The organism is Bowmanella dokdonensis, assembly GCF_017254865.1.
Taxonomy (GTDB): Bacteria; Pseudomonadota; Gammaproteobacteria; order Enterobacterales; family Alteromonadaceae; genus Bowmanella; species Bowmanella dokdonensis.
Genome location: NZ_JAFKCV010000011.1, coordinates 1 through 56,749, shown reverse-complemented (window position 1 = coordinate 56,749; position 56,749 = coordinate 1). Strand labels below are relative to the sequence as shown.

58 protein-coding genes (1 of these 58 cut by a window edge) are annotated in these 56,749 nt (G+C 54.3%); 25 read left to right on the top strand and 33 right to left on the bottom strand.

The window, feature by feature from the left end; all coding sequences use genetic code 11:
• From J0A66_RS16635 to J0A66_RS16600, 8 genes are all read right to left on the bottom strand, one after another.
• Positions 1–358 carry the 5' portion of a methyltransferase family protein gene (locus J0A66_RS16635; RefSeq protein ID WP_206574977.1) on the bottom strand. It extends 83 nt beyond the left edge of the window, so 358 of the gene's 441 nt are visible here — the first part of the coding sequence; it begins with the start codon at positions 356–358; its stop codon lies off the left edge, out of view.
• Positions 359–389: 31 nt separating this feature from the next.
• A complete protein-coding gene (locus J0A66_RS16630; protein ID WP_206575040.1) occupies positions 390–845 on the bottom strand; it encodes a hypothetical protein in 456 nt (151 codons plus the stop codon).
• Between the two features lie 143 nt (positions 846–988).
• Positions 989–1,384, bottom strand: a complete 396-nt coding sequence (locus J0A66_RS16625; RefSeq protein WP_206574976.1) for a DUF1801 domain-containing protein — start codon at positions 1,382–1,384, stop codon at positions 989–991.
• Between the two features lie 257 nt (positions 1,385–1,641).
• Entirely contained in the window at positions 1,642–2,097 is a 456-nt protein-coding gene (locus tag J0A66_RS16620) for a GyrI-like domain-containing protein (RefSeq protein WP_206574975.1), read from the bottom strand.
• A 156-nt stretch (positions 2,098–2,253) separates the two neighbouring features.
• Positions 2,254–2,760: a SixA phosphatase family protein gene (locus tag J0A66_RS16615; RefSeq protein WP_206574974.1), complete on the bottom strand. Its 507-nt coding sequence runs from the start codon at positions 2,758–2,760 to the stop codon at positions 2,254–2,256.
• A 5-nt stretch (positions 2,761–2,765) separates the two neighbouring features.
• Positions 2,766–3,500, bottom strand: coding sequence for a substrate-binding periplasmic protein (locus tag J0A66_RS16610; protein ID WP_206574973.1), 735 nt, complete (start codon positions 3,498–3,500; stop codon positions 2,766–2,768).
• 112 nt (positions 3,501–3,612) lie between these two features.
• Entirely contained in the window at positions 3,613–6,204 is a 2,592-nt protein-coding gene (locus J0A66_RS16605) for a TonB-dependent receptor plug domain-containing protein (RefSeq protein ID WP_206574972.1), read from the bottom strand.
• Between the two features lie 370 nt (positions 6,205–6,574).
• Positions 6,575–8,296, bottom strand: coding sequence for a Na+/H+ antiporter NhaC family protein (locus tag J0A66_RS16600; protein WP_206574971.1), 1,722 nt, complete (start codon positions 8,294–8,296; stop codon positions 6,575–6,577).
• A 182-nt stretch (positions 8,297–8,478) separates the two neighbouring features.
• On the opposite strand from J0A66_RS16600, the gene J0A66_RS16595 reads away from it, so the two are divergent.
• The gene (locus tag J0A66_RS16595) at positions 8,479–9,411 is read left to right on the top strand and encodes a cation diffusion facilitator family transporter (protein ID WP_206574970.1); all 933 of its coding nucleotides are present in this window, start codon (positions 8,479–8,481) and stop codon (positions 9,409–9,411) included.
• An 8-nt stretch (positions 9,412–9,419) separates the two neighbouring features.
• Here J0A66_RS16595 and J0A66_RS16590 read toward each other — a convergent pair whose 3' ends face one another.
• Positions 9,420–11,015, bottom strand: coding sequence for an ABC-F family ATPase (locus J0A66_RS16590; RefSeq protein ID WP_206574969.1), 1,596 nt, complete (start codon positions 11,013–11,015; stop codon positions 9,420–9,422).
• Between the two features lie 180 nt (positions 11,016–11,195).
• Here J0A66_RS16590 and J0A66_RS16585 point away from each other — a divergent pair, with 180 nt between their 5' ends.
• The 12 genes from J0A66_RS16585 (at position 11,196) to J0A66_RS16530 (ending at position 22,309) form a co-directional block, all read left to right on the top strand.
• On the top strand, positions 11,196–11,942 hold the full coding sequence (locus tag J0A66_RS16585) for a glycosyltransferase family 2 protein (protein WP_206574968.1): 747 nt from the start codon (positions 11,196–11,198) through the stop codon (positions 11,940–11,942).
• Complete coding sequence (locus J0A66_RS16580) at positions 11,923–12,615, top strand: TVP38/TMEM64 family protein (RefSeq protein ID WP_206574967.1); 693 nt, start codon at positions 11,923–11,925, stop codon at positions 12,613–12,615. The genes J0A66_RS16585 and J0A66_RS16580 overlap by 20 nt, the downstream gene beginning before the upstream one ends.
• On the top strand, positions 12,608–14,299 hold the full coding sequence (locus J0A66_RS16575; RefSeq protein WP_206574966.1) for an ArnT family glycosyltransferase: 1,692 nt from the start codon (positions 12,608–12,610) through the stop codon (positions 14,297–14,299). Before J0A66_RS16580 ends, J0A66_RS16575 begins: the two co-directional genes overlap by 8 nt.
• Positions 14,300–14,357: 58 nt before the next feature.
• Positions 14,358–14,849, top strand: coding sequence for a TlpA family protein disulfide reductase (locus J0A66_RS16570; RefSeq protein WP_206574965.1), 492 nt, complete (start codon positions 14,358–14,360; stop codon positions 14,847–14,849).
• Between the two features lies 1 nt (position 14,850).
• The gene (locus tag J0A66_RS16565) at positions 14,851–15,069 is read left to right on the top strand and encodes a DUF4266 domain-containing protein (RefSeq protein ID WP_206574964.1); all 219 of its coding nucleotides are present in this window, start codon (positions 14,851–14,853) and stop codon (positions 15,067–15,069) included.
• Positions 15,060–16,355 carry a DUF3570 domain-containing protein gene (locus J0A66_RS16560; protein WP_206574963.1) on the top strand — a complete coding sequence of 432 codons (1,296 nt, stop codon included), beginning with the start codon at positions 15,060–15,062 and terminating at the stop codon, positions 16,353–16,355. Before J0A66_RS16565 ends, J0A66_RS16560 begins: the two co-directional genes overlap by 10 nt.
• A gap of 74 nt (positions 16,356–16,429) precedes the next feature.
• The gene (locus J0A66_RS16555; protein ID WP_206575039.1) at positions 16,430–17,263 is read left to right on the top strand and encodes an FAD:protein FMN transferase; all 834 of its coding nucleotides are present in this window, start codon (positions 16,430–16,432) and stop codon (positions 17,261–17,263) included.
• A 66-nt stretch (positions 17,264–17,329) separates the two neighbouring features.
• Positions 17,330–18,901: a ShlB/FhaC/HecB family hemolysin secretion/activation protein gene (locus J0A66_RS16550; RefSeq protein ID WP_206574962.1), complete on the top strand. Its 1,572-nt coding sequence runs from the start codon at positions 17,330–17,332 to the stop codon at positions 18,899–18,901.
• Entirely contained in the window at positions 18,891–19,334 is a 444-nt protein-coding gene (locus J0A66_RS16545; RefSeq protein ID WP_206574961.1) for a diacylglycerol kinase, read from the top strand. The genes J0A66_RS16550 and J0A66_RS16545 overlap by 11 nt, the downstream gene beginning before the upstream one ends.
• A 4-nt stretch (positions 19,335–19,338) precedes the next feature.
• Positions 19,339–20,937: a phosphoethanolamine transferase gene (locus J0A66_RS16540; RefSeq protein WP_206574960.1), complete on the top strand. Its 1,599-nt coding sequence runs from the start codon at positions 19,339–19,341 to the stop codon at positions 20,935–20,937.
• Positions 20,938–21,010: 73 nt separating this feature from the next.
• Positions 21,011–21,646 (top strand): phosphatase PAP2 family protein, encoded by a 636-nt coding sequence (locus J0A66_RS16535; protein ID WP_206574959.1) that lies wholly within the window; start codon positions 21,011–21,013, stop codon positions 21,644–21,646.
• Between the two features lie 120 nt (positions 21,647–21,766).
• Complete coding sequence (locus J0A66_RS16530; protein WP_206574958.1) at positions 21,767–22,309, top strand: cytochrome b; 543 nt, start codon at positions 21,767–21,769, stop codon at positions 22,307–22,309.
• Here J0A66_RS16530 and J0A66_RS16525 read toward each other — a convergent pair.
• The 7 genes from J0A66_RS16525 to J0A66_RS16495 are packed head-to-tail and all read right to left on the bottom strand — an operon-like array spanning position 22,306 to position 27,478.
• Complete coding sequence (locus J0A66_RS16525) at positions 22,306–23,049, bottom strand: hypothetical protein (protein ID WP_206574957.1); 744 nt, start codon at positions 23,047–23,049, stop codon at positions 22,306–22,308. The genes J0A66_RS16530 and J0A66_RS16525 overlap by 4 nt on opposite strands.
• 18 nt (positions 23,050–23,067) lie before the next feature.
• On the bottom strand, positions 23,068–23,760 hold the full coding sequence (locus J0A66_RS16520; RefSeq protein WP_206574956.1) for a hypothetical protein: 693 nt from the start codon (positions 23,758–23,760) through the stop codon (positions 23,068–23,070).
• Positions 23,757–24,548: an FTR1 family protein gene (locus J0A66_RS16515; RefSeq protein WP_206574955.1), complete on the bottom strand. Its 792-nt coding sequence runs from the start codon at positions 24,546–24,548 to the stop codon at positions 23,757–23,759. Before J0A66_RS16515 ends, J0A66_RS16520 begins: the two co-directional genes overlap by 4 nt.
• On the bottom strand, positions 24,538–24,888 hold the full coding sequence (locus J0A66_RS16510) for a cupredoxin domain-containing protein (RefSeq protein ID WP_206574954.1): 351 nt from the start codon (positions 24,886–24,888) through the stop codon (positions 24,538–24,540). Before J0A66_RS16510 ends, J0A66_RS16515 begins: the two co-directional genes overlap by 11 nt.
• The gene (locus J0A66_RS16505; RefSeq protein ID WP_206574953.1) at positions 24,881–26,203 is read right to left on the bottom strand and encodes an ATP-binding protein; all 1,323 of its coding nucleotides are present in this window, start codon (positions 26,201–26,203) and stop codon (positions 24,881–24,883) included. The genes J0A66_RS16510 and J0A66_RS16505 overlap by 8 nt, the downstream gene beginning before the upstream one ends.
• Entirely contained in the window at positions 26,200–26,856 is a 657-nt protein-coding gene (locus J0A66_RS16500; protein WP_206574952.1) for a response regulator, read from the bottom strand. Before J0A66_RS16500 ends, J0A66_RS16505 begins: the two co-directional genes overlap by 4 nt.
• Positions 26,831–27,478, bottom strand: a complete 648-nt coding sequence (locus J0A66_RS16495) for a tetratricopeptide repeat protein (protein ID WP_206574951.1) — start codon at positions 27,476–27,478, stop codon at positions 26,831–26,833. Before J0A66_RS16495 ends, J0A66_RS16500 begins: the two co-directional genes overlap by 26 nt.
• A 109-nt stretch (positions 27,479–27,587) precedes the next feature.
• Between J0A66_RS16495 and J0A66_RS16490 the strand changes: the two genes are divergently transcribed.
• Positions 27,588–29,573, top strand: coding sequence for a protein-disulfide reductase DsbD family protein (locus J0A66_RS16490; protein WP_206574950.1), 1,986 nt, complete (start codon positions 27,588–27,590; stop codon positions 29,571–29,573).
• Position 29,574: 1 nt separating this feature from the next.
• Positions 29,575–30,189, top strand: a complete 615-nt coding sequence (locus tag J0A66_RS16485) for a thioredoxin family protein (protein WP_206574949.1) — start codon at positions 29,575–29,577, stop codon at positions 30,187–30,189.
• 5 nt (positions 30,190–30,194) lie between these two features.
• On the opposite strand, the gene J0A66_RS16480 is transcribed toward J0A66_RS16485, so the two are convergent.
• The gene (locus J0A66_RS16480; RefSeq protein ID WP_206574948.1) at positions 30,195–31,988 is read right to left on the bottom strand and encodes a diguanylate cyclase domain-containing protein; all 1,794 of its coding nucleotides are present in this window, start codon (positions 31,986–31,988) and stop codon (positions 30,195–30,197) included.
• Between the two features lie 93 nt (positions 31,989–32,081).
• Complete coding sequence (locus J0A66_RS16475; RefSeq protein ID WP_241264257.1) at positions 32,082–32,765, bottom strand: rhomboid family intramembrane serine protease; 684 nt, start codon at positions 32,763–32,765, stop codon at positions 32,082–32,084.
• 186 nt (positions 32,766–32,951) lie between these two features.
• Between J0A66_RS16475 and J0A66_RS16470 the strand changes: the two genes are divergently transcribed.
• Positions 32,952–33,104, top strand: coding sequence for an entericidin A/B family lipoprotein (locus tag J0A66_RS16470; RefSeq protein ID WP_206574947.1), 153 nt, complete (start codon positions 32,952–32,954; stop codon positions 33,102–33,104).
• A gap of 67 nt (positions 33,105–33,171) precedes the next feature.
• Here the strand turns inward: J0A66_RS16470 and J0A66_RS16465 are convergent, their stop codons facing one another.
• Positions 33,172–33,543 carry a hypothetical protein gene (locus J0A66_RS16465; RefSeq protein WP_206574946.1) on the bottom strand — a complete coding sequence of 124 codons (372 nt, stop codon included), beginning with the start codon at positions 33,541–33,543 and terminating at the stop codon, positions 33,172–33,174.
• Between the two features lie 227 nt (positions 33,544–33,770).
• On the opposite strand from J0A66_RS16465, the gene J0A66_RS16460 reads away from it, so the two are divergent.
• The gene (locus J0A66_RS16460) at positions 33,771–34,550 is read left to right on the top strand and encodes a glucosaminidase domain-containing protein (protein ID WP_206574945.1); all 780 of its coding nucleotides are present in this window, start codon (positions 33,771–33,773) and stop codon (positions 34,548–34,550) included.
• A 32-nt stretch (positions 34,551–34,582) separates the two neighbouring features.
• On the opposite strand, the gene J0A66_RS16455 is transcribed toward J0A66_RS16460, so the two are convergent.
• Complete coding sequence (locus J0A66_RS16455) at positions 34,583–34,939, bottom strand: SpoIIAA family protein (RefSeq protein ID WP_206574944.1); 357 nt, start codon at positions 34,937–34,939, stop codon at positions 34,583–34,585.
• A gap of 71 nt (positions 34,940–35,010) precedes the next feature.
• Positions 35,011–35,439, bottom strand: coding sequence for a MarR family winged helix-turn-helix transcriptional regulator (locus J0A66_RS16450; RefSeq protein WP_206574943.1), 429 nt, complete (start codon positions 35,437–35,439; stop codon positions 35,011–35,013).
• Between the two features lie 94 nt (positions 35,440–35,533).
• Here J0A66_RS16450 and J0A66_RS16445 point away from each other — a divergent pair, with 94 nt between their 5' ends.
• Positions 35,534–36,199: an ankyrin repeat domain-containing protein gene (locus J0A66_RS16445; RefSeq protein ID WP_206574942.1), complete on the top strand. Its 666-nt coding sequence runs from the start codon at positions 35,534–35,536 to the stop codon at positions 36,197–36,199.
• Between the two features lie 79 nt (positions 36,200–36,278).
• On the opposite strand, the gene J0A66_RS16440 is transcribed toward J0A66_RS16445, so the two are convergent.
• From J0A66_RS16440 to J0A66_RS16420, 5 genes are all read right to left on the bottom strand, one after another.
• On the bottom strand, positions 36,279–38,519 hold the full coding sequence (locus J0A66_RS16440) for a xanthine dehydrogenase family protein molybdopterin-binding subunit (RefSeq protein WP_206574941.1): 2,241 nt from the start codon (positions 38,517–38,519) through the stop codon (positions 36,279–36,281).
• Complete coding sequence (locus J0A66_RS16435; protein WP_206574940.1) at positions 38,516–38,980, bottom strand: (2Fe-2S)-binding protein; 465 nt, start codon at positions 38,978–38,980, stop codon at positions 38,516–38,518. The genes J0A66_RS16440 and J0A66_RS16435 overlap by 4 nt, the downstream gene beginning before the upstream one ends.
• Before the next feature lie 24 nt (positions 38,981–39,004).
• Entirely contained in the window at positions 39,005–39,586 is a 582-nt protein-coding gene (locus J0A66_RS16430; RefSeq protein WP_206574939.1) for a nucleotidyltransferase family protein, read from the bottom strand.
• Positions 39,583–40,617: an XdhC family protein gene (locus tag J0A66_RS16425; protein ID WP_206574938.1), complete on the bottom strand. Its 1,035-nt coding sequence runs from the start codon at positions 40,615–40,617 to the stop codon at positions 39,583–39,585. The genes J0A66_RS16430 and J0A66_RS16425 overlap by 4 nt, the downstream gene beginning before the upstream one ends.
• Before the next feature lie 103 nt (positions 40,618–40,720).
• A complete protein-coding gene (locus J0A66_RS16420) occupies positions 40,721–41,254 on the bottom strand; it encodes an SRPBCC family protein (protein ID WP_206574937.1) in 534 nt (177 codons plus the stop codon).
• Between the two features lie 202 nt (positions 41,255–41,456).
• Between J0A66_RS16420 and J0A66_RS16415 the strand changes: the two genes are divergently transcribed.
• Positions 41,457–42,980: an amidohydrolase family protein gene (locus J0A66_RS16415; RefSeq protein WP_439098877.1), complete on the top strand. Its 1,524-nt coding sequence runs from the start codon at positions 41,457–41,459 to the stop codon at positions 42,978–42,980.
• Positions 42,981–43,024: 44 nt separating this feature from the next.
• Here J0A66_RS16415 and J0A66_RS16410 read toward each other — a convergent pair whose 3' ends face one another.
• Together J0A66_RS16410 and J0A66_RS16405 are read right to left on the bottom strand one after the other, a co-directional pair.
• Positions 43,025–43,492, bottom strand: a complete 468-nt coding sequence (locus J0A66_RS16410; protein ID WP_206574935.1) for a GNAT family N-acetyltransferase — start codon at positions 43,490–43,492, stop codon at positions 43,025–43,027.
• Positions 43,489–44,064 (bottom strand): YqaA family protein, encoded by a 576-nt coding sequence (locus J0A66_RS16405; protein ID WP_206574934.1) that lies wholly within the window; start codon positions 44,062–44,064, stop codon positions 43,489–43,491. The genes J0A66_RS16410 and J0A66_RS16405 overlap by 4 nt, the downstream gene beginning before the upstream one ends.
• 124 nt (positions 44,065–44,188) lie before the next feature.
• On the opposite strand from J0A66_RS16405, the gene J0A66_RS16400 reads away from it, so the two are divergent.
• Genes J0A66_RS16400 through J0A66_RS16390 form a run of 3 tightly spaced genes read left to right on the top strand, consistent with a single transcriptional unit; the run spans position 44,189 to position 47,231 of the window.
• On the top strand, positions 44,189–45,061 hold the full coding sequence (locus J0A66_RS16400) for a mechanosensitive ion channel family protein (RefSeq protein ID WP_206574933.1): 873 nt from the start codon (positions 44,189–44,191) through the stop codon (positions 45,059–45,061).
• A gap of 13 nt (positions 45,062–45,074) precedes the next feature.
• Complete coding sequence (locus J0A66_RS16395; protein WP_206574932.1) at positions 45,075–45,887, top strand: magnesium transporter MgtE N-terminal domain-containing protein; 813 nt, start codon at positions 45,075–45,077, stop codon at positions 45,885–45,887.
• A gap of 12 nt (positions 45,888–45,899) precedes the next feature.
• Entirely contained in the window at positions 45,900–47,231 is a 1,332-nt protein-coding gene (locus J0A66_RS16390; protein WP_241264256.1) for a magnesium transporter, read from the top strand.
• 45 nt (positions 47,232–47,276) lie between these two features.
• Here J0A66_RS16390 and J0A66_RS16385 read toward each other — a convergent pair whose 3' ends face one another.
• On the bottom strand, positions 47,277–47,816 hold the full coding sequence (locus J0A66_RS16385) for a heme NO-binding domain-containing protein (protein ID WP_206574930.1): 540 nt from the start codon (positions 47,814–47,816) through the stop codon (positions 47,277–47,279).
• A gap of 104 nt (positions 47,817–47,920) precedes the next feature.
• Complete coding sequence (locus J0A66_RS16380; protein WP_206574929.1) at positions 47,921–48,940, bottom strand: 2-dehydropantoate 2-reductase; 1,020 nt, start codon at positions 48,938–48,940, stop codon at positions 47,921–47,923.
• A 150-nt stretch (positions 48,941–49,090) separates the two neighbouring features.
• Between J0A66_RS16380 and J0A66_RS16375 the strand changes: the two genes are divergently transcribed.
• A complete protein-coding gene (locus tag J0A66_RS16375; RefSeq protein ID WP_206574928.1) occupies positions 49,091–49,495 on the top strand; it encodes a DUF3224 domain-containing protein in 405 nt (134 codons plus the stop codon).
• 11 nt (positions 49,496–49,506) lie between these two features.
• On the opposite strand, the gene J0A66_RS16370 is transcribed toward J0A66_RS16375, so the two are convergent.
• The gene (locus tag J0A66_RS16370) at positions 49,507–50,070 is read right to left on the bottom strand and encodes a PhnA domain-containing protein (RefSeq protein ID WP_206574927.1); all 564 of its coding nucleotides are present in this window, start codon (positions 50,068–50,070) and stop codon (positions 49,507–49,509) included.
• A gap of 71 nt (positions 50,071–50,141) precedes the next feature.
• Between J0A66_RS16370 and J0A66_RS16365 the strand changes: the two genes are divergently transcribed.
• Positions 50,142–50,741, top strand: a complete 600-nt coding sequence (locus tag J0A66_RS16365) for a nucleoside deaminase (RefSeq protein WP_206574926.1) — start codon at positions 50,142–50,144, stop codon at positions 50,739–50,741.
• 58 nt (positions 50,742–50,799) lie between these two features.
• Here J0A66_RS16365 and J0A66_RS16360 read toward each other — a convergent pair whose 3' ends face one another.
• Both J0A66_RS16360 and J0A66_RS16355 read right to left on the bottom strand, forming a co-directional pair.
• Positions 50,800–51,627 (bottom strand): MipA/OmpV family protein, encoded by an 828-nt coding sequence (locus J0A66_RS16360; RefSeq protein WP_206574925.1) that lies wholly within the window; start codon positions 51,625–51,627, stop codon positions 50,800–50,802.
• A 784-nt stretch (positions 51,628–52,411) separates the two neighbouring features.
• Complete coding sequence (locus J0A66_RS16355; RefSeq protein WP_206574924.1) at positions 52,412–53,428, bottom strand: IS110 family RNA-guided transposase; 1,017 nt, start codon at positions 53,426–53,428, stop codon at positions 52,412–52,414.
• 280 nt (positions 53,429–53,708) lie between these two features.
• On the opposite strand from J0A66_RS16355, the gene J0A66_RS16350 reads away from it, so the two are divergent.
• Positions 53,709–56,288 (top strand): thrombospondin type 3 repeat-containing protein, encoded by a 2,580-nt coding sequence (locus J0A66_RS16350; protein WP_206574923.1) that lies wholly within the window; start codon positions 53,709–53,711, stop codon positions 56,286–56,288.
• Positions 56,289–56,749 lie beyond the last annotated feature (461 nt).

The following is a 56,749-nucleotide window of genomic DNA, read 5'->3' as shown; positions in this document are numbered from 1 at the left end:
TCACCAGGCGGTTAATCAGGACAAAAAACAACAAAGGAAACACCAGGCTCAGCACCGAATTGAGTAACAAGGCCATTCCCAGCAACACCAATAGCATACCCAGGTACATGGGATTGCGACTTAAACGGTAAACACCGTCTGTGACCAGCTTATCCGGCGCTCTGGTGGGATCCACCGTGGTCCCGCGCAGCCGGAACAACCCCGCAGCCAGCACCAGTAATAACAACCCAAAGGCAAACAGCCCACCTCCGAAAATCAGCAGGCTAATACCCAGCCCAAAGGAAATGGGCATCCACAACCAGGCAAGTAACGACAGACCAAGCAGAATAAACATCAACAACAAGGGATAACGGGTCATAGGGTATTTTCTGTTTTTAGCAGGATAGGAATTATTCTACCCGGACAGCCTGCCTATGCAATTGTGGCCAGGCCTGATAGGTGCCAATGGCGTAAAGCAGCCCGATTGACAAACAAATGCCTGAGCTGACAAGCCAGAATGACAGACTGTTGTCGGGAAACATCCTCATGATGCCCACAAAGGCCATGCCCCGCAGCAGGTAAATGCCTGCAATCACACAAAGCCCCAACCGTAAAAACGGCAAATGTACTATCACCCGTGCGCCGGAAAGCGCATACAAAGACCAGAGCAGCAGGATCACAACCAATGCCGAGGTCACCGCAGCCGGGTACCAGTGCCCCTGCTCCGCCATTCTGGCCATCTGTTCCCCTGCACCGAAAAATCGGTACCAGTCGCCGCCAAATGCGATACAACCCAGATGGGCCAGGGCTGCCATGGCACTGCCAATTGCGCCAAGGATAAGGAATTTATTCTTTTTTAACTGCATATCTTTTGAATTCAAGGTTGTACTGCTAAGTGCGCTTTCCACTCTGTAGACGGACATCGTCTACCTCCGGTTGAGTGATGAAAAACTGTCCCTAAAGACAGAGAAATCCACTCGGAGCGCAAAAGCAATCTCGTTAAGCGACACTACCAAGCCCAGCCTGACAGCTGACATGATTGCTTAATCCATTCAGCGATTTGAGCAGATTTCGCCTCTTCAGGATTTCTGATTTTTACATAGCGTGTTTCATTGCCAAGTTCAGGTGGATCATCAAGTTGGTCGCCGTTAAGAAAAACGACATTTACCGAAACGTCATAAGCCACGAGCTCAATACACCAACCGGACTGTGTGGAACCATAATAAGCTTTTCCCCATTTGATCGCGTACCTCGGATTCTTAAGCTCCTGCACTATCAATTTATCCAATTCTGACACTACGGGGTTCAAAGCGGGTTTCGCGTTCGCAATCCAATCTTCAATGAGTTGGTGGTCCTCATTTGGTACTGGTGGCTTCTTCGAAGACAAAGGTTTTTGATTATTCATAGCTATCTCACAATTGTCGGACAACGCTTATTCTACGTGATTCTATAAGTCCAAACCCTGTGTTCTTACTTAGTGTCGCTTTTTCATTGATCGGTAATAACACGCACCCGGCCCTGTGCTGTTCGCCTTTTCTCTATTTGGTTTCCTTTCAAGCCGGGCGGGGTCGTCAGAGATCCCAAAACAAACACAGAATGACAGAGCCGGCTAAACTCCTGGAACCCGGTCCAGGATAGGGGCAGTCCGGCAACGAAGCCATGCTAGCGCACTTCCCGCCAGGGTTTAACCGGGTTCAGGCCGATATAGAGATCGTGCTCTGTCTCCCTGCCGTCGGCCCTATACCCCCTGTCCAGTTTGAACTCTCCCACTTGCAGACCATGAACGCTGGCCCATTCATACATTAGGCCAAAGGTTTCGGCGATAGCCGAGGTGGGGCCAAGGTGGGTATGATGAAGATAACGTTGGGCAGGAATTTCCACTGCCTGCATCTGTGGAGGGACCGGCCTCAGCCGGCTGACTTGGCAGCCCACCAGTTGCAGGTACTGCTCTTCACGCTTGTCCAGTGAACAATCCAGGCACCCCCGGCGGTGTGGGATCTCCTCCTGCCTGGCAAAAAGCGTTTGCCAGGCCCTGGGCATTTTCTGCCAGAGCTCATGCCAGTTGGCCATCACCGGCAATCCCACTACCAGCAGTTTGGGGTGCTCTATAACCTCCATATAAACCTCCTTGTCAGCCTTGATTATCAGTTAACCAGTACCCGATTTTCCTATCCACTGAAATCCGGGCCTGGTCCGATCCTGATGGGGCAGCGCCTAAACAGGCACTTCCTGGCGCACAATCTATTCAGTTATAGTCGGCTTTACCCTACTCCTCTAGCCTGAAACTTTATCCGTCCTGCCTTCCTTACTTGGATAAACCATCTCACCCATTTGGGGTGTCTCCTGCCCAATTGCGGCCCACCGATCGGTTTTCCAGCTCAGCCTTAGCCGTGCTCCCGTCGGAAGATTTTCCCTTGATTTACCCCCCAGCAGGAATAACAACTCATTCAGGCCGGGATTGTGGCCAAACAGCCAGAGATGCCGGTACTGATCCTCCACCTGAAGCAGATAACGCAGCAGTTTGTCGCCGCTGGCCTCGTACAAGGCCCAATCCAGTCTGAGTTTATCTAAGCTGACGTCAGCGGCGCGCAAATAGAACAATGCCGTGCTGTAGGTGCGCACGGCTGGCGAGCAGAGCACAAGATCCGGCAGAGCAGGTTCAAGCTCCCTCGCCATCCTTGGCGCATCGCGGTAGCCTCTGGCGCTCAAGGGCCTGAATTCGTCATCCAGCGAAAATTTCCAGCTGGATTTGGCATGGCGGACAAGCAACAAAGATTTCATAGAATTCAATCCGGCTGGTAACGCTGTTTTATCTCAAGATAGCTGCCATCGTAGAGTAGCCTGAACAGGGCCTCGTCAAACCTGGCAACCAACGGTGCCAGTTCATCCGTCCTGGCAAAGACCAGAAAAGCCGGAGTAAAGCTTAGGGCTGGACTCACCGCTTCAATGCCAGGCCAGTCATTGTGCCTGAGGATATGTTCCCCTACCGCCTTGTTGGTAATCAGAGCATCGATCCGTCCTTTGTGTAACATGCCCATGGCCTGTTCGTCATTCTGCACCGGCACCAGGTAAATCTTGCCTTTCGCGCCTAACCCAGTCAGTTGACTGGGGATAAGAAAGCCACGGTGATACGCAATGCGCCAGCCATGCAATTGCTCCAGACTCCAACCAGGCTTGAGCCGGCCCTGGCTGACAAACAGGTTGTAACTGGTGAACTGAATGGGCACCTGGGTGAAGTGCATGTAGGCTTCCCGCTCCCGGGTCCGAAAGTAGGCCACCACACAGTCAAATTCCTTTTGCTCCAGGTCCAGTTCCAATCTTTTCCAGGGCACCAGCACAAAATTCATTTCAATGCCGAGCATCGCGGCAGCCCGTTTAACCAGATCGATGTTGATCCCCCTGATCTCACCGTCCAGCTCCAACACATAGGGTGCAAAATGGTCACTGGCACAATTCAGGGCTTTGGGCAGGGCGACACTGTTTGCACTTAGCAGTATCAGGAATAACAGGACAACTCGCATACCCTGCCCCTAATTGGATGAAATTACCACAATCCTAGTAGAGTGCAGTGATGAAGGCCAGGCCCATAAAAAAGGCCGCGAAAGCGGCCTTGGTTAAACGCAGGATCCCGAGTCAGAACTCGTAGATACCGCGGATATAGTAGAAACCACCGTTGACACCGATGGGCGATGTCACAGGGTATTTGGCACCCGCTATTTCCGTATCCCACAGGGTGTTTCGGTCTGGCGTGTTATCCAGCGCATTCTTCGCTCCGACAATCATGCTGAAATGATCATTGAAGTGATAGCCCAATTCCAGATCCAGGGTGTACTCGGAGCCTATGTGGTCAATAGGCAGGCCTGAATCCAGGTGGTCTTCATAGATGCTGCCGAAGTAGTTCAGACGTCCCAGCACACGCCAGTCACCATTGGTGTGGTTGGCGGTAAAGCTGTAACGCACAGCTGGCAGGTTGTCTTCCAGCATACGTACCCGCTCGGCCGACACGTTGTCTCCAGCATCATCCACTTCGGTACTGGTCCAGTTGTAAGCCAGTGAGAATTTGGTGTCGCCACCAAACATCTCCATATTGTAGTTGGCCACAACATCCACACCCTCGGTGGTAGTATCGAAGTCGTTGGTAAAGAAGCTGACCTGGCTGAAGCTGGACGCATCGGTCACCCCCTGAGCCAGCAGGGCTTCGATATCTTCTGGCGTCAGTTCGATACCCGAAGCGGTACTGATTCGGTCTTCCAGCTCGATATGGTAGTAATCGATGGTCAGGAACAGGCCGTTGTCCAGTTCACCGACCAGGCCCATGCTGTAGCTGGTGGATTCTTCTGGCTGCAGGGGCGTGGCACCTTTCTGGGCGGAGATAGGATCGGTTGGTGGCAGGGTTGCCCTGTCAACCAGTTTAGTTTCACCGCCCACCGTCGCAAAGGCCGTGGTCACGTTACGTACATTGGACTGACCTATGGTAGGCGCCTTGAAGCCGGTGGCCACAGCACCACGCAGGGCCCAGTTTTCCATCATCTGCCAGCGGGCTGAGAGTTTGCCCTTGGTGGTGCTGCCAAAATCAGAGAAGTCCTCGTACCGGATAGCCGCGCCAAACAGCAGGTCATAAGTGATATTGAATTCCATATCCACATAGGCGGCTACACTGTGGCGGCTGTCCTTGCCCTGGAATTTGGCGGACAATCCAGGGAAGCCGTTTGAGCCGATACCAAAGCCCTGTGACGCCAGGGGTCCCACTTCATAGGACTTGGCATCGCCGGCAATGGCTTCATAAGATTCATGACCGTATTCCAGGCCGGCCGCGAAGTTCATGCCTTCGATGCTGTCCATCTCGAAGAACTTGGTGATGTCGAAATTGGCGCGCTTTTCGGTCTGGATATATTTACCGGGATTGAACTCAGTCGGGGTATCCGGACCCAGTGACGGGTTAACCGTATTACGGATAAAGAAATCCACTTCGTTCTGACCGATGGACACGCTGGCGTCATACATCCATTCATTGGTCATCTCGCCACGCGTACCTGCCACAAAAGAGGCGTCGGTCAGTACACCACCGAACTTGGGTGTAAAGCCGCCGGGGAACATTTCATTAAAGGCGAAGCAGTCCGGGTTATTGGCCACTTCATTGATATAACGGGGGTTCTCCAGTACATTGTCACCGACGCGGATATCAGTGGGACAGTTACCGCTCATATCGCCCGTCAGGTCGCCCACCAGCAACAGCTGATTGCCATCTGCATCAGTGCCGCCATCATTTACACCGCCACGGTTGTGCGGGTTACGATAGTAGAAGCCCCCTTCCACTTCACGCTCTGCCCAGTTGACGAACATATAGGCTTCGCGATCGTTGCCCAGATCCAGCCCGAAGTTACCGAAAAATTTGAAATCATAGACAAATTCAGGGTTACCCCAGACCTGCGCCGGATTTTGGATATGGGTATTGCCTGCGGCTGCCAGGGCAGCGGCGTCGTCACGCTGCACACTGCGACTGGTAGGATCGGATTCCTTGTACTCCATTGAGAAGTTGGCAAAGCCGTCTTCGGTCATGGGCAGGCCAATGTTACCGGCCACTTGGTACATATCCCCGTCACCTTCGTAATAGGAGCCGTAACGGGCTTCAAAGGTCCCGCCATCCTGATTGTCCTTCAGTACAAAGTTCACCACGCCGGCGATGGCGTCCGAACCGTACTGGGCAGCAGCGCCGTCACGCAGCACTTCCACCTGCTTGATGGCAATGGCAGGAATCACAGAGATATCCGGACCCTGAGCGCCGTCCGACAGACCGCCGCCAAGGAAGGTAATGACCGCACTGCGATGACGGCGCTTACCGTTGACCAGAATCAGGGTATGGTCTGAAGCCATACCACGCAGGTTGGCCGGACGCACCAGGGTGGAGGCGTCATTGATGGGTTGTTCGTTAACGTTCAGGGACGGCACCACGGTCTGCAACAGATCGATCATATTGGTGGAACCCTGATTCTGAATCTCCTCGCCGCCGATGATATCCACCGGCACCGGCGAGTCCCCCACTGAACGCGGCGCAGCGCGGGTACCGACTATGGCGATTTTTTCTACGGGACCTTGGGTGGTGTCAGCTTCATTGTTGTTCTGCTCCTGGGCAGATACGCCGAATGACGCCACCAGTCCGATGGTTGCTGCTGATGTGAGTGCAATCTTGATAGACTTGGAAAGCTTACTGATATGGGCAGGCATAGACCTTCTCCAACTTGTTGTTATTGTAAGACTGGCCTTGGGTTTGACTTCCATCCCCCGTAGCGCAGGTCTTCCGTTTCCCGCCATCGACACCGTCCTGTGTCAGATTGCCGGGATTTCGTTTTTATAATACGAAAGTACAGTTGTCCTGATCCTAAAAAATGCCGGCCAATCACCAGGAAAACGAGGGGTTTCCCCAGAAGGCAGACATTCCGGCAAAGTGCTCACCCACCTGGCAAACACTTTATCCCTTAAAATCAGGCACTGACGTCAACAACATATCGATATAATCGATGGTTGGCAAGTTTCATGGTGCTGATGTGACCACTTTTCGCAATCGATTGCAGCCTGAATTCCAACCTGCCGCCGATCAACGGCAGAGCAGACTGGCCAGGGTCCACAGGCCAGCGGCGCCGCTGGCTGCAAGAGTGGCAGGAAAGAGCTGGGATTTTACGTGGTCCATCAGATCGCAGCCGGTGGTCATCGCACTCAAAATGGTGGAATCTGAAATTGGCGAACACTGGTCCCCGTACACACTGCCGTTAAGCACGGTGGCAAAACAGATGGCCATAAACAACTCGGGATTAGCCAGATTCTGGTCGGAGGCAATCACCCAGGCAAGCGGCATGGCCAGAGGAAAGGCAATGGCATAGGTTCCCCAACTGGTGCCGGTGGAAAAGGCAATGATCATAGTGATCAATTGCAGCGTGACCGGCAGCAACCAGAATGGCAGGCGCTCGCCCAGCAGGTCGATCAGATACAAACCGCCGCCGATTTCCTTACTGATGCCGCCAATGGTAATGGCCAACATCAAAACAATGGACGCCACCACCACAGATTTGAGGCCCTCGCCGAAACCGTCGAGCAGGTTTTCCAGGCTCATGCCCTTAAACAGGGCCATGGCGGCAGCCAGCAGCAAAGCGGCACCGAAGGCCCAGTTGACCTTGGGGGTGCCCAGAAAAACAAATGTACCCACCGCAATACCAAGCAGTGTTACCAGGGGCAGCAGGAATTCCAGCATACTGGCCCGGTAATGGGCGGGCACTGTGACCTTATGCAGTTCGCCGCTACTCATGGGACGTGCGGTGGGCGCATCCAACTGGCCGCTGACAGCCGCCCGATCATGTGCCTGTCGCAGGCGCTTACCGGAAAAGGTAAACACATTGAGACTCATCAGCAAGGTACCGGTCACCGCCAAAATGGCATAGAAACTCAGCGGTACCGCACTGAAGAAAAACGCGATGCGATCGGCTTCGGTAGCCAGAAAAGCCACCCCGGGAACAAAAATAAAGGCCTGGACATAGGCAGGCCAGGCATTAAAGGCCAAAAAGCAGGCAATAGGGGACGCCGTGGAGTCCACTACATAGCTGAGCTCTTCATGACTGACCCCCGCTTTATCGGCGATTGGACGTACTGTCGTGCCCACCAGTACGGTACTGATAGTGCCCCCCTGGAAGAAGATGACCCCCAGCAGCCAGGTCACCACTTTGGCCGATCTGGGTCCGCGCACGAAGTGCACAGTCATGGTTTGGGCAAAAGCCTGGGCGGCGCCGGTCTTGGCCCAGATTCCGGTAAGCCCGCCGAGCAGCCAAAGGTATAACACCAAAATCGCCGCTGCGCTTTCGGTTCCCAGACTTGGGATCAGGACTTTGTCGGTGATATCAAACTGGCCCATCAGAAAAGCACCGGAGACGATACCGGCCAGCAGGGCGATAATGGGCTCGCGACTGATCAGGCAAAGGGCTATCGTGACAAAAGCCGGCAACAGAGACCACAAACCAAAATGAAAATCTGCCTTGAGCAGCACTATCTCACCGTCAGCCTTTTCAACCCACTGCTGGCTAAGGGCGGGGGTATCGACCTGTTTATCCAACGCAGCCTGGCGCAATGGGGATTGGTGGTAATGTACCAGCTCATCTATCACATGGGTTTCCCCCTTATGCCGGTACATCAGTCTGCCCTGCTCTGACTGGAAGGTTTCGTAAAGGTAACTTTGTTCCTTCCATTGGGGTGTCAGTGCCTGATGCCCCCACAGCGATCCTGCCAGTGCCAGTAACAAAAACAGCCAGGTAATGGATTCCCGCGACAGCACCCTGCCTCCTCAAATAACATCTGTCTTGTACAAGCTGCCAAATTAACATTGCCAGCGCCGGTAAAGCGAGAGCTATGTGTTTATTTCAGCAGGCTTTTTCTTTATCTGGTCGCAGTGTTGATGCTTGTTGTAAAAGGCTGACGGAGTTAGTCTTTATACAACACAGGTCGTCGGCGTCATCCATGCACCAGCACCACCACAATCATTCACACCATGGGCATCAGGGCCATGGGCACCCGCCAGCCTCGGCTGAACAGGGCATGGCGGTCGCCTTTTTCCTCAATCTTAGCTTCGCGGTAATAGAATTTATTGGAGGGGTTCTGACCAACAGTACCGCCATCATGGCCGACGCGGTGCATGACCTGGGCGATGCCCTCTCTATCGGCTTTGCCTGGGGCATGGGTAAGTTGTCCCATAAACCGGCCAGCACCCAGTTTACCTATGGCTTTCGACGCTTATCGTTGCTCTCTGCGCTGATCAACGGCCTGGTGCTGGTGGCCGGCACCGGCTGGGTACTCAGTGAGTCCATTCCCAGGCTGTGGGATCCGCAGATGCCCCACACCACAGGTATGTTTGCCCTGGCTATCCTGGGGGTGGCGGTCAACGGTTATGGGGCTTATCGCCTGCACGGTGGCAAGACGCTCAACCAGAAAGTGCTTAACTGGCACCTGCTGGAGGATATGCTCGGCTGGGTAGCGGTACTGATTGTCAGCATGGTGATGATGTTTTGGGACTGGCCGATTCTGGATCCCTTGCTAGCCATTGGCTTTAGCCTGTTTATCCTGATCAATGTGCTGCGTCACCTCAAATCCAGCCTGGGGCTGTTTTTACAGCGCAGCCCCGACGCCGAGCTGCAGGAACAAGTCAGGCAGACCCTGCTGGCCATCCCGCAGGTGACGGATTTCCACCACCTGCATTTCTGGTCACTGGACGGGGAGAGTCATGTACTGACTGTTCATCTGGTGGCTGAGAGCGCACTGAGTCCACAGCAGTATGAGTCGGTCAAAAGGGAAGTAAATCAGCGCCTGGCGCCCTTCGGGCTGGCACATACCACCATAGAAATAGAGCATCCCGGCGAAGACTGCCGGGACGTTTCAGTTGCTTCTGATGGCTGAGTCAGTGATCAGGCGCGTTTTTCGCTAACTGAGGCCAGGTACTCCTCATAGTCACCCTGGAAGTCCGTCACTCCCTCGGCATGGATATCCAGTACCCGGGTGGCCAGTGACGACACGAATTCCCTGTCGTGGGAAACGAAAATCAGGGTTCCCTCGTAATGTTCCAGAGCCAGATTCAGGGCCTCAATGGACTCCATATCCAGGTGGTTGGTGGGCTCGTCCATCACCAGCACATTGGGTCGCTGATTGATCAGCTTGCCAAACAACATCCGGCCTTTCTCGCCACCCGACAAGGCCTTGACGGATTTTTTGATATCGTCCTGGGAGAACAGCATACGCCCCAGAATGCCACGTATGGTCTGTTCGTCATCGCCGGGATTTTTCCACTGGCTCATCCACTCGAACAGGGTCATGTCCTGGGCAAAATCAGCCCCGTGGTCCTGGGCGTAGTAGCCAATCTTGGCATTTTCCGACCATTTCACCGTGCCGGTTCTGGCCGGCATTTCCCCCACCAGGGTCTTGAGGAAGGTGGTCTTACCAATACCATTGGCACCGATCACCGCCACCTTTTCCCCCACTTCCAGGATCAGGCTGAAGTCCTTAAACAGCAGTTTGTCGTAGCCGTTGCCAACGGCTTCCAGTTCCAGCGCATTGCGGTACAGCTTTTTGTCCTGGGTAAAGCGGATAAAAGGACTGACCCGACTGGAGGCTTTGACCTCGGCCAGTTCGATCTTTTCAATCTGACGGGCCCTAGAGGTGGCCTGCTTGGCCTTGGAGGCGTTGGCAGAAAAGCGGCTGACGAAAGTCTGCAGCTCGGCAATCTTCTCTTTCTTGCGGGCATTCTGGTTCAGCAACTGCTCACGGGCCAGGGTGGCGGCGGTCATGTACTCATCATAGTTGCCGGGATACAGGCGCAATTCGCCATAGTCCAGATCCGCCATATGGGTACAAACCTTATTAAGAAAATGACGGTCATGGGAAATCACAATCATAGTGGCCTGGCTCTGCGACAGAGTCTCTTCGAGCCAGCGGATGGAGTTGATATCCAGGTTGTTGGTGGGCTCGTCCAGCAGCATCACATCCGGCTCGGCAAACAGCACCTGGGCCAGCAGCACCCTCAGCTTCCAGCCGGGGGCCACTTCGCTCATCAGGCCGAAATGCTGATGCTCGGGAATATCCAGGGCTATCAGCAGTTCGCCGGCACGGGACTCGGCAGTGTAGCCGTCCAGTTCGGCAAACAGGGTTTCCAGCTCCGCCACTTTCATGCCGTCCTCTTCGCTCATCTCGGCCAGGGAATAGATACGATCCCGTTCCTGCTTAATCTCCCACAGCTGTTTGTGGCCCATGATCACCGTGTCGATGACGCTGTGTTGCTCAAAGGCAAACTGATCCTGCCCCAGCACCCCGACCCGGGCATTGGGGTCGAGCATCACATGGCCGGCAGAGGGCTCCTGTTTGCCGGACAGGATTTTCATAAAGGTGGACTTGCCACAGCCATTGGCGCCAATCAGACCATAGCGGTTACCCTGGCCGAATTTGACGGAAATATTTTCAAAAAGCGGCTTGGCGCCGAACTGCATGGTGATATTGGCGGTGGCGATCATAGAATCCTGCACAGTAACGTAAGTAAACCACCCGGCGGCAATCCCCCGGGCAAAAAGCGGCGCAGTCTAGCGTATTTTTTGTGCTTTGTATGCAGGCAATCTGCCTGCGCTGCCTAACTTAAGCCTGACTTAAGTTTCCCTGCCTATGCTGGGCCAAGATTCCATTCTGGGAAACTGATTATGCCCATACTCTCAATTGTCATTCCGGTTAAAGATGAACAGGACAACGTCCTGCCTCTGCTGGATGAAATACATCAGGCCATGAGGAACCAGATCGACTACGAAGTGGTGTTTGTGGATGATGGCAGCACCGATCTGACGTATGCGCGTCTGGCTGAACGCCGGGGTGTTGGCGATCTGCGGTTGTGCCTGATCAAAAACCGGCAGAGCCTTGGTCAGAGCACGGCCATTTATCTGGGTGTGCAGGCAGCCAGGGGACGACTGATTGCCACCCTTGACGGAGACGGTCAGAACGATCCGGCCGATATCCACTCGCTGCTGGCATTGACTACCGGTTATGGCAGCCAGGAAGACTTTCTCATTGCCGGTTATCGCAAACACAGGCGGGACAGCGCCTGGAAAAAGCTGCAGAGTCTCGTTGCCAATGGTATCCGCACCAGACTGCTGGGTGACAACACTCCGGACACCGGCTGTGGCCTCAAACTGTTCCCCCGGCACAGCTTTTTAAAATTGCCTTACTTTGATCATATGCATCGCTTTCTTCCGGCCCTGTTCAGACGCTTAGGGGGTGATATTCAGATTTGTGTGGTGAATCACCGTGCCAGGCTGGCGGGCATATCCAAATACAATATGCTTAACCGGGCCTGGGTAGGTTTGATAGACATGCTGGGGGTCATGTGGTTGCAACGCCGTAATCGGCTGCCTAAGTCGGCAACGGAGGTGACGGTTGAGAAGCCGATTATCTGAACTGCTGTCCCCGGCGCTGGCCAAAAACCTGCTGTGGCTGGCAGCACTGCTTGCAGTGGGCTGGTTTATGGGGAAATCCACCTTGCTGGGGCATTGGCATCCTGATGCGCTGGCTGGCTACCTGCAGGGTCCCTGGTATCAGCAGGGGCTGATCTTTGTCAGCCTGTTCGCCCTGCTGACCAGTGTCGGCCTGCCCCGGCAGATTCCCGCCTTTGCCGCCGGCTTCTTCTATGGCGTGCTGCCTGGTCTGGGCATCTCCACCCTGGCGGTATTGCTGGGTGCTGCATTGACCCTGCTGTATACCCGCCTGCCGCTGATCAGCAGACTGCATCTGAAACAAACGTCGCATCCCATGCTGGCGCTGCTGTACCGGTTTCCCTTTCGGGCGACCCTGGCCATCCGCTTGTTTCCGGTGGGCAATAACCTGGCCATGAACCTGTTGGCCGGCTTTGCCCGTCTGCCGGTGCGGCCATTCTTGCTGGCTTCCCTGCTGGGCTACCTGCCACAGATGCTAATCTTTGCCTTATCCGGCGCCGGCCTGATGCTGGATACCCGGTGGCAAATTCTGCTGGCTTTGGCGCTGATGCTGCTGTCTTCCTGGCTCGGCCTGGCGGTTTACCGGCGCACCCGACGTCATCTGAGCAGACTGCAGGAAGCCCATTCCCATGCCTGATTTACCGCTGTCACGCCAGGCTTTGCGTTGGCTGGTCCTGGCGTCGCTGGTGTTGGTTCTGACCGGACTGGGCCTGCGCGACCCCTGGCCGGCAGACGAACCCCGTTTTGCCCAGGTGGCCATGGAAATGGTCCAGTCCGGTCAGTGGTTTTTCCCTACCCGCGGAGGCGAGCTTTACCCGGACAAGCCACCGCTGTTTATGTGGAGCATCGCTGTTTTTTATGCCCTGCTGGGGTCTATCAAACTGGCCTTTTTACTGCCCTCGGCTTTAAGCGCCCTGCTGACCCTGTATCTGGTCTATGACCTGGGCAGACGCTTGTGGGACGAACAAACCGGCATACTGGCCGCGGCGTTATTGCTGCTCAGTTTGCAGTTTCTGCTGCAGGCCAAGACCGCGCAAATTGATGCCATGGTCTGTGCCTGGATCACCCTGGGTTGTTATGGTTTGCTCAGAGGCTGGCTGCTGGGTGACCACTGGCGTTGGATCGCTGTCGCCGGTTTGGCCATGGGACTGGGCGTCATCACCAAGGGCGTGGGGTTCCTGCCGTTGTTGATGCTTTTACCCTATCTCGCTGCCCGCCACTGGGCTCCGAGACAGCAGGAACAGGCCCCTGTCTGGCGTTGGGTATGGGCGGCGATGATCATGCTGGCCGTCATCGCTTTGTGGCTTGTGCCCATGCTGTTGATGGTCTGGGGTAGCGATGACCCTTCCCTGCAGATGTACCGGGATAATATCCTGTTCAAGCAAACCGCCCGGCGTTATGCCGATTCCTGGCATCACATCAAACCCTTCTGGTACTACCTGACGTCCGTTATTCCGCTGTTCTGGCTGCCCCTGTCCCTGCTGCTGCCCTGGTTGATTCCCCACTGGTGGCGGGCCGTTCGCTCGGGAGACAGGCGTATCGTTCTGCCCCTGGGCTGGATCTTGCTGGTCCTGCTGTTTTTCAGCCTCAGTCCAGGTAAGCGAGGCGTTTATATTCTGCCCGCCCTGCCCATGCTGGCACTGGTCAGTGCCCCCTATCTGCAAATAATCCTCAAAGGCCGTTGGTCCAATCGACTGGTTTGGGCTGTGGTCACCCTGCTGGGTCTGTTGCTGGCTGGCGCTGGGCTGGCGGGTCTGTACGGCATCGAGGCGACCCGGCAACTGGAAGCCAGTTATGACATTCACCCCTGGCCCTTTTTGCTGGTCACCGGTCTGCTGGGTCTGCTCAGTAGCTGGCTGACCCTGGACCACAAAGCCCTGAGCTGGATGCTGTTTGTTCCGGCCCTGTGGCTGTTGTACAGCACCTGGGGCTATTTGCTGCTGGCACCGGCGAAAACGCCCAGACATGTTTTCCAGACCATGATGTTGCATGTTCCGGTCAACACGGAGCTGGCGATAGTGGGCATGAAAGAGCAGTTCCTGCTGTTTTCGCCCTACAACATCACCCATTTTGGCTACCACACCCCTGAGCAGGACCAGCAGCGCCTGGCCTGGCACTGGCTAAAAAGTCACCCCAATGGCCGGGTCCTGATGGCCGGAAGCGAAGAGATCCAGTGCTTTAATCCCGACAAAGCCTGGGATCTTGGTTTTGCCCACCGGCAAAACTGGCTGCTGATGGACTCACAGACCGCCCTGCCAGACTGTCAGCCAGCGTCTGTCACAATCCCGGAGTATCGGCTTGAAAAAATTCCAACAGGTTAAGAATGCCTTAAGCAAGTCTGATTAGTCTGCTGATCAAGGACATTTTTCTGGATTAACCATGCGTTACCTGTTGTTGGCACTCTCCCTGTTAAGCGCCGCGGTGTCGGCCAGACCGGCACCGGATTTTTCTCTTTCTTCACTGCCTGACGCTGAGCAATTAAGTCAGCTCAAAGGCAAAGTCGTCTATCTGGATTTCTGGGCGTCCTGGTGTAAGCCCTGCCGCAAGTCTTTTCCCTTTATGAATCAACTGCAACAGGAATATGGACCCAAGGGGCTGGTGGTGCTGGCGGTGAATCTGGATGCCGAACCCCAGCTGGCGGAACAGTTTCTGTCAGACCATCCTGCCCGGTTTGCCGTGCAATTCGATCCCAAGGGACGGATAGCCAGTGAATATGAGTTGATCGGTATGCCATCCAGCTACCTGATCGATGCTGCCGGCCAGATTCGCTACTCACATCAGGGCTTTTTTGCCGATAATGCGGCGCGCTACGAGGCAGAAGTCCAAGAGTTACTGAGCGAAATTCCCTCCACTTCCAATCTGGGACAATAAGATGAAACTAAAACCCTTACTGCTGGCCGGCCTGGTGTTGCAATTATCCGCCTGTGCCTCTTTGGGTGTGCAACCCTGGGAGCGGGATCTGCTGGCCAAAGATGAGATGTCACTCAACGCCGACCCGGTAGACCTGGGCCTGGACGACCATATTTATTTCTCCAAGGAAGCCAGCAGCGGTGGCCGGGCCTTTGCCGGAGGAGGCTGCGGATGCAACTAAAATCCACACCTCAGGTGGCCACTGCCCTGGCGGCGGCGGCCTGCAGCCTGCTTGGCTTGCCTGCCAGCGCCCAGGACGCCGGCACCCCTGACAACTGGCAGTTTGACACCGCCCTGCTCTACTATGGCGAGTCTGATCGGGTCACTGCCGTGGAAGGGGTATTCGGTGCAACCAAGGACTTTGGTGACGAGCACATTTTTTCCGGTAAGCTGGTGATTGACGGCCTGACCGGCGCGTCAGCGACCGGTGCCGTTGCCCAGCCCTATGCGCAGACCTTTACCCGTCCCTCAGGCAATGGCCAGTATGTGATTGGCGCAGGAGAAACGCCACTGGACGATACATTCAGGGATACCCGGGTGCAGCTTAATGGTCAGTGGACCCAACCTGTATGGCAGGATTACCGGGTCAGCGGCGGGCTGCATGTGTCAAAAGAATATGACTATTTATCCCTGGCTCTGAATGGCTCACTGGCGCGGGATTTTAATCAGAAGAACACCACGATGTCGCTGGGGCTGTCATACGCTTTTGACAGCATTGACCCCGAGGGGGGACGCCCGGTGGCCTTTGCCAGCATGCCACTGCGGGACGATTTTTCCTCGGATGACGCCTACCAGGCGGCATTCGATGCGACTCGGTTGGCCGGCTCAGACGATAAGAATACCCTGGATTTAGTTTTGGGTCTGACACAGGTTATCAACCGTCGCACCATCATGCAGTTTAATTACGGCCTGTCGGTGGTGGATGGCTATCTGACCGATCCGTTCAAGATGCTAAGCCGGGTAGACAGTGATGGAATAACGCAGGATCTGCTTTACGAAAATCGTCCGGACAGTCGCACCAAGCATAACTTTTACTGGCAGACCAAGTATGCCATGGACAGCGCAGTGGCGGATATTTCCTACCGCTTTGCCACCGATGACTGGGACATCCAGTCACATACACTGGACTCTCGGCTGAAATTCAAGCTGTCGGATACCACCTATATCCAGCCCCATGTGCGCTTTTACCAGCAAAGTGCCGCCGAGTTCTACCAGCCGTTCCTGATGCAGGGAGAGCCGTTGCCGACCTACGCCAGTGCCGACTACCGGATTGGCGAGATGACGGCCTATACGGTTGGACTCAAATATGGCATCTTGCTGAAGGGCGGGCAGGAACTGGCTTTCCGGCTGGAGTACTATCAGCAGGATCCGAAGAATAATGGTGTGGAGGCCCCGGGGATCCTCCAGGAGATGGATTTGTATCCCAGTGTCAAAGCCGTGATTGCCCAGGTCAGTTATCGCTTTTAACGGAATTCCCTTTGCACGACACGCCATTTGTCATTGAGCCGCGAAGCGATCACATTGTGGGTCGCTTCACGGCCATGGCCAGTCCCTGTGAACTGTTGATTGACGGTCAGGATAGGGATCTGGCAACACAGCTGACAACGCTGGCCTGGTCGGAAGCCAGACGTATCGAACATAAATACAGCCGCTACCGCGATGACAATCTCTGCCACCGTATCAACCACAGTCAGGGCCAGGCCGTGCCCATCGACGAGGAAACCTTCCGCCTGCTAAGCTTTGCCGATACCTGTTACCGGCTTAGCGACGGACTATTCGATATTACCTCCGGTGTGTTACGCCGGGTGTGGAAATTTGACGGTTCAGACAACTTGCCAACTTTCGCTCAGGTTAACCCTCTGCTGGAGTTCGTTGGCTGGGAGAAGCTCAGCTTTGATCAGCATTTTTTGCGGATGCCCGCCGGCTTCGAACTGGATTTTGGCGGAATAGGCAAAGAGTATGCTGTGGATTCCGTGACCAAACACTGTCTGCAACTGGCTCCCCGGACCTCGGTGCTGGTAAATTTCGGCGGCGATATTCAGGTATCACGCCCTCGTGTTCAGGGCCGATCCTGGCATATCGGCATTGAAGATCCGAACCGGGCAGACTCCGCCACCAGGTTACTGAAAATTTATCAGGGAGGACTGGCCACCAGCGGCGATGCCCGGCGCTTCCTGTTAAAGGACGGTATCCGCTACAGTCATATCCTCAACCCTAAAACCGGGTTTCCAGTAAAAGATGCGCCCCGCTCCGTCACTGTGGCCGCTGCCCATTGTATCCAGGCTGGTATGCTGGCTACCCTGTCCTTACTGCAAGGCCCTGAAGCGGAAGACTTTCTGAAGGCCCAGCAGGTAGATTTTTGGATCTGCCGCTGAGGCTTTCAGATTGTCTTAAGCTGACCGGCATAAGCTGAGGATATTGGTTTTCAGACAAGGCTTGTGATGTCGGTTACTCTGCGTAATGTCGTTGTCGGCCTGCCATTCTGCCTGTTGTTGGCGACTGATATCACGGCATGTGAAGTCCTGCCGCCGATGGAATTGAACATTCACACGGTATTTGATGAGCAGGACCCGGAACTCACTTGGTTTCATCGGCTGGCCAACTGGCTGCATATTGAAACCCGTGCCGAAACCCTGGAAAACGAACTGGCGTTCCTGTCTCCCTGCGAAACCGACCCGAAACGTCTGTATGAAGCTGAGCGGTATCTGCGCAGCCGCAACTACCTGCGCGATGCAAAAGTACAGGTGGCTGAAGCGGATGATCAGCGGCGAATTCAAATTGACACCTGGGATACCTGGTCTCTGATGCCAATACTGGACTTTGGCCGCACCGGGGGAAAGAACCATTTTGAGCTGGGCATTAAGGACAGAAACCTGCTTGGCCGGGGCATTGATGCGGAATTGTCCTACTTTTCCGACCCCCAGCGCAGCGGGTATAAGATTGACACCGAATTTCCCCTGCACCGGTTTGACAACACCGATGCCCGGATCAGGTTGATAGACAGTCCTGACGGTTACCAGCGCAGCCTGTCATTGAACCGTCCCTTTATCAGTCTGCACGACAACTGGTCTGGCCAACTGGCTTTTAACCGCGAAGATCGCATCGATACGGTGTTTCAAAACGCCAATGACGAATATCTGTTTCGTCATCAAATCGATTATCTGCAACTGCAAGGCGGCTGGAAATGGTATCAGGACAGTCACCAGACCCTGAGGTTGCTGGGCGGGTTTCGCAACGAAGAGCATCAGTTTTTTGCCCCGCAGGCGGATTATCTGCCGCAGGATAGACGGTTCACCGCTCCCTGGCTGGGGCTGGAGTACCTGCAGGATGAATTTGTCACCCTGCACAATCTGCACTTGATTGAACAAAACGAAGATATCAACCTGGGGTGGCATGTGCGTACCAGTCTGGGCTGGAATCTGGTTAACGGGCCACTGCAAGACAGCCTGCTGTGGAGTGTTGAGGTTAACAAGGGACTGGTCATCAATGACAGTACCCTGTTGCTGAGTACTCTTAAGGCAGAGGGATTTACCGATGGTAAGGGCCAGGAGGGAAGCCTGAGCGGACTACTTAGCAGCGAAATGATTCATCGCCTGTCTGCATCCTGGGCCTGGTATTTGTCCGCTACCTGGCAATTTTCCGATAATCCGTTACTGGACAATCCGTTAAGCCTCGGTGGGGAAACCGGCCTGCGCGGCTTTCCCCTTCAATACCAGCATGGCGAGCATAGCCTCGTCATGAATACCGAGCTTCGTCACTATCCGAAGATTAACCTGTTTAAGCTCTTTGAGTTGGGTGGGGCCATATTTTATGACGCAGGCAAGGTTTACGGCGACAGCCTTACCGACAATCAGGACAGCGGTGTGCTGCAAAATATCGGCATCGGCGCCAGGCTCTATTCGGCCCACTCCAGCGATCGGCAAGTGATTCATATCGATCTGGTCCATCCGTTTTCCGACCTCGACGAGGTCAGCAACCTGGAATTTCGTATTGAGGTCAAGCATGCATTCTGATCCCACTTGTTGCCCACCCGGCGATGCCAACAAAGTTGTCACGGTCACTGGGGCAGCCTCCAAAGCAAAAGGCCTGACCCGACTTCTCAGGGCCTCGGTGAATTCCTGGCATGGGTTGATATGGCTGAGTCGTCATGAAGCCGCGTTTCGTCAGGAAGTGGTATTGCTGGGGGGACTCACCCCGGTCAGTCTGCTGCTGGAGGTGTCCGTGATGCAACATCTGGCCCTTATCCTAAGTTTGCTACTGGTGGTCCTGGTGGAAATCATCAATACCGCGATTGAGAAGGTAGTGGACAGAATCAGCACCGAGCATCACCCCTTATCCGGATTGGCGAAGGATCTTGGCTCAGCAGCCGTGCTGGTAGCGATGCTGATGGCCCTGTCGGTGTGGGTAACCGTCCTGGTTAACCTGTGGCTGACAATTGGAGAATAACCGGATGAGACAGCCAGCCACACTTGCCTGGGCGATGCCCTTGCTGATGGTCCTGTTTATGTTGTTTACCGCCAATGGGGCGTTTTTTCAGCAACTTACGGCTATTTATCCTCTGTCTCTATATCCTGGATTTATCCTGTCAGTGGCCACCATGGCAGCCTTTTTGCTGCTATTGCTGGTGCAGCTTGCCGGCCTGCTTCTGTCCCCTGCCTGGCTTTATCCGGTGCTGCTAATGCTAAGTGCAACCACCGGTTATTTCACTGGTCAGTTTGGGATTCTGTTTGATCGGGTGATGCTGACTAATATTTTGCAAACCAATCCGGCGGAAGCCGCCGACTTACTCAGTACAGGATTAATCTGGCATCTGGTGATCTTTGCAATAGGGCCCTGCCTGTTGCTCTGGTTACTGCGTCACCATGGCACTTTGAGCAAACCAGGTTGGCAAGCCAGGCTGATGTCCCTGTCAGTGCTGCTTGTTTTGACCCTGGCCGGAGGATTGCTTTACCCGGCCCAGTTTGCCAGTTTCTTCCGTGAGCATAAAAGCGTTCGCTACTATGTCACGCCGCTCTATCCTGTTTATTCGGCTATCGATTTGGGGGTACGGCATCTTCGCCACCCTACCCCAAGCACGCTGCTCCCAGCGACAGCGGAGCCTATCCAGATCGAACACACAGGACATAAAGAGCTGGTTGTAGTTGTGGTAGGGGAAACCGCCCGCGCCGATCATTTCTCACTAAATGGTTACGCCCGCCAAACCAACCCGCTGCTGGCCCAACAAACCAGCCTGCTCAGCTACACCCAGGTTCAGTCTTGCGGCACCTCGACTGCCGTCTCCGTCCCTTGCCTGTTTTCTTTCAGTGACCGAGAGTCCTTCGATATTGACACTGCCAAAAATACAGAAAACGTGCTGGATGTGCTGCACCGGGCCGGTGTCAGTCTGCTGTGGCGGGATAATAACTCAGATGATAAAGGGGTGGCTGATCGGATCCCCTACGAGGACTTTCAGACCAGTGAACGCAATCCCATCTGTAATCCAGAGTGCCGGGATATGGGTATGCTGGCCGGGCTGCAGGAGTTTATAGACAGTCAGACCGGCGATATTCTCATCGTCCTGCATCAGATGGGCAGTCACGGGCCGGCCTATTTCAAGCGTTATCCTCAGGCCTTCGAACGCTTTACCCCGGCCTGCCAGAGTAATGAACTGGCCGAATGCAGTCATCAGGAGATTATCAATGCCTACGACAACAGTATTCTGTATACCGATTACTTTCTCAATGAAGTGATTGAGCTTTTGAAGCGCAATACCCCTGAATTTGAAACCGCCATGCTGTATATGAGCGACCACGGGGAGTCATTGGGGGAAAACGGCGTGTATCTGCATGGCATACCCTACTTTCTGGCACCTGAATCGCAAACCCACGTCCCCTTTTTGGTCTGGGTGGGTGACAGCTCTGATATCTATTATGAGGAGAGTGTTAAACTGACCCACCAACCCTACAGCCACGACGACTTCAGCTGCAGTCTGTTGCAGGCTTTTGAAATCGAACCCCACGCATTAGGTGTGACCCCCTGTGTTCCTTATTTTGTCTACAAAGCCGAATAGCGGTCTGGTCCGGCATATACTGTTAAGCCTGTGTGGTATATGCGCTACTTTGCTGTTGTTCCAATTCACTCATATGGATATAGCGGTCCAGCAATGGCTTTACCAGCCGTTATCACACCAGTGGCTATGGCATAAACAAGAGCCCTGGGCCAGGTTACTATTTTATACCGGCCCCAAAGGTGCCCTGATGTGCCTGTTTGTCGGCTCGCTGGCTATGTTGGTGATGAATACCCGACGCTACGGCCGGGCCGGTGCCAAGCCAGGATTGCTGATCCTGTTGTTGTCTTTGGCTTTGGTACCGGCAGCAGTGGGCATGCTCAAAGGCGTGACCAGTGTAGCCTGTCCGGTGGACCTGCAGCCGTTTGGCGGCCATTATCCCTATATGCCGTTACTGACCGATAGCCTGACCCAGTGGCAACTGAGCGGCCAGCAAAACTGTTTCCCAGCCGGTCATGCCAGTGGCGGCTTTGCCCTGCTGTCTTTACTGTTTTTGGTGCAGGGTCCCGGCAGACGACGCCAGGCGTTAGTCGGGACGATGAGCCTGGGCTGGACAATGGGCCTGTATAAGATGGCCGTCGGCGATCATTTTCTCAGTCATACCCTGGTGTCCATGCAGCTTGCCTGGCTGATCATCTGCTGTGTGGCCTGGTGGGTGTATCGTTTCTATCCGCTGCCCCCCGGAGCTGATGAGTCCGTCTTCAGCGGATGAACACACAGAGGAAATCGTTGCCGCACCGGCCTTGTTGAAACACTCATGAAAGCCTTGATCTGGATCATCGGCTTCATCACAATTGCTTGTAAAATAACTATAAACTAACAGGGGAAGCCTATGTCCGCACCAACTATGAGGTATCACTCAGCCAGTATTGTCCTGCATTGGCTGATGTTTCTGTTGCTGGTGGCAGTGTATGCCTGCATTGAACTTCGCGAATTCTATCCCAAAGGCAGTGACCCGAGAGAAGCGCTTAAACACTGGCATTTTATGCTGGGTTTGAGTGTCGGGCTGCTGGTGATATTGCGGATTTATTTTCGCCTGCGCTATTCCCGTCCTGCCATTACCCCAGAACCCGCCGCCTGGCAGGAAAAGCTGGCCAAGCTTGTACATGGACTGCTCTATGCACTGATGTTGCTGATGCCCATTGGCGGTTGGCTGATTCTAAGTGGTGAGGCCAAGTCCATTCCTTTTTTCGGACTGGATTTGCCACCGTTGATGGGCCCGGACAAAGATCTGGCCCACCAGATTGAGGAACTCCATGAAACCTTCGGCCAAGTGGGTTATTTCCTGATAGGTCTGCATGCTCTGGCCGCCCTGTTTCACCATTATCTGCTCAAGGACAATACCCTCAAACGCATGTGGTGGGGTAAAAATTAAGGCCTGGGCGACAGCCATTCAATGCTGTCGCCGAAATGCTTTTCGAGAGCCTCAATGGCAAAAGTCTGATGATCTGCCCCCATCACCAGGACAATACGCTGACCCGGATGTTGGCTGACAAACGCAATGATATTCTCGGCGATCTGCCTGTCCCGCTCACGGTTGAAGGCTTCAATAGCTCCGTAGGGGCTGTGTTCCAGCCAATCGGCATAAAGCTTGTCAATCCGCCGGGTCAACTGTCCATATTGTTCAACGGGGAACAGTTCGGCAGTGGCGCTTTGCAACAGGGCCATTTGCTGCTGTTGCAGCTTTTCCAGTAAAACTGGTCGGCTGGACTGGAATGACGCGTCTTTGGCCAACTGCCGTTCAAGCTTTTTCACCTCAAGGTGTTGCCAGTAATCTGCGGGAATGGGCTGGCCGGCAATCGCATTACCCAGCCAGTCGAACCCAAAAGCCCTTTGCCCGTAGCGGCCGGCCAGCTCAATCATTTCTGCCGGATAATTCTTTGCCAGGTAGGATTTGTCTGCCGCCATATCTTCAGAACGAATCTCCACTCCCACGGAGTCAGGCTGCAAAGAGGCGATATAATCATACAGTTGCTGATAACTGTAAGAGGGATGGTCGCGATGAAAGCCATGCATGGCCGCCACGACAGCCACCACCGTTGGACTGTCATCAGCCTGTGACCATGGACTGAACAACACCAGACCATTTAAAAACACCAACCACAATGTGCGCATCCCGATCAATCCGTCAGTTCAGAACTCATATTCCAGGGCAAAGCGCAGGGTATGATCCTTGGTGACTCCGCCCACCTCTGAAATAAATCCCAGCTCCCACTTCAGTTGTTTCTGCCCGTCGAAACGTTGAATACCCATCAGGGCCGGTCCGATACCGACAAAGTCCTCACCCGTGTAGATCTCGATGGAAGGTTGTACCTGGGGCATCCAGCGATAGCGATACTGGAGGCGGAACTCGTTTTCGACCTCATCATGAATGTCTTTTCCCCATTCGTAAATCATAAACCAGTTGAGTGTCAGACTACTTCGGCCGAATTCCTTTTCCATGACCAGGCCGCTGGTGACTTCCCAGCTGTCCTGCTTGTGCTGCTTCTCAAGCTCGAAAACCATCCCCCAGTCGGCCCAGTAACGGCCCTGTTCCGTGATCATCCAGCGGCTCTCCAGTTCATAAGCCTGCAGGCCGAAGTTATCCTCCTGATCGCGCTCCCCAACCACATAGGCTTCCAGGGTCAGGGTCTCGGACAGGGAGTGTCCATAGCCGATACGCTGTGCCAGCACATTGCGCTCGTCATTCTGCCGGGACATAAACCGCCACTCAACGCGCTGTTCATTGGGCAGAACAATGGGATGGTATACCTTATCCACCACAAAGCCGTCGGCCGCGGCTTTGGTGGTGAGCAATACCAGCATGACAATAACCTCACGTCTCATAAATCCTCCCCTAGAAGGTGGGCGGCATTGTCTTGCCTTTTGCTAAGATACAACCAGGCAAAGGGGCCCAGAGCCGACAACAGATAGATGACGAGCTGCCAGAAACTGGGGGCGGCCTCATAGCCAAACAAAGAGTGCAACAGGTGGCCCATCTCTGAACTATCTGCAATCCACTGGCTGGTATCCCATACGGCCTGAAGGGGCGAAATCAGGTCCACCTGGGCTAACAACGGCAGGATATGCACCAGTTGACCGGCACTCCAGCACAATAGAAACAGAGCACAAAGCCACACACGATGACCGGCCAGCCAGTGCTGGCAAAGCAGGTACAGCAATACGGCCACGCTGATACATACGGCTGCTCCCATCATGGTACCGAGCATCAGTGCCAGCGGCGAAGTGCCGTGGGTCCAGAACCCTACGAAAAATACCAGAAAGTTCGCGCCGTCCAGCGTCAGGGTTAACAGGACGGCGCCGGCAGCAGTAAGCTGCCACAGCCTGGCATTGTGCTGTCTGCCAACACTGCATGCCAGGTTCAGCAGAATCATTCCGTAGGCCAGGCACTGCAGCAGAATCATGGTGAGCTCCATTCCGGCCCCCTCCGCCAGCTCACTGAGGTTATCCACCAGGGTAGCCAGCATCACCGCACTGAAAAAGCCCAGCGCCGTTCCCCAGCCCAGCCACATGAGAGAACGCTGCTGTTGGTTGGCGAACGCCAGTAGCACGCTGATCAGGATAAACGCCGGCAGCGCATCCCGCAGGAAGAGTATGATGGAATTAATCAGCATCACCTGGCTCCTTGACGATCACCTGTCCCCTGGCGCTGTTGGGATTATATTCGCCGAAAAAGTGGTAAACGCCGGGCTGCAGTGGTCCGATATAAACCGTGGCCTTGCGCTGGGGAAAAATAACCTTCTCCCGATTGAGATCAAAACTGTCGAACTCCTCCGGCGTATCATCCTGATTATGAACAATCAGCCTGACCTTCATATTGGCGGGGATCTCAAGCTTCGACGGATAAAACAAATGGTCCTTCAGAACCAGCTCGTATTCGGGCACCGCACCCATGGCCGACAGACAAAACAGGCCCAGGGCAAGGTAGCCACAGTTAGTCAGGACTCTAGCCATGAGCCTGCACCTGGGATGAGGGAAATGTCAGGCTGGCTTTGAGCCCGCCCAGGCGCTCAGAACGGCTGAGTCTGACCGTGCCTCCGTACAGGTCGACAATATGCCGTACGATAGACAGACCCAACCCACAGCCACTGACGCCTGATTGATGGCGGTCGCCTCCCGCCCGGTAGAAACGTTCAAAGACCCTTTCGTACTCGCTATCGGCCAGGCCGGGCCCGGAGTCTTCCACCGTCAGACAGACCTGGCTCCTTTCTGTCCATACGGAGACACAAATACTGGCCCCTGGCGGACTGTATTTGCTGGCATTACTGATCAGGTTTTGCAACAAAATGGTCAGGGAGAACTCCTCCCCCTGCAGGGTGCAGAGATCTCCTTTGAGCTCTATCTGTTGCTGTCTGGCAGCAATCTGAGGATACAGGCTGGCAATAGTGCGCCGGCATACCTCGGCCAGATCCAGGGACTGGAACTTGACACTGAAACTGTCAGGACTGGTGCGATTGAGCAGGAGTATTTGATCCACTACATGACTCATGCGCTCCACACCTTCCTGCAGCAACTGCATATTGGTGGAGTCCTTGCCAAGTTCCAACGCCAGGTTGTGCGCATTGATCTTCAGTACGCTCAGAGGCGTTCGAAGCTCATGGGCGGCATCTGAGGCAAAACGACGTTCCCGTTGAAAGGCCTTATCCAGTCTTTCCAGCAGCCGGTTGATGGTACTGACTACAGGCTCCAGTTCGGCCGGTGTATGGGTCAACAGGATACTTTGCATATCGTCGGCTTTTTTCTGCCGCAAGGCTTGTGACAGTCTGGCCAATGGTCTCAATCCCTGCTTGACCGCAAGAGAAATCAGCAATGCCAGTATGGGCAGACTCCAGATCAGCGGTTGAACCGCCACCAGAATCAGCTCTTCGGCCAGCTCATAACGCAGACTAAGGGGTTGGGCCACCAACAGCCATCGATTATCTGAGGAGTAGTAGCGAGCCAGCGTACGCCATCGCTGTCCGGCAAAGTTTTCTTCAGCAAAGCCTTCCACCAAAGGAGCAATAGGTTCAACTGCCTCATCGGTCGAGCTGAGCAACAGCCTATCCTGCTGCCAGATCTGAAAAACCAGTTCGCCTGCCGGGCCCGGTGCCTCAGGCTGCTTACTCAGTGGCAGGGTGTGCAGGGTATCGGCCAGGGAAAGCAGTTGCACATCGAACAGACTGGTGGCCCGTTCCATACTGCTGCGATAACCTTTAGTGGCAGCAAAAAAGATCACCAGTGTCATGACTGACAGCAACATCAGGACCAGATACCGGCGAATCGAACTCATTTATTGACTGTATATCCCACACCGCGAACGGTATGAATGAAGCCCTCGGGCAACTTTTTGCGCAGATGATGAATATGCACCTCTACGGCGTTGCTGGCAACCTCTTCACCCCACTCATAAAGACGGGTTTCCAGTTGCTGCCTGGATTGGATCCGACCGGCATTTTCCATCAGGGCCTTGGCCAACATATATTCGCGTCTGGATAAGGTCACCTGTTCACCTTGTACCAAAAGGCGATGGCCCAGGGTATCCAGAGTCACAGGCCCCAACTGGATTTGGGTATCAGGCATAGTGCCCAGGCGTCTTGAAATCACCCGGATTCTGGCCAGCAACTCGCTGACATCAAAAGGTTTAACCAGATAGTCATCGGCCCCCACATCCAACCCTTTGATTTTGTCCAGGGTGCTGTCACGGGCGGTCAGAATCAGAATGGGAGTAGCAATCCTTCGCTCCCGCACCCGCTTGAGTACATCGAGTCCGTCCATATCCGGCAGGCCAAGATCCAAAATGACGGCATCGGCTTCACCGGACTCCAGAGCCAGCACCGCCTGTTTGCCGCTGGCCAGATGATCCACAGCAAAGCCCTCCGCCCGCAGAGCCCGTTGCAGAGCATCGGCCAGGGGCAGATCATCTTCTATCAGCAACAATCTCATTGTCTGTCCTGCTGTTCAGCTTGGTGCTAAGGGTGGTCATCTTAGGGTTAAGCAGCCCTGGGGCTTCCGAACTTTTGTGTAATTGTAAAGCAGTGTCCAAGTATCGGCGGGCATTGTCAAAATCTTGTTTGTCAAAACAAAATTGGGCGTAGGCGAGGTTAACCAGGGCGTTGTCCGGGGCTTGAGCCAGGGCCTGTGTCAGCAGTTTGCCGGCTTTCTCATCGTCACCGAAGGAAAAAGGCCAGCCGGGTGTTTCGTGATAAAGCCACCCCAGATACGCCATGGCGCTTCCCTGGCCCGCATGCCTGTCCAGGCGCAGGGCCTGGGTCAGGGCCTTGCGTGACAGCCGGGCAAACTTCAGTGCAGTGACGCCCCCCTCTGTCAGGGCGAGCTCCCGGCAAATAATGCCCAGCATCAACCAGTCTTTGGCACAGTGTTCGCAGTCCCTGACAGACTGTTGCGCCTTGTGTTGCAGCATTTTCAGCTCTTTTGACCTGGCTGCGGCTGAGGACAGGTTGAGGATTACCGACAACTGGTCATAGGTTATCTGTTCCCCTGCCCTGGCATACTGGCCGCCCAGGCATATCCAGCAGACAGCGCAGAGGATCGGAAACAATTTCATCGTCTTTCCTGGATAGGAGGTGAGTATAAAAAGCTAATGCAAGCGCCTTAACAAAATCTTAAAGTGGATCCGTCTCGTAAAGATAAAAAAACAGGATGGGATAGTGGCGATGAAATACGGCTTGGGTCTGATACTGTTTTTTCTCCCCCAACTGGTTTTGGCTTCCAGCCAGGCCAGCGGCCCCCATATCCAGGTCAGCCTGGTCAGTGAATACCAGGCGTTGGTGCAGGGCAGACAGAACTGGATTGGCCTTTATCTGCAGCCGGAAAACGGCTGGCACACTTATTGGCGTAATCCGGGAGATTCGGGCGAAGCGCCGCGCATCGACTGGACATTGCCAAAGGGCGTCGAAGCGGGTCAGATCCACTGGCCCCTGCCCCACGCGATCGATGTCGCCCATCTGACCAATTACGGCTACGAAGGGGCCAATCTGCTGTTGGTGCCCGTTGAGGTTCAGGTCAATCAGTCTTTACCTGTTACCCTCACTGCCGATGTGTCCTGGCTGGTTTGCAAGGAAGATTGTATTCCGGGCTGGGCGACCCTGAGCCTGACATTGCCGGTAGAGGCGCAGCCTGCTTCATCTGCCTGGGCAGCGCTGTTTGAGAAAACCCGTCAGCAATTACCCGCATCCCGGGCCTGGCCGGTCCGTCATGAGCTGACCGGCGGAACGCTGTTGGTGTCGATAGCCGGTCAGACCGAAGGCAACTGGCAGCTGTTTCCACTGCAGGCCGATCTTATCCAGCATGCAGCCACCCAGTCGCAAGTGTTAACGGAAGCCGGACTCACCCTGTCCATGCCGGTCTCTCCCTATCTTACCGGCACCCCGGACCAGTTTGAATTCCTGCTCAGTAACGGTGAGCAGGGGTACTACCTGCAAAGCCAGCTGCAACAAGCTCCTGCGGAGCAATCCACGTCACTGTTCGCCTACCTGCTGATGGCCCTGGCCGGCGGCCTGCTGCTCAATATCATGCCCTGCGTACTGCCGATACTCTGTTTCAAGGCCATGTCATTACAACGACAAGAGCACAGACGCCGTCCCGCTCTGGGTTACGGTATCGGGGTATTGGTGAGCTTCTGGTTGTTCGCGCTGTTGGTGGCGATGCTGAAGTGGTCAGGTCAGTCTGTGGGTTGGGGCTTTCATCTGCAAAATCCTCTGGTTATCGCGCTGCTGGCCTATCTGTTTTTCATCATTGGCCTGATGCTGCTGGGTAGCCTGCCAGTAGGCTCGGGACTGGCCGGCATGGGTGATAAACTGACCCGCTCCGGCGGCTTCACCGGCCAGTTTTTTACCGGCGTGCTGGCGGTGGTGGTCGCCTCTCCCTGCACCGCACCTTTTATGGCTGCTGCTCTGGGCATCGCTATGGTCAGTGACCTGCTCACCAGCCTGGCCATATTTACCGCACTCGGCCTGGGATTTGCCCTGCCGATGACGCTATTGACCCTGGTGCCGGCTTTTAACCGGTGGTTGCCCAGACCCGGCCCCTGGATGGAGCACTTCAGGCAATGGCTGGCCTTTCCCATGTTTGCCACCTGCATCTGGCTGCTGTGGATCTATCAGGGACAGGCAGGCGATGCCCAGCAGGCGTTGCTGCTGCTGGGACTGATGGCCCTGGCCATGCTTTGCTGGCAGACCAGGCTGCAAAGTCGCGGACTCAAGGCCATACTGGGACTCGCAGCCATTGCATTGGTGTTGCTGCCGCTGCTGATACCTGCGCAGCAGGCCTCATCCACGGCTAAGGCGCCCTCTCTGGCGAGCACCTTTACGCTTGCCCGACTCAAGCAACTCAGGGAGCACAAGCAGGTGGTATTGGTCAATATGACGGCCGACTGGTGCATCAGTTGCAAAGTCAACGAACAGGTGGCTTTTGCCGATCAACAGGTCCAAACAGCTTTGACAGCGCCGGGTGTACATTATTTGCTGGGCGACTGGACGAACAAGAATCAGACCATACTGGAATATCTGAACCGCTATCGGCGCAGTGGCGTACCCCTATACGTGGTGTATGGCGGTGAGCAATATGTTGAAGTATTACCCCAGTTGCTTACCCCGCAAATCGTTATTGATGCCCTCAACCGGGCCAAACAGGAGATATAAGATGAAAAAGGTAATGAGTTGGTTCGCATCCATACTGGTTGCCAGTTGTTTCAGTACCAGTCTGCTGGCGAACGTTGCAGTGGATAGTCCGGCACCGGATTTTACCCTGCTGGATACGGCCGGCAATTCAGTCAGCCTGTCTGATTACCAGGGTAAGTACGTGATCCTGGAATGGACCAATCACTTGTGCCCCTACGTGCAGAAGCACTATGGCAGCGACAATATGCAAAACCTGCAGAAAAAGTATACCGGACAGGATGTTGTCTGGCTGTCAATTATCTCCTCTGCCCCGGGTAAACAAGGTCATGTGAGTGCCGCAGAAGCTGACCAGTTGACCCGGGAACGTGGCGCCAGTCCCACTGCCTTGTTGTTCGATCCCACCGGTAAAGTGGGACGTGAGTATGACGCCCGGACCACCCCGCATATGTATGTCATCGATCCCGACGGCGTGTTGCGCTACGCCGGTGCCATCGACAGCATCAAATCCGCCAACCCGGTCGATATTGCCAGGGCCGACAACTACCTCGACCAGGCGATGCAGGCCCTGATGAAGGGCGAAGCCGTGACAACCAAGGTCACTGTACCCTACGGCTGCTCAGTGAAGTACGCCGGTTAAGGCGGTCAACCGGTCCTTAACTCCCCTTTCAGGCGGCGGCTCTGAGCCACCGCCTGTGCCAACCCCTGGTAAAGGGACTGGACGTCATCCGGGGCATCATCCAGCATCATCAGGGAGTAGTCAGGCTGCAGGGACAGACGTTGACCGTCTGCTGTTCTGATCTGGCTCTGGCAAATTGATCGCTGGATCCGCTCCATATGGCTGCGGGCACGAATCTCATCGATGTCATTCAGACAAACCAGGAACTCGTTGACCCCCATACGCCCCACCACGTCGCCCTGACGGGTAGCCCCCTTCAGAATTTCCGCGAGATGCCTCAGGGCCTGTTCCCCCACGCCGTCGCCATACTCGGCGTTGATCTCGTCCAGTTCGTTGATTTCAAACAATGCCAGTGCATGTACTCTGAGCACAGAGGGTCGCGGCAAAGTCCGTAATTTAGACAGGGAGGCTCTGCGGTTCAGCAATCCGGTCAGTTCATCCCGCAATATAAAGCTCCGTTGTCGCCGATAAAGCATCCAGGCCAACAGCACCATCAGGGCGAGGGCCAATCCCAGGCCGATGAACAACCGCATACTGGCCTGGCCTTTTTCTTGCTCGGCACGTTCAAGGCTGGATTCAAGCTGTACTATGTCCGTCAACATCTGCGCCACTCCCAGTATCTTGGCCGCGCCCTGCTGACTCTCAATGACCTGCTCTGCAGCACGCTGGTAATGTCTGAAAGCAAGCGCTGCCTGATCGTACTGCTCCAGCGCCATAAAACTATCTGCAAGCAACGACAGATATTCGAGATCTTCAGACTCTTCCATCGGATATTGGGTCAGCTCCAGACTCAGATAATCCTGCACACAACGCAGTTGCTGTTCATGCAGGCAGAGCCTGGCCTGATAAAGGCGGTAAGTCCTGTCCATGTCCGCATGGGACAGCTCAGGCAAAAACACCGACCATTTGACCAGGCTGGCCCGTAAGGTCTGGTAGTCACCGGTGCGCAGTGCTAAGTTGGCTTGCGCCTGATTCAGCCAGGCATTGGACAGTGGGGAGTTGATTTGACTGTTCTGGTGGATAAGCTCGTCAATGGCCTGTCTGGCCTGTTCCAGCAACCCACTTTTTAGATAAGCCTGCACAGCATAGAACAGCGGCGTAATCAGGGTTTCCCCTTCATAGACCCCCTGCGACATCTGATAGGATTTGAAGTACTGTTCCGCCGCCAACTCGTTCTGACCGAGAATGGCGTACAGATTGCCGATGTTATTAAAAATATCCGAACGAATGGCCTGATCCTCAGGCCGGGAGTAACGCTCAAGCAGGCTGTAAAGCTTGGACAGGCTCTGATCGATATTTTCTGCATCGATATCGCATGTCGAACTCAGTTCCAGTTGCGCGCCCAGATGGACGGATTCTGAGTTGACCCGCAAAGCCTCCTGTTCGGCACGGCGGTAATAGTCACAACGCTGGGCCTGATTGTCTTTGCTGGTGACAATACCGGCTAGGTATAAAGCATAGGCATAGTTCTCCGAGCCATCCCGCTCCGGCTCTGTGGCCAGCAGTCTGTCCAGGATGTCAGCGGCTTCCTCGTATTTCCCCCCGCAGGCCAGGGCCTGAGCCTTACGAACCTTGAGATAGAACTCCTGCCCATATTGCAGATTGTCTGCGCTAAGGTAGCTGTCGAGCTGGGGTAGTTTGCTCTCGTCCAGGCAATCATAGTTGTTGACCTGAAGTGAGCGAATAAAGGCTTCGAGCCCCTCTTCCTGGGCCGATAACCAACAGGGTAGTAACAAGGCAAGCAAATACAAATAACGCACCATGTCCTCGCAGATTGGATAGGCCGAATGAAAATGAAACGCAATAGCTGCTATTCTAATCCTATGGACCGCCAATGAGAAGCAAGTACTTGATCAATCTGCTTTTTGATCTCCCTTATTAGCTTCGGAAGCCTGCCGGGAAAGTTGCCATTCGTCGCCAATAACAGGATCTTCGGCCTCTTCATTATTATCTTCCCACTGGTATTTCTGACGCTCAGGCTTTGGATCCCGATGCTGGAAAAGCAGGGAGGCCAACACCCCCGCGAGGGCACCGAAAAAGTGCGACTCGAAGGAAATCTCCGGCTCCCGGGGGAAAATGCTCATGATCATACCTCCGTAGAGGAAAAAGCCAATCATCATCAACGCCACAGACAGCTTGTCCCGTCGCAAAATACTGGAAACAAACAGATAAAAGAATATTCCGTGACTCAGGCCACTGGCACCCAGATGGGTCGCTTCTCTGGCAAACAACCAGACACCGAGTCCGGACAGGGGCCAGATAAAGAGCAGGGCCAGCCACCAGGAGCGCGGATAGCCGAATAGCAGAAGGGTGCCCAGCACTAACAGCGGCAGGGTGTTACTGAAAATATGCGCATACGAGCCATGCAGCAGCGGGGCGGTCAAGATGCCAAGCAGGCCGGATGTCTGCCCGGGCGTGACCCCTACCATGCCAAAATCCAGACCAAGAAAACTTTCTGCCAGTTTGATCCACCACAGCAGGCAGATAAACAGGCTGGCAGCCATCAGGCTGTTACGCAGACGATTGGTTTGTTGCAAACAGAAAATCCGTAATTGGCGTTTTCATAAAGATTGGGGCTGATTGGTTCATTCAAAGGCAAAAACACTCCCATTTATCGAGGCTTCCTGATAGCCATTTGATTTTTCTGTATTTTTTGACAAGACTTTACTGGTAGTTTGGAATCAGCTGAGATTATTTTTATTCTGTTCAACAAGGAGTCTGTTATGTCCACTAATACAGTCAGTTTTCGTACCGGCCGGCTAATCGCTATGCTGCTTGTGCTTCTTTCCAGCATTGGTTGCGCAACCATGGAAGGCGCAGGAGAAGACATTGAAGATGCCGGCGAGGCGATTCAGGAAGAGGCCAATCAGGACTGAATGGCCAGATAAAGAAAGCCAGCCCCCTTGTCAGTCAGGGGCTGGCTTTTAGTTTTTCTTGCGGGGCTTAAATGTCGAACCACCCGTCATCTCCCGCATCATCCCATTCATCACCGTCCCAATGACCGTTTTCATCCTCGTCATAGGAAGAGTAAACACCGTCATAGAGCTCGTTGTCACTGAGGTAATCGTTGGTATCTCTGTCCCACTCGTCAAACTCGTCCTCCAGACCGATAGCCTCATACTCCATGGTATCTATCCTGCCATCGTCGTCATCGTCCCAGTCTGCAGCAAAATCTGCATCCCCAACGGTAGAACGGAATTCTGTGCGGGTGACTTTTCCGTCGTCGTTCATATCTGCCTGATTAAAGGTGGTGCCCGCCAGAGCCATACTGCTGACCAGTGGCAGTACCATTAATAAGGGAAATCTGAGTTTCATACTTATCTCCTTGGTTGGCGCCGACAGTCCCGGCGCGATACATTCATGCTGTAAAAAGCAGCAACCATGCCAGGCATCAAACCCCTTCCCTGTCGACTTGAGCTTCCGCTGAAGGCTGTAATAATTTCAACATGCAGGCGTATTTTCACACTCAGGAGACGGCGTAGCTGATCTGTTGAGCCAATACGGCGTAAAAAGACTAAAAGAAAGACTTCAGGGGATCCTTTATGCCAGATCACAATCAAGCTACCACAGCACGCAAACTGTTGTTGCCGGCAGCGGCCTTGCTGTTGTTGGTCCCGTTGCTCTGGCTGTGGTCAGAACTGGACAAAGAGCCGGTACCTGATTTTGCTGTCTACGCGGCGGGTAACGAGCGAAAGCAGGCCTTCTTCGGCTACTTCCAACCTCTCATCGAACAGCGCAACCGCGAAATCCTCGCCCTCAGGCAGGAAATACTGGCCATGCAGGCCAGGTCTTCCGATCTGACCCGGGCAGACCGCAGGCTGCTCACTGAACTGGCCGACGTCTACCGGATTGAAGATTTCAACCCGGCCAGTCCTGCCAGTTGGGACTTGTTGCTACGCCGGGTGGATATCGTGCCCACCTCACTGGCCCTGGCCCAGGCGGCCAACGAAAGCGCCTGGGGAACCTCCCGTTTCGCCCGCGAAGCGAACAATTTCTACGGACAATGGTGTTTTGCAGAGGGGTGTGGCCTGGTGCCCAAAGACAGGGGTGAAGATATGAACCATGAAGTGGCGGATTTCGACAGCCCCAGGGAATCGGTGGAAGCCTATATCCGCAACCTCAATCGTCACTATGCCTATCAGGATTTACGGCGTTTACGACAACAATTACGTAACAGTGGCCAGCCCATTACCGGCCTGGCCCTTAGCCCCGGCCTGACCAGCTATTCCGAGCGTGGCGAAGAATATATGCAGGAATTGCGTAATATGATTCGCTACAACAACCTGGACAAATTGGACGAACCACATCTGGGGCCAGAATAAAAGGTATGCTGCCAGGACTGAGCCCGGATCAATCAGGTATTCACCCAGGTCCAGGCCAGTTTTTCCTCGTTATGATCGAAATATTTCATCGGCGCATCGAAAAACAGGCTGGCCAGTTCCGTCCCCCACTCCTGCCATTTCTTTTCCCCGACGATGGCGGTTTTGCCAAACTGATCCGCATGTCGGGCATCGAACTTGATGTCTTCCCACATGGCGCGCACCTCGAAGCCGCTTATTTCCCTGGCCCTGATAAAAAATCTCAGGGTGCCGAACTTCTCCAGCAGATTCTCTACTTCTGGAATTAACTGCTGATAGTCATGCCGGGTCAGTTTGCCACTGGCGGTAATGGACAGTACCCGGTTTTCGTTGATGCCTTCCAATTTCAACATATAAGACTCCTTTGCCCGTTTCAGCTTGTAAACAAGTCTAGCAAAGGCTGAGGCCCTCTTTGCAGTAACAGCTAATCCGGCAGAATCTTCTCAAGACAGGCCAGCCCAAGCCGCAACTGGGCCTGTTCTACTGCTGACAATCTTTCCAGGCGCTGTTCCAGCAGGTTCAGCCGTCTGTGCCGGGCAGCCAGCAACAGGCGCCGGCCCTTGTCAGTGGCACTGATTGAACTTTGCCTGGCGTCATTATCCTGCCGCTGCATACGGACATGTCCTTGTTCCACCAGGGCTCGAACCAGTCGGCTCATTGTCGGCGCCGAGACATTTTCAGCACCGGCCAGGGCTTTGAGAGACAAAGGGCCGGCAAACACAATAACGGACAACGCCGAAAGCCTGGCCCTGGACAGACCGGACTGTTCGTCTGCTGCACTGACCATGCGCAAAAGTTGTATGGCACAGCGGTGCAGGGGTTCGCTAAGTTCAATTCTGGTGTCTTTAGCCATCTATTTTGTCCGCTTAGTGGTAGTGATCTTGCGCTGCCCAGCCAGCCTAACTATATTTAGTTAGCCTAACTAACTAAATAGTCAAGAGTTCACTATGTCAGATCAGGCACAGATTGCCCAACTGTTCGACTCCATTAGCAAAGGAAAGGCCGAGCAGGTCGACCATCTGCTCAATCAGAACCCGCAGCTTGCCCTTTGCCAGAATGCCCAGGGTATCAGGCCCCTGTTATGGGCCATGTACCACCGCCAGACAGAGTTGATGAAGCGGATATACCGGCAGGTAGAAAGTCCCCTGGCTGAGGAAATGCTGGCGGCGGATGACCTCAAGGCCCTGAAGAATAAACTGGAGAACCTTCCTGAACTGCTTAGCTGGGAATCCGCTGACGGCTTCTCCCTGCTTCATTATGCCTGTTTCTTTGGCAGAGAGGGGGCAGCCAGGATGCTTTTACAAAAAGGCGCTGACAAGAATCACCCTGCAGCCAATCCCAGTGGGGTCTGCCCCATTCACAGTGCGGCCGCGTCGCACTCAGTCGGCCTGGTCAGGCTGCTTCTGGATGCGGGAGCCGATCCCGATGCGCAGCAGGCCGGAGGCTATACCGCCCTGATGAGTGCCGCGGCACATAATCATACAGACCTGCTAGAAGCCTTGCTGACAGGTGGAGCAGATAAGTCCATCACCGACGATCAAGGCAGGACCGCCTATCAGCACGGCCTGGAAAAGGGCTTTGAGATTCCCACTCTTAAACCTGGAGTTGCCTGAACCCATCAGGCCACCCATAGGCGCTCAACAAAAAAGGAAGCACTGGCTTCCTTTTCTGATTCAACCGGCCTGCGACAGATTAAACCTCCATATGCTTACTGACTGGCAATTCCCTGATCCTCTTACCCCCGGCACGAAAGATGGCATTGGTCAGACTGGCGGCCACGGGTGGCACACCGGGCTCCCCTACTCCGCCGGGTGGGGCATCTGACTCAACCAGGTACACATGAATGGGTGGCGACTGGGGCATGCGCAGGACCGGATAATCATGGTAATTGGACTGCTGGACTTTACCTTCCCTGAGGGTGATCTCGCCCATCAGCGCAAGGGACAGGCCAAAGATCATGGAGCCCTCCATCTGCGATTTGACCCGGTCCGGGTTAACCACCGTACCGGCGTCGGCGGCGCAGTGCATTTCCAGCACCTTTAACTTGCCGTCTTTGACCCTTACTCTGGAAGCCACAGCCACATAGCTGACAAAACTGCGGTGCACGCTGATGCCCCAGCCTTCATGTTGACCGACGGATTCTTCCACACCCGCCTTTTCCGCCACCAGATTCAATACTTTTTTCAGCCTGGCGGTATCAATGGGGTGCTGCTCCAACGGATCGCCATAGTTGGTATATTCAAATCCTTCCGGCTTGGGGTTGACCAGCCTGTCACTGCCGAGCAACTCCAGCCACATCTGCCGGGGCTCCCGGTTCAATTTGTGAGCCAGTTCATCGACAAATGAACCGATGGCAAAACCATGCTGTATATTGGACACCGAACGCAGCCAGCCGATGCGTAAATGAGCCTCTGCTTTTTGTGTCTCACAGGACAGATTATCCAGGGCAAATGGCAGGTCGCCAAAACCCAGTGACAGTTCACCGTCGGAAGGTTCCTCTGCCGTGCCATTGAAGGTCCAGCTGATACTGGGAAACGCCGTACGCTGAACCCAACTGGTTACGCGCCCCGTGTCGTCCATCCCTGCCTCATAGTACTGGGCTGATATGGCATGATAGAAACCATGCTGGATTTCGTCTTCACGGCTCCATGTCACCTTGACCGGTTTGCCGGTCTCCTTGGCCAGAAAGGCAGCTTCCACAGAAAAATCCGGCTTGGACTTACGCCCGAAACCGCCTCCGAGCAACGTCACATGCACCTTGACCTTACTCTTGTCGATGCCCAACTGCTGGGCCACCGTATTCTGGGTAGCCTGGGGCGTCTGGGTACAGGCCCAGATTTCCATTTCCCCGTCCTTGAATCTGGCCAGGGCAGCCGGTGGCTCCATGGGGGCATGGATGAGATAAGGCACAGTGTAAGTGGCCGAATGGGTATCCACGGCATTCATCATGGCACTGTAGGCGTCCCCAACGCTGCGGATGACCCTCCCTTTGGTGACGACCCTGTCCGTCAGGGTCTTCAGGTAAGACGCTGAATCATGCTGGCCATGAGCGCTGTCCTGCCAGCTGATAGCCAGTCTCTTGCGTCCCTGCATGGCTGCCCAGGTGTTGGTGGCCAGGACTGCAACGCCCGGCAGCGACGTAAAGCCGACCGGTATCGTCTGCGCGGGCATCTGAATGACGTCCACCACCCCCTTAACCTCCCTGGCCTGCTTGTCATCCAGGCTGACTAACCCGGCGCCAAGCACAGGTGCGCGCTCAATACTGGCGTAAAGCATGTCTGGCAGGGTCATATCGATACCAAACTTGGCCTGACCGGTCAGTATGGCCTGCATATCCACAATCTTCAGCCCCTTGCCGATGTAGGCAAAATCCTTCCTGGACTTGAAGGTGAGCTGTTCTTTGTCTGGTGGACTGAGTTGGGCGGCCGCCTCGGCCAGTTGACCAAACCTGAGGCTGCACCCGGATTTGTCATGCCAGATTTGATGATCCCTGGCCTGCACCTCTGAAACCGGTACCTGCCACCGTTCTGCAGCTGCCTGTTCCAGCATACTTCTGGCCGATGCTCCCATCTCCCGCATGGTCTGGTAAAAGTGGCGTACCGAGCGGGAACCGTCTGTATTCTGGCTGCCATACGCCTCGTTGGCCATTCCCTGCACCACCCTGACTTTATTCCAGTCAGCCATCAGTTCATCGGCGGCCACTTGTGGCAGGCCGGTACGAATGCCCTGCCCCATTTCCGAGCGATGACAGACGATATGTACCCTATCGTCAGAGCCGATACTGATAAACAGATTCAGCTCCCCCGGCAGGCCTGCGGTCTGCGCCATAACCGGGCGCCAGCCTGGTACCAAAGCACCGAGCATCAGGCCGGAGCCGGCAAACCCGGCAAATTTGAGAAATTCACGGCGACTGACATTCTGACACCGGCTCATGAGCCTTCTCCCATCTTACCGGCCGCCGTCTTGATAGCCGCCTTGATTCTGGGGTAGGTACCGCAACGACAGATGTTTCCCTGCATAAATTCATCAATGTCGCTGTCGGTGGGCTTGGGATTCTTTTCCAGCAGAGCCACGGCACTCATGATCTGACCCGCCTGGCAATAACCGCACTGGGGCACATCATGCTGCGCCCAGGCCTGCTGGACCGGGTGAGAGGCATCCACGCCCAATCCTTCGATGGTTTTGACCTGCTTTTTGGCCACCTGAGACACCGGCATGGTGCAGGATCGCTGCGCCTGGCCATCCACATGCACAGTGCAGGCCCCGCACAGCGCCATACCACAGCCATACTTGGTCCCTGTCATATCCAGCAGATCCCGCAAGACCCACAAGAGGGGCATATCTGCCTCAGCATCCACCGATACATCCTTGCCGTTGAGGTTAAATTGAATCATGGTCTTTTCCTCTTGCCTGTAAGATCAATCCGATTGGTATAACCAAGCTTGTAATTGTTCCGGAGTATCAATATCAAACCCGGCCTGTGGCATAGGCACCGGCACCAGGCGGTGTCTCTGGGCCCGGAGCAGGGATTTTGCCCCTCTGTCACCCTGGAGTTGTCCAAGGGCGGTAAAATCCGCCCTGCAAAAGATAGCAGGCACGCCCACATCCTGCCCGTACGCCGCAGCGATAATACTGTGGGGATGCTGCCGGCTGGCCTGGATCAGCGACTGAATATGCTGCCGGCCAACGGCTATCTGATCGGCAAGTCCCACTAACACATGTGTCAGCCCGTTATCCAGGCTCTGGACCGCCCTGGCCAGAGAGGTACCCATGCCCAGTCGCCAGTCTTCCACGTCCAGCAACTCAACCCAGTCGGGCAGCACAGGGGCAATCTTGTCGCGATTGGCGCCCAGCACCAGCACTACCTTGTCTGCAGCCAGTTTTTCATATGCCCTGAGGCTATGGCAGATCATGGGCTGGCCGCCAACGCTGGCAAGTTGCTTGATTCCGCCGAAACGCCTGGACTGGCCGGCAGCCAGCAATACCACCGCCAGCTTCAAACCCGCGGTCCCAGGGGCAGACTGAAGGAACGTGCATCCTGTCCTTCCAGCACGGCGTGGATCTCGGCTATTACCGACAGGGCAATGGACTCGGGTAACTCCCCCCCCAGCCTCAGGCCCACGGGGTTGGCCAGGGGCCGGCACAAATCGGATGCCTCCAGTCCCGCCACGCTGAACACCCGTTCAGTGCGATGGGCCGGTCCCAGCATCCCCAGATAGCGCAGACCGGTTGCCTGCGAGGGGGATTTGAAAAGACTCAGGGCCTGGGCATCCAGTTCAATATTATGCGTCATCAATACAGCGGCGCTGAGCCAGCTCATCCGGGGTTCGGATGCCAGGTCATTGATGGGCCCCTTAATCAACTGGGCCGTGGGAAAGTATTCGGCGCGGGCGTTGGCCGGTCTGGAGTCCACCAGCAGCACCTGCCATCCCATTACTGCTGCCAGGCCCACCAGCGGCCTGGCATCCATGCCGCCGCCAAAGATACCGAGACAGGGGGCCGGCAGGATCTGCTGGATAAGGCCAGGCTGGCCGTCCAGACTGAGCCGGGCCCAGCGTTGTTCATCTGGCAGCAACTCGGCAGTCTGCGACTGCGTTAATACCCGGTTGCAGGGAGATTGTTCATTGATACCCTGCCAGTAGCCGCAAGGCTGGCGACCCTGCAGGCAGGTAAGCAGGGCGGGGAGTTGCAGATAGTCGTTCTGCTCACTGACGGGCTGCAGCAGGATCCTGACCATTCCGCCACAGCCTATGCCCAACTGCCAGCTCAGATCGTCCTCGTCGCGCATGTCATAGCAGATAATCCGGTTCTTTCCGGTCTCCCAGCAACGCCTGGCCTGACGCATAACATCCGCTTCCAGACAACCGCCACTGAGCAATCCCCGGTATTGTCCCAGGCTGTTGATCAGCATCATGGCGCCGGCCTTTCGATAGGAAGACCCCTGGGTTTCGATAATGGTGGCCAGCACCCATTGCAGGCTGTTCCTGTTATCGCTCCAGTAGTTGAGCAGTTGATCCAATTGATTCGACATACTATGCCCGGACAGGATGTGAAAGCTCAGTGCAGCAGGTCCTCGGTCCCGGTGCAAGAGAATACAGGGCGGATGGCCCGCCACTCGCGCTGAAACGCCATACTCAGCGGCTGTTCTCAACCAGAGTCTTGAGATTTTCCAGGCCCATCTCAAAATCCGGGCCCACCATGGAGTCCATCATCAGGGCGAAGTAGCGATGGACAGGATTGGCCCCTACCTCGCCATAGTCCTTCCAGAGCACTTTGGTTCGATCATCCTGTTGTGTCAGTACAATCTCTCCGGTGCTGCTCATAGCGAAATCGGGAAAATACAGCCGGTAAACCAGACGCTGGTTTTCTTCGGTGGCGATCACTTCCATCTCGCCACTGCCTTGTGACTCACTGCTCCAGACAGACTTCATTCCCACCTCTCCCTGCGGGCCCTCATAACGGACCTCCATTGCCGGGTCACGCTTGAACCAGACGCCCCAGTCTTGCCATTTTTGAAGATCCACCACCTGGGCGTAGATCTTCTCCGGCGGCGCGTCGATCAGTATGTCACGCTCGACTCTGAAATGTGACGGCAGGATAAAACCGATGCCCACCAAAATGACCACCAGCACCAGGGTGGCGATAATAAATTTCTTCAGGATTTCCATTGGCTTGCTCCCGGCCATAATCGGCTGGTCAAATATCACCCAGCTATTTTTATAACATATATTCCTGGAGGTTTATCTCAATTTGATTGCCAATTTAGAGCACTGAATGGTTAGATAATGGGCTCCGGTGTCTGCTGAAAAGATAAAAAGAGGATAACCCATGACATTCCGACCACTTGGACTGGCTCTGCTGGCCCTGCTGATGAGCCTCCCGCTGGCCGCCAAACCCGGCGTCAGCGCTCCCGACAGTCCCGATAACGAAGGTCAGGGACCTTACCAGCGGCTGATTTTGCGCGGTGTTACCCTGGTCAACGGCGAAGGGGCGCCGGCAAGGGGGCCGGTGGATATAGTGATTGAAAAGAACCGCATTACCAATATCGTCAATGTGGGCAATCCGGGTGTCCCGATTCTGGACAAGAACCGCCCCAAGGCGCAACCGGGTGACCAGGAAATGGATCTGCAAGGCCATTATGTACTGCCCGGTTTCATTGACATGCATGGTCATATAGGCGGATCGGCTGACGACATCCCTGCCGAGTATGTATTCAAACTGTGGCTGGGCCACGGCATTACCACTGTGCGTGAACCAGGCAGTTTCAACGGTGTGGACTGGGTTATGGACCATGTCAGGCGCAGTGAGAAAAATCAGATCACTGCCCCCAGGATCATCCCTTACTTCGGCTTTGGCATGGGCAGGGACAAGCCCATTTATACTGCTGAGCAGGCCAGGGAATGGATGCAGTGGGCGGCTGAGCAGGGCGCACAGGGCGTGAAGTTCTTCGGCGCAACACCAAAGGTGATGAAGGCCGCCCTGGATGAAGCACAAAAGCTTGGCCTGGGCACCGCGATGCATCATGCCCAGCTCAATGTGGTCAGCATGAACGTGCTGGACTCTGCTCGCCTGGGCCTGACCACCATGGAACATTGGTATGGACTGCCGGAGGCGTTGTTCGAAAACCAGCGGATCCAGGATTACTCACCGGCGTACAACTACAATAACGAACAACATCGCTTTGCCGAAGCCGGCAGGCTCTGGCAGCAAGCCGCCAAACCCGGCAGCGACAAATGGAACGCAGTACGTGACGAACTGATCGCCCTGGATTTCACACTCAACCCGACCATGACCATTTACGAAGCCAGCCGGGATCTGATGCGTGAACAGGAAGCCACCTGGCATCAGGACTATACCCTGCCGACATTGTGGGACTTCTTCCAACCTAACCGTTATGCCCATGGCAGTTACTGGTTTGACTGGACCACAGACGACGAAATTGCCTGGAAGGAAAATTTTCGTCTGTGGATGCAATTTATCAACGACTACAAGAACCAGGGGGGCCGGGTGACTACCGGCTCGGATTCCGGCTATATCTACAAAATCTATGGATTTGGCTATATCCGCGAGCTGGAGCTGCTGCGTGAGGCCGGTTTCAATGCCCTGGAAGTGGTTCAGGCCGCCACCCTCAATGGTGCCCAGGCTCTGGAGATGGAAGACAGCCTGGGTTCCATCAGTATTGGCAAACTGGCGGATATGGTGATAGTGGAGGAAAATCCGCTGGCCAACTTCAAAGTGCTTTATGGCACGGGGCATTTCAAACTGGATGACGACAACCGGCCTACACGGGTCGGCGGGGTCAAATACACCATCAAGGACGGTATCGTTTATGATGCCAAGGCACTGCTTAAGGATGTGCGGGAGATGGTGACCAAAGCCAAATCCACCGAATAACGCGCCCAGCAGGGGGCAGGGCCAGCCTTGTCTCCTGCTTTGGCTTACAGCAGCTTTTCCATACTCCAGTTAACCAGTATTTCCCTGCCCCGCCTAACCTGGTTCTGGCGGACCAGCACGAATCCCTTTGAGGCAAAAAACGGCCTGGCCAGATGGGAAGCCTCCACATACAAATGACCCATACCTGCTGATTTGGCCTGCTTCTCAAGGTAATCATACAAGGCAGTAGCGACGCCCTGCCGCTGATAGTCCTTATGGGTATAGGTCCAGTCGATATGGCCATCTGGCTCCAGGGTGATAAAGCCGACTATCTGATCCTTGAATGTTGCGACAAAAGGCGGTTTGCCCGCGAACCTGGCCTGCCAAGCCATGTAGTCCCTGGGTAGGGGCGCCCAGGCATTAACCTGTGCGGCGCTGTAATATTCAGGCCCCACGCTGTGAATGCTGTCATAGAATATATCCGTCAACGCCCGGGCGTCAGCCTGGCGGTAAGGACGCACCTGAATCCTCATAAAAAATTCAGTATCAGCGTTAATACAAAAATGGCCAGCAGTGAAACGCCTACTGTTGTCGAGTGACGGCGCCAGATCTCGGTGGCCTGCTCACCAAACATCAACACCAGCAGGGCCAGACCGTAATAACGAATTCCCCGGGAGAGGCCGGCAGCAAGCATAAACCACCCCAGCGGGTAATCCGTTGCACCGGCGGCCAGCATCGCCACCTGAAAGGGCACCGGAGTGACTCCCACCATAAACAAGGCAAAAAAGCCCTCCTCCTGCAGGGTTTGACGGAACTGCTCGAACTGTTCAGTGGCCCCGGTGGCCTCAATCAGCCACTGGCCAGCCGAATCAAACAACCCCAGGCCAATCCAGTATCCAGCCAGTGCCCCGGTCAGACAACCCGCCAGGGCAATAGTAGCCAGCAACCAGATGCGCTGGCGTTCCAACAACATATAGGGGATCAGCACCAGTTCCAGTGGAATCGGCACAATGGTGGCTTCCAGGGCCGAGAAGACAAACAGCAGTACCAAGGCATGGTCCGATTGCCTGAGGCGATCCAGCCATTTCTGTGTCTTACCCCTCATTGCCGATATTGATCCTGTTTCCTTTCTGGTAATGATCCTATGATACTGATATTGAGTTTAAAGACTATGGTTTAGCGCTCTTCTGCCTGGACGGGGGGCTGACACCGACAAAGAGGGATTCACGATGTCACAAAGCTTATCCAGCGACTGGCAGAGCGCCGTTACCGGTTTGTATTCACAACTGCTCGAATATCTGGTTGCCTATCTACCCAATGTCATAGGCGCTCTCCTTCTGGTGTTGGCCGGCTGGCTGGTCGCCTGGCTGATGTCCCGCCTGACCCTGTCGATAATCCGTCTGCTTAATCGGATGCTTAGCCTGATGACCCCGGCCCCCTTGCGGGGCAAGGGGCTGGAAATCCGCACCGATCACTCCAGGGTCGCCAGCAAGGTAATCTTCTGGCTGATCATGTTGTTCTTCTTCGCCGCCGCCATGTCCATTCTGGGACTGGATCTGTTCTCGGCCTGGCTGGGCGGCCTGATCAGCTATCTGCCGCGGATGGTGGCCGGACTGCTCATTATTGTGGGCGGGTATCTGCTTAGTAATCTGGTCAGCACCATGACCCGCGCCACGGCAGAATCAGCCGGATTGCCCCGGGCCCTGTGGTTGGCTGCGGCAGCCAAGTTCGCCGTCCTGTTCACTGCGCTGGTCATAGGTGTTGAACAACTCGGCATCAATATCCATTTCATTACAAGCCTGGTGTTGGTGGTAGCTGCGGTATTGGGCGCGGGATTAGCGCTGGCCTTCGGCCTGGGCAGCAAGGGTCTGATTGCCAACGTGGTGGGGGCCAGACAAGCCCGTAAGCATTGTCAAATACATGATCAAATGGTGGTCGGCGACACCGAGGGAGTGCTGGTGGAGATCACCGACACCATGCTGGTACTGGAAACGCAGGCCGGGCGCACCCTGATTCCGGCAAGGTTCTGGCTGGAACAACAAAGTTGTGTCCGGCAGTCGCCGGTGGACACCCCCAACAAGCCATCCGAGCCAAGCCAGTAAACGGGAGACTGTTATGCCCTCTGCAGATTTGAGCCTGGCCCTGCATTTTCTTGAGGACGAGCCCCTGGCCGCAGCCAGAACACTCGAACTCGAGCCGCCCGAGCAGGTAGCCCGGTTACTGCCCAAAGCCTCTTCCCTGGTTGCGGCAAAGGTCTTTACTGCCATGCTCCCGTCCTTTGCCGCGCCGATTCTGGTGCAAATGCCGGATGAGCAATGTGCCAGACTGCTCAAGGAGCTCAATACGGCAGATATCGCCGCCATTTTACGCCATTTGAAAGAGCCTCAGCGTTCCAGACAACTGGACTTCCTGCCATTGAAAAAGCAGACTGCCTGTCAGTTGCTGCTCAGCTACCCGGACTATACGGTCGGGGCCTGGACCGAAACCGATCTGTTGGTGCTGGATGAACAGATGGAAGTGCAGGACGCTCTGCTGAGGGTTAAGAAGAAAACGTTCTCAGACAGCCAGCAAATCTATGTCATCAACCGCCTGCGTCAGGTGACGGGCAGCGTGTCCGTGTATGACCTGCTGCGTTCACCGGCCAATCAATCCGTCCACCGGCTTATGGCTGACCAGCCCCCTACCCTCAGCGGCTTTACCGAACTAAGCGCCGCGCAGGATCTGGCTGTCTGGCACCGCCAGGACACCGCCGCCGTGGTCAATCTCAAGCATGAATTTATCGGCATCATTCATCACCACCAGATTCGCTACGCCCTGAGCCGTGCCGAACCACTGCAACTCAAGGATCCCCTGCCGGGGGATATTCTTTCGGCCTATGGCGCTTCACTCAATGCCCTGCTGGATCTGCTGACCCCTGTGTCGAGATAGTCGGAGAAGATGATGAGTACCACTTTGAACATGGAAACGACCGCACAGGAGCTCAGCAAGGCCTTTATGGCCAGCTATCCGCTCAAGAGTGCACGCCATCTGGAACGTATGGAGGCTGCCGAGGCCGCCGGTCTGCTGGAAATTCAGCCCATCCATGTGGTGGCCGGGGTATGGAAATATCTGCCCCCTGGCACCACCGACGCTATTTTCAGCCAACTGGACGAACAGACGGCCAGCAACCTGATCGCTTTTCTGGACAGTCATCTGGCCATTGCCCTGCTGGGCCGTCTCGAAGACGACAAACGCGTCCATCTTCTCAGTCGTCTGAAGGAAAGCCAACCTTCCCTGGTCAGTGAGTATCAGGATCTGCTTCGTTTTCCCCCCGACTCGGCGGCGCGGATGATGACGACCAAGGTGCAGGCTTTCTCGGCCGATCTGACGGTGGCGGACGCCCTGGCCATTCTGCGCAGAAACCCGGGCACGGCGCAGGACGTCTTGTATCTGCTCGACAACCACCAGCAACTGGTGGGCGAAGTGCCCCTGGCCGACCTGGTCAGTGCCCAGCCCGCCTCCGGCCTCGCCACTATCAGTCAGCCCGTCCGTACTACCCTCGAAGCGCTGGATGACAAGGAACTGGTAACAGAAAAATTTGAGGGATACCGTACCCGGGCCATTCCGGTACTCGACACTCAGGGACAGTTGGTGGGCAGTATCGGCTATTTCGAAGTCTATCAGTCCACCAAGGAAGATCTGGCCAGCGACATGCAGACCATGGTGGGTGTGAGTAAGGAGGAAAAGGCCCTGTCCAGCAGTTGGTTTGCCGTCACACGCCGCCTGCCCTGGCTTCAGATCAATCTGCTGACCGCCTTTGCTGCGGCCGCCGTGGTAGGTGCTTTCGAGGGCCTGATCGCCGAGGTCACGGCCCTGGCAATTCTGCTGCCGGTAGCAGCCGGACAATCAGGAAATGCCGGCGCCCAGGCCCTGGCGGTGACCATGCGTGGACTGACACTGAGGGAGATCACCACCCGCCACTGGAACAGGGTGTTGCTCAAAGAGATCCTGGCCGGCGCCCTGAACGGGGTCGCTATCGCGCTGACCTGCGCCGTTGGCGTCTACCTTTGGAGTGAGTCGGTGGGTCTGGCGCTGGTCATTGCCCTGGCCATGGTGCTGTCGCTGATCATAGCCTGCGGGGCAGGCGCGCTGGTGCCAATTATGCTGAAAAGACTTGGCCTGGATCCTGCCCAATCATCGTCAATCGTGCTGACCACCATCACGGACATTGCCGGCTTTATGTCCTTTCTCGGCATTGCCATGTTGCTCTCAGACATGCTGCCAAAAGGATGAGTCCTTTGGGCCGGCGCAATACCGCTGCTTGACGAAAGTCGATGGTTAAAACAAACGTACTTCCAACAGCGTGCCCGATGCCGGGGTATCCAGAGGCCTAAGCTTAACAGTAACCGGGGTATCGTAGAAAATTGCCGCGCCTTCGATAAGGCCCTTGGCCAGTATTTCCAGCCGTCGCTTTGACTGGTACAACAACAGCATATGTCGCTCCGTTCGTTCAAGCACGGTGAAACTGGGTAGATCCGCGTTTACATATAGCTGGCGCACTTCCTGGTGAATCTCGTTATCTATACAGGCAAGCAATTCGAACAGGTTACCCTTTTCCCACAGCATGCTTTCATGGCTTCTGGCAAGCACTACAAAGAGGAACTTTCCAAACGAATAGAGCAATTCGGATTCAGCGATGCCCGTCTTGGCAGACAATAATGACAATAGGGTATGAAGATCTTCAAACGGATAGTAACCGACTGCAGTGTAGGCCCCGCCATGAGAAAAACCGGCCTCAGACAGCAGCGCCTCCGCCTCTTGTGGCGAAAAGTGCTGCTCAACCATTTCCACGAAACTGGTAAAGACTATTCCTAACATGAGGTATAACTCCGCTCCCCACACAGTTAAGGCTCAATTTAGCACTAATCGACGCTTGTCCGGTAACTCTATCGCCTGTATTTCTGTGGGAGAACAGGTACAAATCAGTTCATCTGCGCCAATATCATCCCTTGTAGCTCGCCGGCCCCGAGTCCCTGACTGAGTTCACCACTTTCTGCCTGCTGGATCAGGCGAACCAGCGCCTGATTATAAGGGCAAGGCAACCCCAGGCTCAGGGCCGCCTCCACTACCGCGCCGTTGAGATAACTGATTTCAGTGTGCCTGCCCTGCTTCAGATCCCACCACATGGAGGTACGCACCTGTGGATCGATAGCCAGCATGCGGCTGGCCAGCCGGATAAACAACCAGTCCGGAAGGCGCAGTGCACGGGGTAACCAGGCTGGCGGCAGACGGGTCAGCCTTGGTAATTGCAGACCTTTGGCATCGGCAACGGTCAACAACTCCTCCATCAGACTCGCCAATATCCGTCTGAAACCACGCTGCTGCAACATCGCCTTGACCGGAATGTCTGCAAGGGCATTGATGGCATTGCCCAGGTTTAACTGTAACTTCGCCCATAGAAGTTCGTCCATCTGCCCTGTGGTACTGACCGGCATCATGGGATTGTCCAGAATTCCGGCCAACTGTCTGACAAAGCTGGGATTCTGGCTGGACTCCAAGACCAGAGTGCCCTCAGAACCACGATGCAGCCAGCCCGGCTCTTCCTCGACGACGTTGAATGGCACCATCACCCGGGAAACGGGATGCCAGGGATACAGCGCACGGACCTGACCATCGGCTCCGAGGCCGTTCTGGCAACAGAATATTTGACTCTGGGGGGTTAGCAGGGATTTGATATCGAAGGCGGCCTGCCTGACACCTGTGCATTTGACCGTCAGCCACAGGACATCACATTCAGGAGGGGTTTGTTGCCAGTCCTCCCCCATCAGAGCGGGCTTGATGCCTTTGATCTGATGGCCCTGAAAATCTGTCAGACGCAGACCATCCTGCCAACGGGCCATTACCCTGTCCCGTCCAATCAGGGTCACCGACTGCCCCTGCTTGGCAAGCATCGCGCCGACAAAGCCGCCGATCAGGCCAGCACCAAACACTATATGTCGCATGGATAATACAATCTGTATGAGTTGGGTAATTATCTGTCTGCCTACTCTGGCATATTGTCGGTAAAAACGACAATATGTGACGCCATAACAACAATATCCAACGGGCCGGCAGATTTGCCCTGACTGGCCAGCACACCGGGGAGCACATCAATGCAAGCTAAAGGGGAATTTCAGGTCAATCTCAAGCCTATGGGCTGTTATGCCAAGGGCCAGAACGGGATCAATCTGGGCCGTATGGCCATCGACAAAACCTTTGCCGGTGAGCTGAGCGGCACCAGCAAAGGGGAAATGCTCAGCGCCATGACGCAGAGCAAAGGTTCTGCCGGTTATGTGGCTATCGAGCAGGTCAGTGGTGAACTGGCCGGTCGCCAGGGCAGTTTTGTGCTGCAACACTATGGCACCATGCATCAGGCCAACCAGCATCTGATTCTGGAGGTGGTACCGGCATCGGGCACCGATGAACTGCTGGGCCTGACAGGCAGCATGTCCATCCGTATCGAAAACGGCCGGCACTTCTATCAGTTCGACTATCAGCTCCCGCCTGAGCAGGGCTGATCCTTAAGTCGTCAGGACTTCTTCAGGTATTCAGCCACCAGGACGATACGCACGCCATTGACCTTGCCCTCCACATGTCTGGGATTGTCGGGCAGGCTGATTCCCCTTACCGCCGTGCCGCGCTTGGCGGTAAAGCCGGCCCCCTTTACGTCCAGATCCTTGATCAATACCACGGTATCGCCGGTGGCAAGCGGCGTGCCGTTGCTGTCCAGGGTGGGCTCCCTGTCTGAGTCATCCCCGGCCTGTGCCCAGGTGAGAGTTTGTTCGTCCAGATACAGCATCTCCAGCAGGTCCTGTGCCCAGACTTCTGAGGACAATCGCTTGAGCATCCGCCAGGCCATCACCTGCACCGCCGGCTCGGGGGACCACATGCTGTCGTTCAGGCAGCGCCAGTGCTTGGTATCCAGGGCCTGCTGCCCGTCGATCTGTCCCTTGCAGTTAGCACAGACCAGTATATGGTTGTCCACCCTCGGCTGGTCCTGTGGACCCACAGGCAGAACTGCCAAAGTGTCGGTGGATGAGCAGAGTTCACATTTTTCGCCGGCGCGTTGATTGAGGGCTTGTTCCAGAGACATGGGCTTACCTTAGTTTTTAAAGGCGCGAAGTATGCCATTATTAACAGATAATCGCAGCAAAAGGACAGATGATGAGCGAAAGTAAACAGCCCCCAAGCCCCTTACGCCACGTAAAACAGGTGGAGGTGTCCCTACCCGGCTGGATAGATGAGGTGGTGGACTGGAGTCGCCAGTATCAATCGGACGAGGAAAAGATGGCCCTGGCCATCGAGCTTTCCCGGCAAAATGTGGAGCGGGACAGTGGCGGTCCTTTTGGTACCGCCATATTCGACATGGATACAGGACAGCTTTTGGGCGTCGGGGTTAATCAGGTCATGGCCGCCAACAACTCCACCCTGCACGGAGAGGTGATGGCGATTATGATGGCCGAGGCGGCCCTGGAAAGCTTCAGCCTGTCTGCCAACGACAAACGATGTGAGCTGTTTACCTCCTGTGAGCCCTGCGCCATGTGCATGGGTGCGACCTTGTGGAGCGGCGTCAAACGGCTGGTATGCGGGGCTACCGGAGAGGATGCCCGGGCTATTGGCTTTGACGAAGGCCCTGTGTTTGCCGAATCCTACCGCTATCTGGCCAGGGCCGGACTGGACGTCATCAAACAAGTTAAACGGGAAGAGGCCCGCCGGGTGCTGAGCAGTTATGTGGTGCGGGGCGGTAAGATTTATAACGGCTGACCCTGACTGTCAGCCGCTGAAATGGCAAAGGTGCCTCATCGTTTAGCTGTTAAGCGGTCTAGAAAACGTAAATAAATCCAACACCGACTTCGGCTTCATAGTTGTTGCGTGCGATTGGGCTGTCCTGAATGTCGCCAATGTAATGCTCGTAGAGCACCTCACCGAAAATCTGCCAGCTCTGGTTGAGGTATTGACGATAATTGTAATGAAACCCAATTGAACGGAATCCACCGCCAAGAACAGTCTCACTCAGTCCCGATGCCGCTGCCTGCTCGGCGTTGATGCCAAAATCCCGGTTGGCTCGTTCGCTATCATGGTAAACCGCAACCACTGCAATTTCAGAACCACTTCCGTCATTCTGGTCGCCGAAGCGGCGGCCCAGCGAAAAAAGACCAAGATTGCCGTTTTCACCTGTTACCAGCCTACCGTCAAGCCAATAGCGCCAATCGGCATCAAAAGCCCGACGCGCTTGCAACACCACTTCTATCCCTTCTTCCGTATCGCCAAGACCATCCAACCGACCGTCATCGGAGTCAGCTTCTTCACGACCTTCTTCAAAGGCAATGGCAGCATCGAATAGCCAAATATCCGAGCGAAGTCCACGCCAGCCCAAGGCCTCCCCCGCCCAGTAGAAAATATCATCACCGCTTCGCCACTGTACCGCCCCGGCAGGGTCGACTTCGACACCAAATTCATCCGACCCTTCGTAGGCTGATTCATATTCAACGCCCAGACCCAGACCAAATGCCCAACCATCTTCGCCTTTGGTAAAATCCTCCACAGAGGGCAATGGCACTAACGCCGTTTTTCCGTCCTGTGCCAGTGCAGCTTGATGGAAAGGAGCATGGATAAACATTGCCAACAATAGAACTGATAACTTTTTCATATAAATACCGATTTAAAATGGGTTGGTAGGTGAATAGTCAGTTTTACGGCATAGCTTTTTGAATAGATCAGAGTCGGACATCAAACATAACGACACCTTCTTACATCCAACAGCCCAAGGTAAGCATCTTAAGGCAGCATCGAAAGAGACTGACATGGGCAGTGGTTATTGGTAGGTAAGGCCGAGAGCTGTATGACTGGGCGGGCATTTTAGGATCAAATAAAGAAGCACAAAGGCAGAGTCGGATTGGCCTTCGCAGACACGCCGCGAGTACTTCCATGTAGTCTCTTACACAGCCTCCCTGCTGTGTAAGGTCTGCGAAGCCCAACCCGACACTGCCTCTCAGCCTTTTCTCTATCTGTAAGTAATGAGTTTGCAGGCAGACCACCGGCTAAGGCCGGTGGCTGCTGAAACTTGGAACTTCACCTATAGAATGAGAAGAGAGCTTCGAGCCACAAAGAATTGACCATAAGCTGGGAGAAAGTGTTTACTGATGACACTTTACCAATAATTGTTAGTCTGAAAGATCGTCTTTGTTACAGTGCAATGTATGGTTAGCCCATATAAGTCAATCTTCTTCAAAAATGCCCATCTATTTAGAAATTCGCCTGCGTCAATGTATCCGGATTCTATTCAGGGCTTTATCCCTGGATCCTGTATGAAAATGCGCACATTGCCACCTATCAAGACCAGCAGTATCAGGGTCTAAAGCACTGTTCAGGTTACTGGCAATGCCGCAAAAGCGTTTTCGTCATAGTTAAGGGCTTTTTGTCTTGAGTGTTCGTTATGCCATTACCTTAAATCGCTGACCACTGGTCATTATCGCCCAAGCAATTCTGGCCAGCTTGTTCGCCAACGCGCAGCAAACGATATTGGCAGCCTTGTGTGCCTTTAGCCGTTGTAGCCAGCCAGACCATAAATCTGTTCGCCCTTGGTGCCATTGAATGACCGAACGAGCACCATGAATCAAGCAACGACGCAACTGGCTGTTTCCCCGCTTACTAATACCTAACAAGGTATCTTTTCCGCCGGTACTATGCTGGCGAGGAACTAAACCTATCCAAGCAGCCATGTCTCTAGCCGACTTGAACTGTCGGCCATCTCCCACCTTGGCAATCAGCAAAGCACTGGTAATCAGTCCAACACCTGGGATTTCCTGTAACCGCTGTGCCACCGGCTCAGTCTTCAATAGTTCTGCCAGATGACGTTCAACCTGCTGTATCTGTCCTTTTAGCGCCTTATAGTCCTGGTAAAGTGTATCGAGCACCACTCGCAATGCGTCAGGAATAGAAACATTCGCATCTTCCAGTAATTCAGGTAAGTGGTTGAGGGTTTTCTTGCCTTTTGCTTGAGGAACACCGAATTCCAACAAAAAGGCGTGGATCTTATTGCTGGTCGCATTCTTCTGCACCACATAGCCTTCTCTTATCCGGCACCAGGCACTGATAAGCTGTTGTTGTTCGTTCTTAATCTGGATAAATCTCATTCTCGGGCGACGGCTGGCTTCACAGATTGCCTCTGCATCAATGTAATCATTCTTGTTGCTCTTCACATAAGGCTTAACAAATTGAGCTGGCAGCAACTTAACCTTATGCCCAGAGGATTGACACTTTCTTGCCAGCCAATGTGCTCCAGCACATCCTTCCATAGCAACGGTGCAAGGAGGTAATTGAGCAATAAACTCTAACAACTTATTGCGACTAAACTTCGCTTTCTTTATTTGCTGTTCACCCTCGTCCCAGCCAATCACATGTAAAGAGCGCTTGCCTAAATCAATACCCAGTGTTTCTATTGAAGTCATGGTTCGTCTCCTGTTTTGCTCAACAACACTTTAGTCAGTGTTGAGGGGGCGAACCATTTCATTAGACTTGGCCCCGATACATGCTTGCCCTGCTCATCCCCCCCCATCATCACTGTATACTTTACAAGCTTGAAGCCATCGGGATTTTCAGTATATTAAGTCGTCGAATGCAGGATCATAATACGCCTTTTAGATATCGCATTTACGCGACTTTACACCACTAAATCCTTTCTAATATCGCTTATAAACGAAGTTGGGATTATTTTTTAACGGAATGAAAATGAAGCATCTAGCCAATATTGGGGTTGCACTTATAGCGAGTGCAACGGTATTCAGTGCGGTGTCTCAGCCTTTTACTATGGGTAATGTGGTTGTGGCTGGTCAAGGTACTTTAAAAGAGTATCAAGTAGACGGAACTCTTGTGCAAACTGTACAGATTCCAAATTTTGGAGATGAGAGCCGAGTCATTGGTGTAACCCAAACTTCAGAGACCGATATCGCGGTTGTGAAAGACAAACGGTTGTACCTATATTCATCAGTAACAGGTGAATGGAAGTTTGGCCTTGAAGATATTGCAGAATATGATCATGAAATAGCAATAGATACCTTTTGTGACAAAGTTTACGTTAGCGGCTACAAGGGTATTAAGGCAATTGATCCATCTGATTTCTCTGCTGAGCTGGTTACAGAATCGGCTTTTTCTGAATTATCGCTGGGTCTGGATGGAATGTTTCATACAAAGAATGCTACTGCATTTTTTGACCCTGTAAATGGGTTGGAACTGCCCTACGAATCTGCGGTTTTGAGTTACGTCTTTACTGATGTGACGGCGGATCAATTTGGCAACACCATTGGGGTTTCAGCCTGGTCTGATGGTGATATTGTTTTTACTCCTTTAGGTGATGAGTACCCTTTAGACCAAGGGTCATGGAATGGCTACAAAACGCAGCTGCCAATAGATTCACCCGTTGACGTCGATATTCATGAAAACAGTACAATCGCTATTGGTAGTGATGATGGCCAAATGGTTATCACTAACAAAGAATTCAGTGAGTTTCTGACTTATAGCGTGGGTGCGAATAATGAAGGTCAATATGTAACTTTTATCGTTCAGGACCCAGGTGGTAATAAATGGTTTAGCAGCCGCTCCCAACTGCAAGTTCAGTCTGACTATCAGTTAACTACAAACCAGTGTTTGAGGTTGATGATTGGTGATGTTTCGCGAGGGCTTGACAATCTTCATACCCAAGTCAGTGAGCAGGAAATATTGATTGCCTATAATAATCGTCATGCCCCAGATGTTGTGAGCGCTATCGCTGGTTACAATGACATCAAAATGGCGTTGAAAGTAGGTGACTCTGCGGATATCGTTATTCCTCTCACATCCCCTCTTCCTGCATTCTCAGTATTTCGTCAGTACACTCCACAAGATGGTTGGGTGGATTTCACTACCAATAGTGACGACACTATCTATTCTGCTCTAGGTCAACCTGGTGAATGTCCAGTTATTGATAGTGCTGAATACTCCGAAGGGTTCACAGAGGGACACAACTGCCTGAAAGTGACAGTTAGTGATGGAGGGCCTAATGACGCTGATGGTGCAGTAAATGGATTTTTTTCAATCCTAGGTGGAGTCGCCGAGTCGTTCGATACTGACGGGGATGGCGTTGGCGACCATAGTGACGCCTTCCCTAACGACCCAAACGAGTGGTTAGACGCAGACAACGACGGGGTTGGTGATAACAGCGACATATTCCCTAACGACCCAAATGAGTGGGAAGATAGCGATGGGGATGGTGTAGGCGATAATGGTGATGCGTTTCCGGAAGACCCAGCCGAAACAAACGACCGCGATGAGGATGGTGTAGGCGATAACAGTGACATCTTCCCTCGTGACCCGAGTGAATGGGAAGACAGCGATGGGGATGGTGTAGGCGATAACTCTGACGTTTTCCCTAATGATCCTGCTGAATGGCTCGACACTGATGGTGATGGAGTAGGTGACAATTCTGACGCTTTCCCTAATGATTCAAGCGAGTGGTTGGATTCAGACGGTGACTTTATAGGTGACAACACAGATTCTCACCCGAATGATTTCTATAACGGTATGAATCAAGCAGAGTTCGCAGCCTCATTCCTACCCATGCACACTTCAAACACGTGGACCTACAACACGGTAACAGCGTCTCTAGGTTCGGCTACCAACATAGCAGGGGTAACTATTTACCCAATAGAATTCAGTAGCGGCGGGAAATACTACCTAACACATGATTCTGAAGGTTTGAAGTTTGCTGGTGTTTTTTTAAACCAAGTTCAGGTTGGCAATGATATCTACAAGGTGGATATGCGCCTGGATGAGCCTTTGCTAGTTGGTAGCTTCTCCTCTGCTCGTGAAACACGGGAAGATGTTAGTGGCAAAGGCGAAGTTAATATCACTCCCACCTATGGTAAGCAGGAGGCGCGGTTTAATGGCGTAGTGTATTACCATGGCGATGAGGTGTTGACCGTCCCAGCTGGCACATTCCACACAAAGAAGGTTTCTTGGGAACTTGCGTTTCAAGCCAGTGTAGGTGGTGGTACAGCCAGGCTCATCACAATTGTTGATATGTGGTTCGCATCTGGTGTCGGCTTAGTCAAGCTGGTGGAGTCTGACGTCGTTTCAGAGCTGGTGGACTATCAGGTGAGAGTGTCCGAGCCAGTTGGGGAAACTCCCACATCGCCTACCAATCCTTCCTCACCAACTGGTTCCGGTGGTGAATCTGGAGGTGGAAGTTTTGGAGGTGTATTACTGGGAATAGTTGGCGTCGGTTTGCTATTCCGGAGAAAGCGGACTCCAGAGCCTCATGGGAAGAATTCCTAAAGCAGGTATCAGAAGACAACGAAGCGGCCTTGCGCCGCTTCTTTTATCTCCGGTGATTTTCGGCGGACACGCTTCGCCGCAAGCTTCTACTGATATTCAGGAAAATCCAGTTGGTTGGTTTGTCTTAATCAGACTAGATGACACTGATGATCGCTTGATTTGACGATGTTTAAGTGATCTCGGGGTCAAGTCTTGCAACGTGCATAATGACCAAAGTTGGCGCAAACCAGCCACTATCAACACCTCGTCCACAGCGCCGCCGCGTGATAACAAAAAAGAGGCAGATAGTGATCTGCCCCTTCTCTGTGCCCGAAGTGGTGAATCCCCCTGCCCCTGACCTTCTCCCCAGATTTAACACCATGACTTTGATGAGATTTCCAATAAACTGGAGCCAATGGAGATCTCAGAATGAAAAAACGTTATACCGAAGAACAAATCATCAAGGCCATTAAGCAGCATGA

Coding starts and splice junctions, on each gene's coding strand:
- J0A66_RS16535 (WP_206574959.1), top strand. CDS start 21,011: ATGGATATAGCGGTCCAGCAATGGCTTTACCAGCCGTTATCACACCAG.
- J0A66_RS16630 (WP_206575040.1), bottom strand. CDS start 845: ATGCAGTTAAAAAAGAATAAATTCCTTATCCTTGGCGCAATTGGCAGT.
- J0A66_RS16615 (WP_206574974.1), bottom strand. CDS start 2,760: ATGAAATCTTTGTTGCTTGTCCGCCATGCCAAATCCAGCTGGAAATTT.
- J0A66_RS16610 (WP_206574973.1), bottom strand. CDS start 3,500: ATGCGAGTTGTCCTGTTATTCCTGATACTGCTAAGTGCAAACAGTGTC.
- J0A66_RS16525 (WP_206574957.1), bottom strand. CDS start 23,049: ATGCGCACATTGTGGTTGGTGTTTTTAAATGGTCTGGTGTTGTTCAGT.
- J0A66_RS16490 (WP_206574950.1), top strand. CDS start 27,588: ATGAAATACGGCTTGGGTCTGATACTGTTTTTTCTCCCCCAACTGGTT.
- J0A66_RS16445 (WP_206574942.1), top strand. CDS start 35,534: ATGTCAGATCAGGCACAGATTGCCCAACTGTTCGACTCCATTAGCAAA.
- J0A66_RS16390 (WP_241264256.1), top strand. CDS start 45,900: ATGAGTACCACTTTGAACATGGAAACGACCGCACAGGAGCTCAGCAAG.
- J0A66_RS16520 (WP_206574956.1), bottom strand. CDS start 23,760: ATGAGACGTGAGGTTATTGTCATGCTGGTATTGCTCACCACCAAAGCC.
- J0A66_RS16540 (WP_206574960.1), top strand. CDS start 19,339: ATGAGACAGCCAGCCACACTTGCCTGGGCGATGCCCTTGCTGATGGTC.
- J0A66_RS16395 (WP_206574932.1), top strand. CDS start 45,075: ATGCCCTCTGCAGATTTGAGCCTGGCCCTGCATTTTCTTGAGGACGAG.
- J0A66_RS16620 (WP_206574975.1), bottom strand. CDS start 2,097: ATGGAGGTTATAGAGCACCCCAAACTGCTGGTAGTGGGATTGCCGGTG.
- J0A66_RS16460 (WP_206574945.1), top strand. CDS start 33,771: ATGCCAGATCACAATCAAGCTACCACAGCACGCAAACTGTTGTTGCCG.
- J0A66_RS16575 (WP_206574966.1), top strand. CDS start 12,608: ATGCCTGATTTACCGCTGTCACGCCAGGCTTTGCGTTGGCTGGTCCTG.
- J0A66_RS16450 (WP_206574943.1), bottom strand. CDS start 35,439: ATGGCTAAAGACACCAGAATTGAACTTAGCGAACCCCTGCACCGCTGT.
- J0A66_RS16375 (WP_206574928.1), top strand. CDS start 49,091: ATGCAAGCTAAAGGGGAATTTCAGGTCAATCTCAAGCCTATGGGCTGT.
- J0A66_RS16565 (WP_206574964.1), top strand. CDS start 14,851: ATGAAACTAAAACCCTTACTGCTGGCCGGCCTGGTGTTGCAATTATCC.
- J0A66_RS16440 (WP_206574941.1), bottom strand. CDS start 38,519: ATGAGCCGGTGTCAGAATGTCAGTCGCCGTGAATTTCTCAAATTTGCC.
- J0A66_RS16560 (WP_206574963.1), top strand. CDS start 15,060: ATGCAACTAAAATCCACACCTCAGGTGGCCACTGCCCTGGCGGCGGCG.
- J0A66_RS16595 (WP_206574970.1), top strand. CDS start 8,479: ATGCACCAGCACCACCACAATCATTCACACCATGGGCATCAGGGCCAT.
- J0A66_RS16470 (WP_206574947.1), top strand. CDS start 32,952: ATGTCCACTAATACAGTCAGTTTTCGTACCGGCCGGCTAATCGCTATG.
- J0A66_RS16350 (WP_206574923.1), top strand. CDS start 53,709: ATGAAGCATCTAGCCAATATTGGGGTTGCACTTATAGCGAGTGCAACG.
- J0A66_RS16515 (WP_206574955.1), bottom strand. CDS start 24,548: ATGCTGATTAATTCCATCATACTCTTCCTGCGGGATGCGCTGCCGGCG.
- J0A66_RS16555 (WP_206575039.1), top strand. CDS start 16,430: ATGGCCAGTCCCTGTGAACTGTTGATTGACGGTCAGGATAGGGATCTG.
- J0A66_RS16425 (WP_206574938.1), bottom strand. CDS start 40,617: ATGTCGAATCAATTGGATCAACTGCTCAACTACTGGAGCGATAACAGG.
- J0A66_RS16505 (WP_206574953.1), bottom strand. CDS start 26,203: ATGAGTTCGATTCGCCGGTATCTGGTCCTGATGTTGCTGTCAGTCATG.
- J0A66_RS16435 (WP_206574940.1), bottom strand. CDS start 38,980: ATGATTCAATTTAACCTCAACGGCAAGGATGTATCGGTGGATGCTGAG.
- J0A66_RS16605 (WP_206574972.1), bottom strand. CDS start 6,204: ATGCCTGCCCATATCAGTAAGCTTTCCAAGTCTATCAAGATTGCACTC.
- J0A66_RS16400 (WP_206574933.1), top strand. CDS start 44,189: ATGTCACAAAGCTTATCCAGCGACTGGCAGAGCGCCGTTACCGGTTTG.
- J0A66_RS16405 (WP_206574934.1), bottom strand. CDS start 44,064: ATGAGGGGTAAGACACAGAAATGGCTGGATCGCCTCAGGCAATCGGAC.
- J0A66_RS16530 (WP_206574958.1), top strand. CDS start 21,767: ATGTCCGCACCAACTATGAGGTATCACTCAGCCAGTATTGTCCTGCAT.
- J0A66_RS16585 (WP_206574968.1), top strand. CDS start 11,196: ATGCCCATACTCTCAATTGTCATTCCGGTTAAAGATGAACAGGACAAC.
- J0A66_RS16455 (WP_206574944.1), bottom strand. CDS start 34,939: ATGTTGAAATTGGAAGGCATCAACGAAAACCGGGTACTGTCCATTACC.
- J0A66_RS16590 (WP_206574969.1), bottom strand. CDS start 11,015: ATGATCGCCACCGCCAATATCACCATGCAGTTCGGCGCCAAGCCGCTT.
- J0A66_RS16385 (WP_206574930.1), bottom strand. CDS start 47,816: ATGTTAGGAATAGTCTTTACCAGTTTCGTGGAAATGGTTGAGCAGCAC.
- J0A66_RS16380 (WP_206574929.1), bottom strand. CDS start 48,940: ATGCGACATATAGTGTTTGGTGCTGGCCTGATCGGCGGCTTTGTCGGC.
- J0A66_RS16360 (WP_206574925.1), bottom strand. CDS start 51,627: ATGAAAAAGTTATCAGTTCTATTGTTGGCAATGTTTATCCATGCTCCT.
- J0A66_RS16495 (WP_206574951.1), bottom strand. CDS start 27,478: ATGAAATTGTTTCCGATCCTCTGCGCTGTCTGCTGGATATGCCTGGGC.
- J0A66_RS16415 (WP_439098877.1), top strand. CDS start 41,457: ATGAGCCTCCCGCTGGCCGCCAAACCCGGCGTCAGCGCTCCCGACAGT.
- J0A66_RS16370 (WP_206574927.1), bottom strand. CDS start 50,070: ATGTCTCTGGAACAAGCCCTCAATCAACGCGCCGGCGAAAAATGTGAA.
- J0A66_RS16545 (WP_206574961.1), top strand. CDS start 18,891: ATGCATTCTGATCCCACTTGTTGCCCACCCGGCGATGCCAACAAAGTT.
- J0A66_RS16550 (WP_206574962.1), top strand. CDS start 17,330: ATGTCGGTTACTCTGCGTAATGTCGTTGTCGGCCTGCCATTCTGCCTG.
- J0A66_RS16355 (WP_206574924.1), bottom strand. CDS start 53,428: ATGACTTCAATAGAAACACTGGGTATTGATTTAGGCAAGCGCTCTTTA.
- J0A66_RS16500 (WP_206574952.1), bottom strand. CDS start 26,856: ATGAGATTGTTGCTGATAGAAGATGATCTGCCCCTGGCCGATGCTCTG.
- J0A66_RS16625 (WP_206574976.1), bottom strand. CDS start 1,384: ATGAATAATCAAAAACCTTTGTCTTCGAAGAAGCCACCAGTACCAAAT.
- J0A66_RS16365 (WP_206574926.1), top strand. CDS start 50,142: ATGAGCGAAAGTAAACAGCCCCCAAGCCCCTTACGCCACGTAAAACAG.
- J0A66_RS16510 (WP_206574954.1), bottom strand. CDS start 24,888: ATGGCTAGAGTCCTGACTAACTGTGGCTACCTTGCCCTGGGCCTGTTT.
- J0A66_RS16420 (WP_206574937.1), bottom strand. CDS start 41,254: ATGGAAATCCTGAAGAAATTTATTATCGCCACCCTGGTGCTGGTGGTC.
- J0A66_RS16465 (WP_206574946.1), bottom strand. CDS start 33,543: ATGAAACTCAGATTTCCCTTATTAATGGTACTGCCACTGGTCAGCAGT.
- J0A66_RS16485 (WP_206574949.1), top strand. CDS start 29,575: ATGAAAAAGGTAATGAGTTGGTTCGCATCCATACTGGTTGCCAGTTGT.
- J0A66_RS16570 (WP_206574965.1), top strand. CDS start 14,358: ATGCGTTACCTGTTGTTGGCACTCTCCCTGTTAAGCGCCGCGGTGTCG.
- J0A66_RS16410 (WP_206574935.1), bottom strand. CDS start 43,492: ATGAGGATTCAGGTGCGTCCTTACCGCCAGGCTGACGCCCGGGCGTTG.